Below are 44,583 nucleotides of genomic sequence, written 5' to 3'. Positions count from 1 at the left end.
CGCCTCGCCGAACACGAGCCGCCGCAACGCTCGCGCACCTTTCACGAGTTGGACTATCAGGCCCAGTCCTGGCCGCAGGCCTTTCGTACCGTTCTGAAAGCCGAGGTCATGGGACTCGGCGATAACCCCCGCTTCGTTGTCACCTCCCTGGAAGAGCCAGCCCCGGAGATGCTGTACGCCGAGCTGTACTGCGCCCGGGGCCAGGACGAGAATTTCATCAAAATGATGAAAAACGATCTGGCCAGCGACCGCACCTCGGACTGTCGATTTGCGGCCAATCATATGCGCCTGTTTTTCTCCTGCGCCGCCTATGTGCTGCATCACGCTTTGCGCGCCGAACTGTTGCAAGGCACTGAGCTGTCCCGGGCCCAGCCCTCGACAGTCATCATCAAGCTGTTCAAGCTGGCTGTGCGGGTCGTGCAGTACAAAGATCGCATCAAGCTTCACCTGCCCAGTAGCTGCCCGGTCAAGGCCCTTCTGCACACAGTCACCGAACGGTTATATCGCCTGCCTCGGCCCAGGTTAAACACCAGCTGAGCCGCCGTCGGCGCTCACCGCCATCCCGGCCCTCGGGAGGCTTTCGCACGCCTGAGCACTGGAGTTGCTCAAATATTAAGCGATTCGTGCAAATGATTTATGGGCCCGGAGGTAAATCCGGGCACCTTAATAAGAATACCAATCATGTTCGAGCAAGGTAGGCATTCTGATTGCGGGATTGGAGGGCTATTTGGAGTGTTTATGAAAGATCCGGGTTAGATCAATCCTGCTGATCCAAAAACTTTTCCGCGTCCAGGGCAGCCATGCAGCCGAAACCGGCGGAGGTGACCGCCTGGCGGTAAACGTGGTCAGCCACATCACCGGCGGCGAAGACGCCGGGAACGCTGCTTTGGGTGGCCATACCCTCAAGGCCGGAGCGGATGCGGATGTAGCCGTTTTCCATGTCCAGCTGGCCCTGGAACAGGTCGGTGTTCGGTTTGTGGCCGATGGCGATGAATACGCCCGCCAGGTCGATTTCCTGGGTGGAACCGTCTTTGGTGCTCTTGATACGCATGCCGGTAACACCGGTGCCGTCGCCGAGGACTTCGTCCAGGGTGTGGTCCCAGACGATCCGGACGTTGCCGTTTTCAGCTTTTTCGAACAGTTTGTCCTGGAGGATCTTTTCGGCGCGCAGGCTGTCGCGGCGGTGTACCAGGGTGACTTCGTCGGCGATGTTGGAGAGGTACAGGGCCTCTTCAACGGCGGTGTTGCCGCCGCCAATGACGGCGACTTTCTGTTTCTTGTAGAAGAAGCCGTCGCAGGTGGCACAGGCGGACACGCCCTGGCCCTTGAAGCGCTCTTCGGATTCGAGGCCCAGGTACATGGCGGACGCGCCGGTGGCGATGATCAGGGCGTCGCAGGTGTATTCGCCGCCATCACCCTTGAGGCGGAACGGGCGGCTGCGAAGGTCGGCTTCGTTGATGGTGTCGTAAACGATGGTAGTTTCAAAGCGCTCGGCGTGCTTGAGCATGCGCTGCATCAGTTCCGGACCCTGCACACCGTCGTTGTCGCCGGGCCAGTTGTCCACGTCAGTGGTGGTGGTGAGCTGGCCACCGACTTCGATTCCGGTAATCAGGGTGGGGTTCAGGTTGGCACGGGCAGCGTAGACGGCTGCGGTGTAGCCGGCGGGGCCGGATCCCAGGATGATCAGTCGGGAATGTTTGGTCTCGCTCATTGAAGATTCTCTCACTGAATGGAACGGTATCCTGACGGGCCCGGGTGCCGGGCCAGACGCTTTGAATAAGGGATGAAAGGCTAACATGAAAGCGGCGGCGTGCCATTCGTTTTGGCCAATTCCGCTTATAAAACCTTGCTATTTGCTCAGGCCACGACGCACCGGAATCGCTTATTGCAGTACCGAGACGTTCGCCAGAAGCTGGCGAACGCGCTCGGCACTTTTGCCAGATTCGCCTTGCTCCAGCCGGTGCTCGGCAACGGCGGGAAACACGGTCTGGATGTCATCGGGCAGCACATGGTGCCGTCCCTGCATCAATGCCCAGGCTTTGGCGGCCCGCAGCAGGCCCAGGCCAGCCCGGGGAGACAGGCCATAGAGCAATCCGGGCATTCGGCGGCTCTGCTCAAGCAGCCGCTGAACGTAATCGAGCAGGGCGGGGCTGGCGGTCACGCGGGTAACTCCGTCCTGTAGCGTTTTCAAATCTTCCCGGGAGAGCAGCTTCGCGAGCTTTTCGGTCATCACCCGCCGGTCTTCACCTTCCAGCAGCTCACGCTCGGCCCTCGGGTCCGGATACCCCAGACGCAGGCGCATGAGGAAGCGGTCAAGCTGGGATTCCGGCAGCGGGTAGGTGCCGCCCTGTTCGATGGGGTTCTGGGTGGCAATCACGAAGAACGGCTGCGGCAGTGGGCGGGTTTCCCCCTCAATAGAGACCTGGCGCTCCTCCATGGCTTCCAACAGGGCGCTCTGGGTCCGAGGGGAGGCACGGTTGATCTCGTCTGCCAGGACCACCTGGGCAAAAATTGGCCCGGGGTGGAACACCAGATTGCCGGCTTCCTTGTCGTACATGGAGTAGCCCAGTACGTCGGCGGGCAGCAGGTCGTTGGTGAACTGGATGCGCTGGTAGCTAAGCCCCATGACCTTGGCGAGGGCGTGGGAGAGCGTTGTTTTGCCCATACCCGGAATGTCCTCGATCAGCAGGTGGCCTTTTGCCAGGAGGCCGCAGAGCGCCAGTCGAACCTGTTGGTCCTTGCCCAGGAGTATCTGGTTGAGTTCGACGACTACGGTATCTACCAGTTTTTTCATCCCGGGTTCAGTCCCTCACACGCTTCAGAAGATCGCCGTACGCGTCGATGCGACGATCCCTGAAATACGGCCAGATGCGGCGAATCGATTCACTGCGGTTGCGATCCACGGTTACGGCGAGGATGCATTCGGACTGGTCATCGCCCCGGGCCAGGAATTCGCCCTGGGGGCCACAGATGAAACTGTTGCCCCAGAACCGGATGCCATCGCTCTGGCCGGAGGGATCGGGTTCAGTGCCGACACGGTTGGGCGCCACCACGGGCAGGTTGTTGGCCACGGCGTGTCCTCGTTGAACCGTGACCCAGGCCTCGAGCTGGCGGGCCTGTTCCTCGGGATCATCGGTTACATCCCAGCCAATGGCAGTGGGGTAGATCAGTATCTCGGCACCGGCCAGCGCCATCAGCCGGGCGGCTTCCGGGTACCACTGGTCCCAGCACACCAGCACACCCAGGCGACCAACCGACGTATCGATGGGGGTGAAGCCGCTGCGACCGTCGTTGAAGGTGGCATCACCGGGTGTGAAATAGAATTTCTCGTAGAAACCCGGGTCGTCGGGAATGTGCATTTTCCGGTAGAGCCCGGCGATGGAGCCGTCTTTCTCGAACACAACGGCGGTGTTGTGGTAGACGCCGTTCATTCGCCGCTCAAATATGGAGCCGACCAGTACGATGTTCAGTTCCCTTGCCAGGTCTGACAGCCGCTGGCTGGTGGGCCCGGGAATGGGTTCGGCAAGCTCGAATACCGAGGTGTCTTCGGTCTGGCAGAAATACAGGGTGGCGTGCAGTTCCTGAAGAACCACCAGTTGGGCGCCGCCGTTTGCGGCTTCGCGTACCAGTTTTTCGGATGCTGCCAGGCTCGCGGCCTTGTCGCTGCTGCAGGCCTGCTGGATGGCGGCAATCTGGATCTGGTTGCTGGCTGCAGTATGGCTCATCAGGTAACTACTCCTGCGGGGATTTGCATGGTGACACAGTGCAGGCTGCCGTGCTGATGGATCAAGGCCCGACAGTTGATGGGCACGATTTGGCGGTCTGGAAAGATGCCGGTCATGATGGCGATGGCTTCGTCGTCCTGCGCCACTCCGTACACCGGGAGCAGCACGGCGTCGTTGATGATCAGAAAATTCGCGTAGGTGGCCGGAAGCCGGTGCCCTTCGTCGTCGTGGATCGCGTCCGGCCAGGGCAGGGCGGTCAGCCGGTAGGGCGACCCGTCCGCCTGGCGGAATTCCTGGAGCTCTTCTTCCATGGCCGCCAGTGCGCTGTAGTGTTCATCTGCGACATCGGGGCAGGCGACGTAGCAGATGTGGTCGGGCGCGCAGAAGCGCGCCAGGGTATCAATGTGGCTGTCGGTGTCATCGCCGGCGAGGTAGCCGTGGTTCAGCCACAGGATCCGGTCGGCCCCAAGTACCTCTGACAGCAACTGTTCTATAGCGGTCCTGTCCAGTGTCGGGTTGCGGCTCGGTGTCAGCAGGCACTCCGAGGTGGTGAGCAGGGTGCCCCGGCCGTCGGACTCTATGGAGCCACCTTCCAGCACAAATTCCACCGGTTGCATGGGCGTTTTGCCAAATACCCCGGCCCCGGCCAGGTGGCTGTTGAGAGCGTTATCCTTTTCGAACGGGAACTTGCCGCCCCAGGCGTTGAAGCGGAAATCCAGGAGGACCGGAACGCCACCGTCCATCACCGTGATCGGTCCGTGATCCCGTGCCCAGGTATCGTTCGCAGGTGCGGGCACCGTGCGGACCCGGCCCGGCAACCCGTTCTCCTCAGCGTAACGGTTGAGGTCTCTCTCCAGAGCCTGAAGACGCACCACGTGTTCACAACTGATAACCAGATGTTCATGGCGGAGCACCGCGCGCGCTATGTCTTCAAAAACGGGCTCCACCTCGGCCAGGCAGTCGGCCCAATCGGTACCTGGATGCGGCCAGGTCAGCAGGACGGCACTCTGGGGTGCCCATTCCGCAGGCAACAGTCGTGGGCTTGTCACTTTAAAGCACCTTGAATCGAAAAGACGCCATTCTAACCAACACTTGGCTGCTGGTCAGGGCCGGGGAGTTGAAATTTGTATCTGCCACCGCCGCGGGCTACTCAGCGGTTGGGCTTCAGTACCGTGTGGATGACCCGATCGCCTTCGAAGTAGACGACGAAGGTCTGATAGTGCCACTGGCTGATGGGCGGCTGGCCCACAGGACCCTGGATTTCCATGGGGGCACCCCAGGCGGCCCGAACCGAGGCCTGGGTGGCGCCGTGCCGCGGCAGGTCTGCCTGCTTTCGATCAGCCTGGCTGCCAACGGGCACCCGAACCTCTTCCGCCAGGGCGGACGCCACCGGTGTAAAGATCAGTGCAGAGCCGACGGTGAGCGCGCCAAGAAGGGTTCTGTACTTTCTCATTATTGGATCTCCATGGAAGCTGGTGTCCGTTGAGGGACATGAATAAAGCGTAATATCCGAAAAAGGCTAACAAAAGTCACCCGTTTTTCCCCAGTTTAGCCTTTTTGTCGTTGCCGAATCTGCCACCGCATCACATGTCTTGCGATCTGCTGACGGTCGCTGTCGTCCAGATGCACAAATTCGGTATGAACCCTTGTGCCGCCTGAGGCATCGGGCACAACCTCGAGTACCTCTGCAATGGCTTGGGGCTGGAACAGGTCGGGAGGGAGGGTCATGCGTACGGCCATCCGGTCGCCCGGTTGCCAGGCTGGCGTGCGGCTGAAAAATGACAGGCCACCTTCGCTCAGGGTGACGTCCTGCCAGTCGTCCGGTTGCAACGGATTTTGCTCAAAGGCCATAATGCGCGCAAGCGTATCCAGCTTGCCGTTCAGGGATTTGATCAGTCCGGTAAGCAGCCGGTCCCGCTCGGCCAAGCTGGCGAGATGGGACTTTACGTCCTGGTCCAGCCGCCTGAATTCGGCTTTCAGGCTCTCGAGGTGGTCGCCGTCGAAAACGTCGCTTTCCAGCGGGGTGTCGGGCGCCAGCTTGCGGATCTCCAAGCCGATCCGGTCTTCAATGCGAAAAAAGTCCCTGCGCTCGGCGGCATAGCCGGCCGGTTTGCCGGGATTATCAGATGACTGCATCTGGACTCCAGGAGACTGAATTTTCTATTGGTACAGAACAGTTTAGCAGCTTCCCACGATGGTGGAACGTCGCCTGCAAGGCGGGCCAGGGAAACATCGGGGATCCACAGATGATGACAGTCCGGAAGTAGGCAACAGGCACCGCTCAATGTTCAGACCACTATCGTTTTATATCGGCTTGCGCTACACCGCAGCCAAGCGCCGGAATCACTTTATTTCCTTCATTTCCCTGACCTCCATGATTGGCCTCATGCTGGGCGTGGCCGTGTTGATCATCGTGTTGTCGGTGATGAACGGCTTCGATCGGGAATTGAAACAACGCATACTGGGCATGGTGCCCCATGCCACGATTCAGGGCGTGGGGCCCCTCGATGACTGGCAGGCCCTGGATGCCCGGGTCGAGTCACATCCCCGGATACTGGCCGCGGCACCCTATATCCAGGGCCAGGGCATGGTAACCGGTGGCGGGAATGTTCGGGGCGTTCTTCTGAACGGTATTCTGCCCGAGCAGGAGCGGACGGTCTCGATCATTGAGAACCATATGACCGATGGCAGTCTGGACGATCTGGTCTCCGGCGAGTTTGGCATCATTATTGGCCGGCTGATGGCGGCCAGTCTCCGGCTGGAGGTGGGTGATCGCGTAACCGTGGTGTTGCCAGAGGCGTCCGTGACACCGGCCGGGGTCTTGCCGAGGCTCAAGCGCTTCACCGTGAAGGGGATCTTCAGCGTTGGCGCGGAGCTGGATGGCAACTACACCCTCATTCACATGGACGATGCCGCCAAGCTGATGCGTACCGATGGCAAGGCGGAGGGCGTCCGTCTGCTGGTGGATGACCTGTTCGCGGCGCCCCGGGTCGCCACGGAGGCGGCACGGGAACTGGAAGGCCGGTATTACGTATCGGACTGGACCCGTACCCATGGCAACCTTTTCCAGGCCATTCGCATGGAGAAAACCATGATCGGGTTGCTGCTCATGTTCATCGTGGCCGTGGCCGCGTTCAATATCGTGTCCACGCTGGTGATGGTGGTCACCGACAAAACGGGTGATATCGCCATCCTGCGTACTATGGGCGCAACCCCGGGCCGGATCATGCGGATCTTTATCGTACAGGGGGCCGTGATCGGCGTTTTCGGCACCATCATTGGCACTGCGCTGGGTGTGTTCGGCGCCATCAATATCAGCGCATTTATCTCGTGGCTGGAGGGTGTGCTTGGCCACCAGTTCCTGAACGCCGACGTGTATTTCATCAGTTACCTGCCGTCGCAGTTGCAATGGCAGGACGTCGCTATCATCAGCGGCGCTGGTCTTGCCATGAGTCTGCTGGCGACCATCTACCCCGCCTGGCGGGCGTCACGGGTCGATCCGGCGGAGGCGCTGCGCTATGAGTAAGGAATCTTCAGCCATGACGGATGCTCCGCTGGTGATCGACTGCCGTCAGGTCACCCGCACCTATAACGAAGGCCCGGAAAAACTGACCATATTCGCCGATATTTCGCTGGAAGTGGCGGCCGGGGAAACGGTTGCGATAGTTGGCAGCAGTGGTGCCGGCAAGACCACGCTGCTCAATCTTCTGGGAGGTCTGGACCGGCCATCGTCCGGCCAGATTTCCATATGCGGGCAGGACATGAGCCATCTGTCTGAAGCGGCGCGAGCCCGGTTCCGGAATCGTCACCTGGGGTTTGTCTACCAGTTCCACCACCTGTTGCCCGAGTTTCCGGCACTGGAAAACGTCATGATGCCCTGTGTGCTGGGCGGTATGTCAGTGGTGCAGGCGAAGGAAAAAGCCACCTCTTTGCTGGGGCAGGTAGGGCTCGCTGAGCGTCTTTCCCATAAACCCGGAGAGCTCTCGGGTGGCGAACGCCAGCGGGTGGCGATTGCCAGGGCCCTGGTGAACGAGCCGGACTGCGTGCTGATGGATGAACCCACTGGCAATCTGGATGAGCACACCGGTGAGGGGGTACAGGCATTGATTGAGTCCCTGCGGGACAAGCTTGGCATCGCGTTTGTGATGGTTACCCACGATATGAGGATGGCCCGAAGCCTGGGGCGGGTTTTGCGGCTTGAGCAGGGGCGCCTGATTCAGGAAGTCTGATCGGCGGCGCGCCGACGCTGGCGTCGTCTGACTCTGCGTACCTGCCAGTCAGACCGGATTTTCCGGCGCCAGAGATACTGGATGATCAGGTAGGCCAGACAGGCCGAAACGGTTGCAACAATCAGTGACCCCAGATACAGGGGAATGCCGATGTCGAGCAGGCGCTCGCTGATCCACGACCAGGACAGCTGGAACTCAAAACTGAGTACCGGACGATCCAGTGCCCAGGCGCCAACCTTGTAGTTGAAGTAGAAGATCGGTGGCATGGTCACCGGATTGCTGATCCACACCAGCACCACGGACAGGGGCAGGTTGGCATTGAACCAGATGGCGAATCCGGCTGCTGCCAGCATCTGGAAGGGCATGGGGATAAAACAGAACCAGATGCCCACGAGAAATGCCCGGGCCACACTGTGGCGATTGATGTGCCAGAGGTTGGGTTCATGAAGGATATCGCCCAGAAAGCTCAGCGATTGCATCGCCTGTACTTTCTCCGGTGAGGGCAGATAGCGTTTCATGAACTTCTTCGGCATGTGAAGTTCTGCCTTTAAATGGGGTTGTAAGGCCGGCACATCGGATGTCGCCGGTGAATGTGACAAAAAAGGAGGACAAGGATTGTCCGGAACGATCAACCGTCCGCCTGGCGTTGAAGGCGAGGGCGGCCTCGCGGTTTTGGGTGTCATCACCTTCTCTTTTGGCGTTATCTTACTGTATTGGCTGTCGATACTGCCACCTCCCGAGTACGTGCTTGCCACTATCCTGATGTTGGGCCCTCTGGTTTTGTTGCGGCCTTCCACAGTGGTGCGCCGTTGCTCGGTCGCAGCACTGGGCCTTCTGCTGGGGCTCGGATGGGCCTCCTGGCACGCGCGAGACCGGCTGTCGGAGGTGTTGCCACCGGTCCTTGAAGGTGAGGTCGTCGAGGTATCCGGCTACCTGTGTGATATACCATCGGCGGGAAGCTTCCGAAGCCTGCGTTTCAGTTTCTGCGTAACCGAGTGGCATGGTTTGACCCGGCGATTCGAGAGCCGGGGGCCATCCAGCCAGCTTCCGGCTCTGCTAAGGCTGGCCTGGTATGGCCGTGCCGGCGAACCCCTCCCCGACCACAGGTTGCGCCTGAAGGTCGTTCTCAAACGCCCCCACGGTAACCTGAATCCGGCAGGCTTTCGCTATGAGGACTGGCTGTTCCGGAAAGGTTATCGCGCCACCGGCTCGGTACGTGATGCTCAGAGTGACCTGTCCGTAGTGTGCTCTCTTCACTGCCAATATCGGCAAGCCCATCTCGAGCTTAACGAGTGGGTGGAAGACCGGTTTGGCGAAGCCCGGCAGTTTCCCCTGATTGCTTCCCTGTTGACCGGACACCGGGGCCATCTGACGGACCACCATTGGGACACGCTTAAGGCGACGGGGACGATTCACCTGGTCGCGATCTCGGGATTGCACCTGGGACTGGTGGCGGTTGGGGCCGGCTATGTCGGCAGGCGGCTCGCCCTGATGATGCCCGCCTGCCGCCTTGACCAGCGCCTTGAACGCCATCTTGTCTTCGCATTGGTATCAACAAGTTGCCTGGCATACGCCCTGGCGGCCGGATTTACCGTGCCGACCCGCCGGGCACTGGTGATGGTGGTCGTGGGCGGCTGGCTGCTGCTTCTGGGGCGCCAGGCACCGGTTTGGCGGACCTTCCTGGTAGCCCTGGCCCTGGTTCTGTTGCTGGATCCCTTCTCACCCCTGGACCAGGGCTTCTGGTTGTCTTTCATGGCGGTTGCGGTGCTGATCGCCGCCTTCGCTTCCCGCCTTGGCGGCTCAGGGTGGTTGTCGGGGTTGCTGGTGGCGCAGGTGGCCGTGTTTGCCGGGCTCTGGCCGATCCTGGCCAGCTTTGGCCAGGGCCAGCCGTTGGCCGGGCTGGTGGCAAATCTCGTGGCCATCCCATGGCTGGCCCTTGTGGTCATGCCGGTTTTGATTGCCGGAGGATTGCTGACGGCGCTGTTTCCTCCGGCCGCGCAGGTATTCGCGCCGCTGTTCGACTGGCTACTGGGCGCACTCTGGCGCGGGCTGACCTGGCTGGCGGAACAGCCTTTTCCCGAGCTGCAGCAGTCCGCTGGGGAACTGGCCGTTGCTGCGGTTCTGGTTCCGTTTCTTGTGCTGCTGCCTTTTCGGTGGTTTCGCGTCTTCGGGGCGTTATCGGTAGTGGCGTGGTTGGCCCTGGGGCCTGTGCAAGCTCAGCGCAGCGACGAAATAGCCTCGCCGGAGGTATGGGTGTGGGATGTCGGGCAGGGGCTGTCGGTGTTGGTTCGGCACCGCCGGCAAGTGCTGTTATACGATACCGGGCCGGCAGTGCCGGGCGTGTTCTCGGCCGTGCAATCCACGCTGTTACCCAATCTTGAGGCTCTGGGCGTCCGTCGCATCGATACGCTGGTGATCAGTCATGCCGATAACGATCATGCCGGTGGCCTGGAAGACTTGGTGGCCGAGATACCCGTGGGGCAGGTAATTGCTGGCGAAGTGGCGGAAGTGCAGGCCCGGCTGCCGGGTTTATCGGTGCAGCCCTGCCGGACAGGACGAAAGAGCCTGGGTGCTCTGGAGCTCGAATTCTGGCAGGCCAATGGTCCGGTTGAGGGTAATGACGCCTCCTGCGTGGTGCGGATCTTCCACCCTGCGTCGGCCACCGAATGGCTGCTTCCCGGGGATATCAGTGAAGACGTCGAGCGTCTTTATCTGACTAGCATGGCCGACCGGGCGGTAGTTGCGCCCAGCCCCATTAACCGGATCCTTGTGGCACCGCACCACGGCAGCAACTCTTCGTCCTCCGAGCTTTGGGTCGAGGCTATTCGCCCGCACTGGGTGATCTATACCGCCGGCTACCGGCATCGGTATGGTCATCCGCACCCGGTGGTGACGGCCCGATACCGGGCACAGGGAGCCTCCGCTTTCAATATCGCCTGTTCCGGTGGTTTACGTATGACCATTGAGGCTAACCGGTTGGTCGTAAAGGAAATGAGACACCAGGCGCCGTTCTGGATTGGAGGCCCTGGTCTGGCCCGTGAGCAATGTAGAATACCGTGACATTCCGGGTGTGGCCTCCACCGGCAGCTATGCTAAAGTAGCGCGGCTTGCAAATAATCAGGGAGATCCCAAGCGTGTTCGAGCTGTTGAAAGCCGGTGGCATTCTGATGGTGCCAATTGTTGCCTGTTCCATCCTGGCGCTTGCCATCATTCTGGAGCGTTTCTGGACACTCCGCGCCTCCAGGGTGGCCCCTCCCCAGACCATCAACGAGTTGTGGCGCTGGATCAAGAAAAAAGAGCTCAATGGCCGGAAGCTGAAAGCCCTCCAGGGCTCATCACCTCTCGGCAGGATTCTCGCGGGTGGTCTGCTCAACGCCAAGCATGGCCGTGAGATCATGAAAGAGAGCATCGAACACGAGGCAAGCCAGGTGATCCACGACCTGGAGCGCTTCCTCAACCCGTTGGGTACGGTTGCTACCATTACTCCGCTGCTTGGTTTGCTGGGTACCGTTATTGGCATGATCAAGGTTTTTGCAGAGATTCAGCTGGCCGGCGTCGGTAATGCGGGGAACCTGGCCGGAGGCATTTCCGAGGCGCTGATCACCACCGCGGCCGGCCTGAGCGTGGCCATACCTGCACTGATCTGCCACCGCTACTTTATCCGCCGCGTGGATGAACTGGTGGTGGGCATGGAACAGGAGGCCATCAAGCTGGTGGAAGTTGTTCACGGTGACCGCGAAATCGACGTGGAAGGAGCCTGAACCCCGTGAAGTTCAAGCGCCAGAGAAGCCAGGAAGTCGGGGTTGACCTGACACCGCTGATCGACGTGGTGTTCCTGCTGCTGATTTTTTTCATGGTGTCCACCACCTTCACCCGGGAAAGCCACCTTCAGGTGGAATTGCCCGAAGCCAGTGGCGAACCGGCCCAGGCCTCCGAGGTGAAACAGATTGATGTGGTGATCAACGCCGAAGGCCAGTACATCCTGAACGACCGCACCCTGGTGAACAACCGCCGTGAGACCCTTGAGCGGGGCGTACGGGAACTTGCCGAGGGCAACAATTCGCTTCCCTTCATCATCACCGCCGACGCCCGAACGCCTCATGAATTCGTTGTTCGTGCCATGGATGTGGCCGGTCGGCTGGGCTTTGCCAGGCTGAGCATTACCACCGAGCGGGAGGCGGAGAACCAGTGAGGGCAAACGAGCCACTTCCCGAGCCTCCGGCGACGGTGCCTGCGGGCAGCTGGGACACCTACAAGCGCCTACTGACCTACGTTAAGCCCTTTCTGCTGGCGTTCTTTCTGGCTGTGCTTGGCAACATTATCTATGCGGCGGCTTCCACCGGTATGGCCGCAGCCATGGAATACGTCATCGCGGCCATTGAGAATCCCACCGATCAGAACCGCCTGTTGCTGACCCTGGTGATCGTCGGCGTGTTCGCCTTTCGTGGCCTGGGCACCTTTCTAAGCCAGTATTTCATCGGTTATGTGGGCCGACAGGTTATCAATGCCCTGCGCAACGATGTGTTCGATCGATTGATGACGCTGCCGTCGCGCTATTTTGACGACAACGCCGCTGGCCGCCTGGTCTCGAAGCTGACCTTCAACGTCGAGCAGGTGGCCGAGGCCACCACCAACGCCATTACCATTACCCTCCGGGAAGGTCTGACCATCCTCGGCCTTCTGGGCTATATGTTCTACACCAACTGGAAGCTGACCCTGATTTTCCTGGCGGTAGGCCCCCTGATCGGGGCGGTGGTCAGCTACGCCAGCAAGCGATTCCGTCGGATCAGCCAACGCATCCAGGGGTCCATGGGCGATATCACCCACGTAGCCTCGGAATCGATTACCGGCTATCGGGTCGTGCGCACCTTCGGGGGCGAGGACTATGAGCGGGAACGGTTCCAGAAGGTCAACGACAAAAACCTCCAGCAAAGCCTGAAAATGGCCTCAACCCAGGCGATCAGCGTTCCCGTGATACAGGTGCTGGTGGCGATTGCCATAGCCGGGCTGGTCTGGATGATGCTGGCGCCCGAGATTCGTGGCGAGATGACGACGGGTCAGCTGGTCGCCTTCATTACCGCCGCCACCACCATGGCAAAACCGATTCGCCAGGTGACCTCGGTGCACGCCAAGATCCAGAAAGGCGTGGCCGCGGCCTACGACGTGTTTGAGACCATTGATGAGAAACCCGAGCCAGACCCGGGAACCTACGCGCCGAACCGCGTGAACGGGGACATCGAGTTTGATGACGTAGCTTTCCGTTATCGCGACCAGCTCGACAACGTGCTGGAGGGCATTTCCCTGGAGATTCCCGCAGGGCAGAGTGTGGCCCTGGTTGGTCGGTCCGGCAGCGGCAAGTCGACCCTGGTCAGCCTGCTGCCCCGGTTCTATGAGTATACCGGTGGGGATATCCGCATTGATGGTCATTCCCTGCGGGACTTTTCCCTCAAGGCGCTCAGGGCGCAGATCGCCCTGGTCACCCAGAACGTGGTGCTGTTCAACGATACCATTGCCGCCAACATTGCCTACGGAGCATTGCGGAGTTGTACCCGTGAGGAAATCCGTGAGGCCGCCGCCAAGGCGCACGCCCTGGAATTCATCGATCGCATGCCGGAAGGCCTGGATACGGTGATCGGCGATAACGGTGTGATGCTCTCCGGCGGTCAACGGCAGCGCCTGGCCATCGCCAGGGCCCTGCTCAAGGATGCCCCGATCCTCATTCTTGATGAGGCAACCTCGGCCCTGGACACCGAATCCGAGCGCCATATCCAGGAGGCGCTGGAAACCGTCATGCAGGGGCGCACCACGCTCGTGATTGCCCATCGTCTGTCGACGATTGAAAAGGCCGACCGGATTCTGGTGATGGAGAACGGCCGTATTGTCGAATCGGGTCGGCACGACGAGCTGCTTGCCTCGGGCGGTGCCTATGCCCAGCTGCATCAGATGCAGTTCAGCGAGCAGTCATGAGTTTTACCCCCGCAGCTGCAAGCTCCCTGGTGGAACGCCTGTGGTACGGGAGTGGGCGTCCGCTGCGTTTTCTGGCCCCCCTGGCCTGGTTGTACCGGACCATCGCAGAGCACCGGCGTCGGGCCGCCTGGCAGGCGCGGGAGGCGAGCTTGCCGGTGCCGGTTGTGGTGGTGGGCAACATCACCGCGGGCGGCACCGGAAAATCCCCACTGACAGCCTGGCTGGTGTCGGAGTTGGTCTCTGCCGGCTGGCAGCCGGTGATCCTCAGCCGGGGTTATGGCGGCAAGGCAGGGCAATACCCGCTGGAGGTTGATGGCGCCAGCGCACCTTCGGAGGCGGGTGACGAGCCGGTCATGCTGGCGGCCAGTACCGGGTGCCCGGTAGTGGTCGACCCGGACCGACGGCGGGCCGCAGATCATGCCCTGGCCAGAAAGCTGGGCAACGTCCTGGTGTGCGACGATGGCCTGCAACACTACCGCTTGCCCCGGGATCTGGAAATTGCCGTGTTTGACCAGCGGCGGGGCATTGGTAACGGTGCCCTGATTCCGGTCGGTCCGCTTCGCGAGCCGGTAACGCGGCTGGATTCGGTGGATTTTGTTATCGTTAACGGAGCGCAGCCCCTGGCCCAGCCCATGGGCGAGTTTGCCGGCTTTGAGCATGAAGCGATCCATGGCATGGCGCTGGCGCCGACCGTCCTGGTAAACGTTCGGTCCAACGAATCCCGGCCCGTCGAAGATCTCCGTGGCCGGACGGTGAGGGCGGTGGCCGGTATCGGCAACCCGGAGCGGTTTTTCGAGACACTCCGTGGCCTGGGTGCCGAGGTGCGCGAATCGGCGTTCCCGGACCATCACCGCTTCCGGGAGGCGGACCTGGCAGCTGACGGCGCGGAGCTGATTGTCATGACCGCCAAGGACGCTGTTAAATGCCGGGCTTTCGCGCCTGACAACGCCTGGAGCCTGGTGGTGGAGGCCCGGTTGTCGGATGAGTTCCGGGAGACCTTCCTGGACCGGGTCCGGCACTGTTCTGAACAGATTAATTCCTGAGAGTGAGCAAGCACCATGGACAAGAAACTTTTAGCGATGCTGGCCTGCCCGGTTTGCAAGGGCGACCTCAAGCTCAACGAGGCCCGAACCGAGTTGATCTGTTACCAGGATGCCATGGCTTTCCCCATTCGTGAGGGGATTCCGGTGATGCTGGCGGCCGAGGCACGAACGCTGTCCACCGACGAGCGCCTTCACAAGCGTTGAGTTCGAAAACAACAGGGTTGATGTGATGTCTTTTACCGTTGTTATTCCCGCCCGGTATGCCTCCAGCCGGTTGCCCGGAAAGCCGCTGGCGGACATTGCCGGAAAACCCATGATCCAGCACGTCTGCGAGCGGGCCGGCGAGAGCCGGGCGGCGCGCGTAGTGGTGGCCACAGACGATGAGCGGGTTCGTGATGCCTGCGAGCGGTTTGGAGCCGAGGTCGTAATGACCTCTCCAAACCATGCAAGCGGGACGGATCGCCTTGAGGAGGTGGCCCGGCGGCTGGCCTTCGAACCCGACCACCGGGTGATCAACGTGCAGGGCGACGAACCCCTGATTCCTCCTGAACTGATCAACCAGGTGGCGGATAACCTCGAGTTCCATCCGGAGGCGGCGATTGCCACCCTGTGTGAGCGGATCCACGATCCGGCCCAGGTGTTTAATCCGAACGTCGTCAAAGTGGTGTTTGACCATCAGGGCATGGCGCATTATTTCAGCCGGGCACCGATACCCTGGGCCCGCGACCAGTGGAGCGAAGGCAAGCCCCTCGCCGGCGGCGACGTATCCCTCCCCGAACACACCGGCTATTTCCGTCACATTGGCATCTACGGATACCGGGCCTCGGTGCTCGCCGATTTTGTTACCTGGGCGCCGGCACCGATTGAAATCACCGAGTCACTCGAGCAGCTGCGGGCGTTGTACAACGGCGCCCGAATCCATGTGGACATTGCGGCCACCAACCCGCCCGGCGGCGTCGATACCCAGGCGGACCTGGACAAGTTGAGAGAGTGGATGGAGAAAAGGGGGTGACGCGTGACTGAACAATCCATAAAGGTACTCTTCGTGTGCCTGGGCAATATCTGTCGCTCGCCCAGCGCCGAGGGGGTGTTCCGGGCGCTGGTAGAGCAGGCGGGCCTGTCAGGCACCATCGAGATCGACTCCTGCGGCACCGGTAACTGGCACGTGGGCAAAAGTCCGGACGCCCGGGCCCAGGAGGCAGCAAGGCGCCGGGGTATCGACATCAGCGGGCTCAGGGCGCGCCAGATTCACGAGGGGGATCTCGATCACTTCGATTTTGTGCTGGTGATGGATCGTCAGAACCTGGCCGATGTCACCGACCTGTGGCACCAGAACGGCGGAACCCGCCCGGCCCTGTTCCTGGAATACGGCAGCTCCGGCCATTCGGAAGTGCCCGATCCCTATTATGGCGGTCATGAAGGGTTCGAGTGGGTGCTGGACCTGATTGAAGAGGCAGGCAAAGGGTTGCTTGCGGATATCAGGGGGCGGCTGGCTTGAGCCTGGGGCCCGAGATTCAGGAGAACGTCGAGCTTGGGGCGTTGAACTCGCTTCACGTGGCGGCCGTCGCCCGTTTTTACGTGGAGGTCGGCAGCACCGACGAACTGGTCAATGCTCTGGTTTGGGCCGATTCCCACGGGCATGAGGTGCTTATCCTTGGTGGCGGCAGCAATCTGGTGTTTGCCGGCGATTTCCCGGGTCTGGTGGTGCGGGTGGCGATTCTCGGGCGCCACTGGGAGCAGATTGAAGAGCGTGGTGCGACGCTGGTTCTGGGCGCCGGGGAAAACTGGCACGAGGCGGTTATCTACGCCGCCAGGGCGGGCTACCGGGGCATCGAGAATCTGGCGCTGATTCCGGGCACCGCAGGGGCCGCGCCGGTCCAGAACATAGGTGCCTACGGTGTGGAGCTCTGCGATACGCTGCAGTCGGTGTCGGCTTTGGACCGTACCACGGGCGAGCGGGTCACACTGGGGGCTGACGAATGCCGGTTTGCCTACCGGGACAGCCTCTTCAAACAGACGCCGGGCCGTTATGTCATCACCGAAATCCGCCTGCGGCTGTCACGCACCCGACCGCTGGTTCTGGGCTATCGGGATCTCGAGGAATACCTGGGGCCTGTGGACGCGGATCGTCTGGAGCCGATGGCGGTGGCCGAAGCCGTCATGGCGATTCGGCGGCGCAAGCTGCCGGACCCCGATATCCTTCCCAACGCGGGTAGCTTTTTCAAGAACCCGGTGGTCGATACCGCCCGGTTCGAGGCCCTGAAAGCCCGTTACCCTGACATCGCGGCCTATCCCCAGGCCGTAGGCGTAAAGCTGGCCGCCGCCTGGTTGATTGATCAGAGTGGTTGGAAAGGGTACCGGAATGCCCGGGTTGGCGTTCATAACCGACAGGCACTGGTTCTTATTAACCATTCTGGCGGCACCGGGCGGGATATTCTGGCGCTGGCGGAAACCATCCGCGGCTCCGTCCAGGAACGCTTTGGTGTGATCCTGGAAATGGAGCCCGGAATCGTTGGAGCTCTGGCCTGAAGTCCTTCCTGGCTTAGAGGCCTTTTCTGGGTGAGGCATTAATCAGGAAGGGCAGCGCCTCGGCCACCGGCACATCCTGTTTTTCCTCGTCCCGGCGTCCCTTGTACTCGAGGGTGCCGGCAGCGAGGCCGCGATCAGACACCACAAAGCGGTGCGGGATACCAATCAGTTCCATATCGGCAAATTTCACGCCCGGGCGTTCGTTGCGGTCGTCCAGCAGTACATCGTATCCCGCCTGGCGCAACTGCTCGTACAGCTTCTCGCCCGCCTCGGCTACCGTCGGAGACTTGTGAGCGTTCAGGGTAACAATGGCCACCTGGAAGGGGGCGATCGCATCCGGCCAGATGATGCCTTTGTCGTCGTGGTTCTGCTCAATGGACGCTGCCACAATGCGGGAAACGCCAATGCCGTAGCAGCCCATGTCCATGACCACGCTCTTGCCGTTCTCATCCAGCACGGTGGCATTCATGGCGGTACTGTACTTGTTGCCGAGTTTGAAGATGTGGCCCACTTCAATGCCACGGCGGATCTCGAGGGTGCCCTTGCCGTCCGGGCTCGGGTCGCCTTCCACCACGTTACGCAGGTCTTCGACCCGGTCAATGGCAACGTCACGCTCCCAGTTGACGCCGGTGAGGTGATAGCCGTCGCGGTTGGCGCCGCAGACAAAGTCTGCCAGGTGTGCGGCGCTGCGATCCACGATCACGGGCACGGGCAGGTTGACCGGGCCGATGGAGCCGGCTTTGCAGCCGACCGCCTTTTCGATCTCTTCATCGGTGGCCATGGTCAGCGGCTCGGCTACGCCGGCCAGATTTTCCGCCTTGATCTCGTTCAGGGTGTGGTCGCCGCGAAGAACCAGTGCCACCAGGCCGGCCTGCCCGTTTTCATCCGCCTCTCCCTTCACCAGGAGGGTTTTCACGGTGCGGGTTGCGTCAACGTTGAGGAGCGTGGCGACGGACTCAATGGTGCGTTGGTCCGGCGTTGCCGCGTCTTGCATGGTTTCGCTGGGTGCCGGGCGGTCACCGGCCGGAGCGACCGCTTCGGCTTTCTCGATGTTGGCGGCATAGTCGCTGTCGGTGCTGAATACGATGTCGTCCTCGCCGGAGGAGGCAAGCACGTGGAACTCGTGGGAGGCGCTGCCGCCGATCGCGCCGGAATCCGCCTGGACCGGGCGGTACTCAAGCCCCAGGCGATCAAAAATGGCGCAATAGGTGCGGTGCATGACCTGGTAGGTCTCATCCAGGGACTCGGCGTTCAGGTGGAAGGAATAGGCATCCTTCATGATGAACTCCCGGGCCCGCATTACACCAAATCTGGGCCGCCGCTCGTCGCGGAATTTGGTCTGGATCTGGTAGAAGTTGGCGGGCAGTTCCTTGTAGCTTTTGAGCTCGTTGCGGATCAGGTCGGTGATGACTTCCTCGTGCGTGGGTCCGAAGCAGAAGTCGCGACCGTGGCGGTCGTTCATGCGCAGCAGCTCGCCACCGTACTGGGTCCAACGTCCGGATTCCTGCCACAGTTCGGCGGGCTGAACGGCCGGCATCAGCACTTCCTGGGCGCCGCTCTTGTCCATTTCCTCCCGCACAATCCGCTCGACCTTGCGCAGGGTACGAAGCCCCATCGGTAGCCAGGTGTAGAGGCCGGCGGCCAGTTTCCGGATCATCCCGGCCCGTAGCATCAGCTGATGACTGATAATCTCGGCATCGGCCGGTGTTTCTTTCTGGGTGGCAATCAGGTAGCGGCTAGCTCGCATCGTGTTTTCCGTTTGTCAGTTGGCATTCAACTCTGAGTGGCCCGTATTGTACGGAGCCTGTCCGGGAAGGTACAGATGGCAAGCGGAGTCCGCCAGCGTTCAGGTACCCGGTCAGGACAGATAGCCCAGGGGCAGGGCGGTACTGTCGATCACCCGGCGCAGCACGAAGCTGGAATGCACACCGCTCACCCCCTGGATTCGGGTAATCCGGTTGAGCAGAAAGTGGTGATAGTGGTCCATGTCCGGCACCACCACCTTGAGCATGTAGTCGGCGTCCTGGCCGGTAATCAGGTAGCACTCCTGAACCTCTGGATACTCGGCCACCTGCTCCTCGAAGGCGGCAAAACGCTCGGGGGTATGCCGGTCCATGCCAATCAGGATGATGGCGGTCAGGGACAGACCCAGCTTCTTGTGGTCCAGGATCGTTACGGTACGGACGATGATGCCCGCTTCCTGCAGGGCGCGAACCCGGCGCAGGCAGGGCGAGGGTGACAGCCCAACTTTTTCTGCCAGTTCCTGGTTGGTCAGCGATCCGTCTTTCTGCACCTGGGCGAGAATTTTCCGGTCAAGATTGTCAATCTTAACGAGTGTTTTCTGATTTTGCGCCATAGTGTGTCTCTAAATAATTTTATCGGGCAATTTTGTATCAATAAAATAGTCTTGCATGGCTTATTTCGCAAACAAATACCGTTTTCTTTGCGTTAAGCTGTAGGCATTGAGTATTTCATCCGGAAAACCGCAAGGAATCACCATCATGGCGTTCGATCACCGCAAATACGTTGCGTTCAAACCTGTTGCCAAAACCGACCGTCGCTGGCCGGATAAGGTTATCGAGAAAGCACCGACCTTCTGTGCAGTGGACCTTCGCGATGGCAACCAGGCTCTGGTAAAGCCCATGACGGTGGCCCAGAAGCAGCGGATGTTCGATTTGCTGGTTAAGCTGGGCTTCAAGGAGATCGAAATCGGATTTCCGGCGGCCAGTCAGCCGGACTTTGATTTCTGTCGGAAGCTGATTGAGGAAAACCGGATCCCCGAGGACGTCAAGATCCAGGTGCTGACCCAGGCGCGGCCGGAATTGATTGAGCGCACCTACGAAGCGCTGGCCGGCGCCCGCAAGGCCATCGTGCACGTGTACAACTCGACCTCGACGGTGCAGCGTGAACAGGTATTCGGCCTCGACCGTGACGGCATCCGTGACATTGCCGTGAATGGCGCGAAGCTGGTGAAAGAGATTGCCGCCCGTCATCCGGAAACCGAGTGGACCTTCCAGTATTCCCCCGAGAGCTTCACTGGTACCGAATTGGACTTTGCGGCGGAAGTGATTGATGCGGTCAGCGATGTCTGGCGGCCCGAGGAAGGCCAACCGATGATTATCAATCTGCCGGCCACCGTGGAAATGGCGACTCCGAATGTTTTCGCCGACCAGATCGAGTGGATCTGCGACAACATCAAGCGTCGGGAGCACATCAGTATCAGTGTCCATACCCATAACGACCGGGGCTGTGCGGTGGCGGCCGCCGAACTGGCAGTAATGGCCGGCGCCGACCGGGTGGAAGGTACGCTGATGGGTAACGGCGAGCGCACCGGCAACATGGACCTGGTCACCATGGCCATGAACCTCTACTCCCAGGGCATTGACCCGACCCTGGACCTGTCCGGCATGGCCGAGATCACCGAAGTGGTCGAGGCCTGCACGGAAATCTCGACGCATCCGCGCCATCCCTACGCCGGCGAGCTGGTGTTCACCGCGTTCTCAGGCAGCCATCAGGATGCCATTCGCAAGTGCCTGGCGCGTCGCAAGGAGGGCGAGGTCTGGAACGTGGCCTATCTGCCCATCGACCCCTTTGATGTTGGCCGGCGTTATGAGGAAGTGGTGCGCATCAACAGCCAGTCGGGCAAGGGTGGTGTGGCCTATGTGCTGGAGCGGGACTACGACATCAGCCTGCCGCGCTGGCTTCAGATTGAATTCAGCAAGGTGGTGCAGCGAGAGGCCGAGACCAATGGTGGTGAGATCGACTCCCTCACCATTCACCGGCTGTTCGAAGAGCGCTACCTCAAGGTGCATGCGGACTGGGCCCTGACCTCCTACGACCTGCACCGGGATGAGGACGGTGTGCGGGCGGAAGTGGTGGTTGGTCGAGAGGCCCGCCCGATTCGCCTGGAAGGGCGCGGTCTGGGTGCCGTGGAGGCAGTGTCAGAAGCGTTGGAGCAGAGGTTTGGCATTACCATTGCTGTAGAGGCGTACGACGAGTTTGCCCTGGGTGAGGGCACCAATGCCAACGCTCTGGCCTGTATCCGCCTGAACGCCAACGGTCGTTTGTGCAGCGCTGCTGCGTTGGCTGAGGACACCACGTCGGCGACACTGCAGGCGCTGTTCTCGGCGGTGGCTCAGGCGGTGGGCACCGAGATGCCGGCTACCTCCAGGGCGGCTGAGACCGAGGGGGCCTGATAACCGGGGCCCAGAAACGACACAAGCCGGCAAGTCGCCGGCTTGTTGGTTTTCCGATGCCCGTGAGGGGCAAAGGGCAGAAACCTGACCCTGGCTCAGACCGGGGTTACGTTTTCCGCCTGGGGACCTTTCGGGCCCTGGGTTACCGTGAACTGTACCTGCTGACCTTCGGTCAGGGTACGGAAGCCACTGGCATTGATTGCACTGTAGTGAACAAAGACGTCACTGCCACCGTCCTGGGCGATAAAGCCAAAGCCTTTGGACTCGTTAAACCACTTCACGTGGCCAGTTTTAGTTTCGGACATTGATCTTTCCTGTCTTCCTGTAATTTGCCCTCACGGGACCTTCAATACGCCTCGGGACACACCCAAAGGCGAATCATTGCTGAGAAATACCAGAGAGTACTGAGGGAAGGGGCAACGAAGAGCACTTCGGCAGGACGTTGTAACGCATTCACCAAATACCGCTGTATTTTCACAGCAATTTCAGTATAGACCGACTTTGGGGGGCGTCAACGAAATTTTTGCACCGCCGATGCAGGTTTTAAAATAGCTCAAAAACAAGGGCTTGGGGCTCCAGGAACGGCGTGGCCCGGCCCGATGTGGAGCTCGGGCGGGCCGGTGGTTCGTTGGCAACCTCAGCGGCGGAACTGCTCGCTGATTTCTTCCAGGATGGCGGGGTCGTCAATGGTGCTGGGTACGGTGTAGTCCTCGCCGTCGGCGATCTGGCGAATGACTCGCCGCAGAATCTTGCCAGAGCGGGTCTTTGGCAGTCTTTCAACCACCAGGGCGCGACGGAAACAGGCGATGGCGCCGATCCGGTCGCGGACCATCTCCACCAGTTCGTCTTCCAGCTCGTCGTGGTTGATGGTGGCACCGTCCTTGATCAGAACGAGGCCCACGGGCACCTGGCCCTTCATGTCGTCCTGCGCGCCCACCACGCAGCATTCCGCGACCGCAGGATGGGAAGCGACGACCTCTTCCATTTCTCCGGTCGACAGCCGGTGGCCTGCCACGTTGATGACGTCGTCTGTCCGGCCCATAACAAACACATAACCGTCCTCATCAATAAAGCCACCGTCTCCGGAGCTGTAGAAGCCGGGAATCGGTTCAAGGTAGGTGCGCCGGAAACGCTCGTCGTCGGCCCAGACCGTCATCATGCAGCCGGGCGGCAGTGGCAGCTTGACCGCAATTTGCCCTTGTTCGCCGGCAGGCATCTCGCGGCCGCTGGCGTCGACTACCTGGACATCAAAGCCGGGAGAGGGGAACGTGGCCGAGCCCGGTTTGGTGGTCATCAGTTCAATGCCGACCGGGTTGCAGCAGATGGCCCATCCGGTCTCGGTCTGCCACCAGTGGTCGAGCACAGGCAGCCCGGTGTGTTCCTTGAGCCACTCGTAGGTGGCCGGATCCAGGCGTTCGCCGGCAAGGAACAGTCGTTTCAGGGAGCTGATGTCGTAGCGCGACAGCTGGTCGGCTTCGGGATCCTCCTTGCGGACAGCCCGGAAAGCGGTTGGTGCGGTAAACAGCATGTTCACCTTGTGATCCTGAACCACTCGCCAGAAGGCGCCGGCGTCGGGCGTTTTAACCGGTTTGCCCTCGTACAGGATGCTGGTGCAGCCCGCGAACAGCGGGGCATAGACGATGTAGCTGTGGCCGACCACCCAGCCAACATCGGAGGCGGCCCAGTAGACATCGCCAGGTTTGGCGTCGTAGACCAGTTTCATGCTGTAGTTGAGTGCCACGGCATGGCCGCCATTGTCCCTGACCACGCCCTTGGGCTTACCGGTGGTGCCGGAGGTGTAGAGGATATAAAGCGGATCGGTGGCTTTCACCGGCACCGGGTCCACGGGTCGTGCGACTGCCATCAGCTCCTGCCAGTCGTGATCCCGGCCGGTCTGCAGGCTGGCCTGTACCTGCGGTCGCTGGAACACAATGCAGGTTTCGGGCTTGTGTCGGGCCTGTTCGATGGCCTTGTCCACCAGCGGTTTATACTCAATCACCCGGGCCACTTCGATGCCACAGGAGGCGGTGATCACGGCTTTTGGGGTCGCATCGTCAATGCGCACGGCCAGTTCGTGGGCGGCAAAGCCACCGAACACCACGGAATGGATGGCACCAATCCTTGCACAGGCGAGCATGGCCATGACCGCCTCAGGGATCATTGGCATGTAGATGATAACGCGGTCGCCCTTGGTAATGCCCCGGTCCGTCAGGGCTCCAGCGACCCGTGCCACTTCGGTGGTCAGTTCGTTATAGGTGTAGGAACGCTGGTTTCCGGTAACGGGGGAATCGTAGATCAGGGCCTTCTGGTCACCCCGGCCCGCGCGTATGTTGGCATCCAGAGCGACATCACAGGAGTTGAGGGTGCCGTCCGGGAACCACTGTCCATGGCCGTTATCGGTTGGTTTCCAGATGGTTTTCGGCGGCTCAATCCAGTCGATCTGGTTGGCCTGTTCGCGCCAGAAATCTTCCGGATTGTCGATCGAACGCCGAAATTCTGAGTGGTAGTCCATACATTCCACCTCATCCTGCCTATTGTTGTTGTGATGCGTTTTCTCACAACTTTAGGCCGTTTGAGCGCACGGACTAGTAGACCATAGGCTTAGTCTGGCGGGTTTGTGGTCATGCATTTGACGGAGATCACTTCCGCCGTTATTTCGCCTCTGGCGACCCGGGCAGATACCCGCTCGCCAGGTGCAACCGTCTCGGCATCGCGCACGATGTCGCCGTCTCCGTTGCGGACGATGGCATAGCCCCGGCCGAGCGTGGCCAGGGGACTCACCACGTGGAGGGTCTGTGCCGAGTGCTCGAGGCTGCGACGACGGTGTTTCAGGCTTTGCCCGATGGCATCCGTCAAGCGTTCCCCGAGTCTCTGGACAGCTTCCTGGCCTGCCACGAGCTGGCGACGTGGCGATTGCATGAACAGGCGTTGATGAAGATGCTCTGATGTCACGCCCGCACTCCCGAGGCGCTGACGGATGGCTTTGCTGAGTCGGAGCTCCAGGTCATCCATGCGCTGGGCCTTCTCCAGGAGTTCCCGTCTGGGGTCCCTAAGGCGGGCAGCCAGATGGTCAAGTCGGGTACCCAGGCGCTTGAGGTTGAGGTTGAAGGCATTGACCAGGCGCACCCCCCGTTCATCGAGCTGTTTCAGCCAGGTTGACTGATCGGGCGAGATCTTTTCTGCCGCCGCCGAGGGCGTGGGGGCCCGAAGGTCGGCGACGAAATCGGCGATGGTCACGTCCACCTCGTGGCCGACGGCGCTCACGGTGGGAATGGTGCAGTCCGCAATGGCCCGGGCGACAGCCTCTTCGTTGAAGCACCAGAGATCCTCAAGGGAGCCGCCGCCCCGGCCGATGATCAGGACATCGGCAACCCCGTGTTGCTGTGCCGAGGCAATCGCGCGCGCAATCTCCGCCGTTGCCGCCTTGCCCTGAACGGCCGTGGGGTAGAGTGTCACCGGGATGGCGGGGCAGCGCCTGGCGAGCACCGTGAGAATGTCGTGGATGGCCGCACCCGTGGGTGACGTCACCACGCCAATGTGGCGGGGCAGGGCCGGTATGGGCTTCTTCCGGGCCTGCTCGAACAGGCCTTCGGACAGCAGTTTGCGCTTGAGCTCCTCGAACGCCTGTTGCAACGCCCCGAGACCCGCGGGTTCCAGATGCTCGACAATGATCTGGAAGTCGCCCCGGTTCTCGTAGAGCGTTACCTTACCGCGAATCCGTATCTGGTCTCCTTCTTTCGGCAGGGTGCGTATGCGCTGGTTCATGCCGCGGAACATGGCGCAACGAACCTGGCATTTGCGGTCTTTGAGGGAGAAATACCAGTGGCCCGACGATGGGCGGGAAAAACCGGACAGTTCTCCCTCAACCCACACTTGCATGAAACTCGACTCCAGAAGGTGCCTGGCCTGGTGGTTCAGCTCGCTGACGCTCAATGCCCGGGGACGGGTATCCTGCATGGGGGAGGTCGCCGGTCCTGCTCCATCGTTATACATACGCAATAGCCGAAAAATAGGAGGTTAAAAATAGCGGAATTTCAAAAAGATGCAATCGAACCTTCAAAACTGTGCGGTTTACTGTCCCCGAGCACACCTTTATAATAGATCGATTAAGGATTTTGCTCTGCTGTGCCGCCGCGGGCATGGCATGGAAATTCCAAACTTAGCACGTTCAAAAGGCGGATCCCAATGCTGCGAATTGCCGAAGAAGCCCTCACATTCGATGACGTTCTGCTGGTTCCCGGTTACTCGGAAGTGCTCCCTCACCAGGTCAGTCTGCAGACCCAGCTGACCAAGGGTATCACGCTCAATATTCCCCTGCTGTCTTCCGCGATGGACACGGTCACCGAATCGGAACTGGCCATTGCCATGGCTCAGGAAGGCGGAATCGGCATCATGCACAAGAACATGACCGTGGAGCAACAGGCGGCAGCGGTTCGCAAGGTCAAGAAATTCGAGAGTGGCGTGGTGAAGGACCCGATCACCGTTTCCCCGGACACCACCGTGCGGGAACTGGTGGATATCACCATGGCCAACAGCATCTCTGGTCTGCCGGTGGTGGATGGTCACGACCTGGTAGGGATCGTGACCGGTCGTGACATCCGGTTCGAAAGCCGCATGGACACGCTGGTTCGGGACATCATGACCCCCAAAGAGAAACTGGTTACCGTCCGTGAGGGTGCCAGCCTTGATGACGTCAAAGAACTGCTGCACCGGCACCGGATCGAAAAGGTGCTGGTGGTTAACGATAATTTTGAGCTGCGCGGCCTGATTACGGTCAAGGACATCCAGAAGGCCAAGGATTACCCGCTGGCCTGTAAGGACGATCAGGGCCGACTGCGCGTTGGTGCCGCGGTCAGCACCGGTGGCGACACCGAGGCCCGCGTTCGAGCGCTGGCGGAAGCAGGTGTCGACGTGATCGTGGTGGATACCGCACACGGCCACTCCCGTGGTGTGATTGATCGCGTGCGCTGGATCAAGGAAAACTATCCGGACGTTCAGGTAATCGGTGGCAACATCGCGACCTCCCACGCGGCGCTTGCCCTCGCGGATGCGGGAGCCGACGCGGTGAAGGTAGGAATTGGACCCGGCTCAATCTGTACCACCCGCATCGTTGCGGGTATCGGCGTGCCCCAGATCTCCGCGGTCTCCAACGTGGCGGCGGCGCTGAAGGACCGTGGCGTGCCGTTGATTGCCGATGGCGGCATCCGGTTCTCCGGTGACATTGCCAAGGCTATTGCCGCCGGCGCCCACAGCGTCATGATTGGTAGTCTGCTGGCCGGTACCGACGAAGCACCCGGCGAAGTGGAGCTGTTCCAGGGTCGAAGCTACAAGGCCTACCGTGGCATGGGGTCGATCGGTGCCATGGGGCAAGGCTCCAGTGACCGCTACTTCCAGGACGCCAGCAAGGGTATCGAAAAGCTTGTTCCTGAGGGTATTGAAGGCCGGGTGGCCTGCAAGGGTCCGATGCGCAACATCGTTCACCAGTTGGTGGGCGGCCTGCGGGCGGCAATGGGCTACACCGGAAGCGCCACCATGGAGGAGATGCGCACCAAGCCGGAATTTGTACGCATCACCAACGCCGGCATGCGTGAAAGCCACGTTCACGATGTGACGATCACCAAAGAAGCGCCCAACTACCGTATCGGTTAATCACAGCCAGACCAGACGCGGCCCCAGGAGGGCCGCGTTGTTTATTCAGCTCCGAGGATTCCATGGCCCAGAACATTCACGATCACCGTATCCTGATTCTTGATTTCGGTTCCCAGTACACCCAGTTGATTGCGCGCAGAGTTCGGGAAATCGGCGTTTACTGCGAGATCAAGGCGTTTGATATCAGCGATGAGGAGCTCAACGAATTCAATCCCAAGGGGATTGTGCTGGCCGGTGGACCTGAGTCGGTTACCCAGCTGGGCGGCCCCCGGGCCCCTGAGGGCCTGTTTGATCGCAACATCCCGATTCTGGGCATCTGTTACGGCATGCAGACCATGGCCGAGCAGCTCGGAGGCCGGGTGGCCAGTTCCGAGAAGCGTGAGTTTGGCTACGCCCAGGTGAAGGTTCGGGCCAAGGGGCCGCTGCTGGCAGACATTACGGATCACCTGACACCGGCCGGTGAATCCCTGCTGGATGTGTGGATGAGCCACGGCGACAAGGTGGTGGCCATGCCCGAGGGCTTCGAACTTCTGGCGTCTACCGAGAGCGCGCCCATCGCGGCCATGCAGGACGTCAGCCGCAACCTCTACGGCGTACAGTTCCACCCGGAGGTGACTCACACACTCCAGGGCAAGCGCATTCTGGAACATTTTGTCCTCAACATCTGCCAGTGTGAGGCACTGTGGACGCCGGCGAAGATCGTCGATGATGCCGTTCAGCAGATTCGCGATCAGGTAGGCGGCGACAAAGTGCTGCTGGGTCTTTCCGGGGGCGTGGACTCCTCGGTGACCGCGGCACTGCTGCATCGGGCCATCGGCGACCAGCTTACCTGTGTGTTCGTGGACAACGGCCTGCTGCGCCTGCACGAGGGCGACCAGGTCATGGACATGTTTGCCAGCAACATGGGTGTCAAGGTTATCCGGGTGGACGCGGAAGACCTGTTCCTGTCCAAGCTCAAAGGCATCAGCGATCCCGAGCAGAAGCGCAAGATCATCGGCAATACCTTCATTGATGTCTTCGATGACGAGGCGGCCAACATCAAGGACGTGAACTGGCTGGCCCAGGGCACCATCTATCCGGACGTGATTGAATCCGCCGCGTCCAAAACCGGCAAGGCCCACGTGATCAAGTCCCATCACAACGTCGGCGGGCTGCCGGAAACCATGAAAATGAAACTGGTAGAGCCTCTGCGTGAGCTGTTCAAGGACGAGGTGCGCCGGATTGGCCTGGAGCTGGGGCTGCCCTACGACATGGTATACCGGCACCCGTTCCCCGGACCGGGCCTGGGTGTACGCATTCTCGGCGAAGTGAAAAAGGAGTACGCCGACATCCTGCGCCGGGCCGATGCCATCTTCCTCGAAGAGCTGCACCGTGCCGACCTGTACCACAAGACCAGCCAGGCGTTTGCCGTATTCCTGCCGGTCAAGTCGGTGGGCGTGGTTGGTGATGCGCGCCGCTACGAATACGTGGTCGCCCTGAGAGCGGTCGAAACCATCGATTTCATGACGGCGCGATGGGCACATCTCCCGTATGAGCTGCTTGAAACGGTGTCCAACAGAATCATCAATGAAATCACCGGTGTCTCCCGGGTCACCTACGATGTGTCCTCCAAGCCGCCGGCAACAATCGAGTGGGAATAACGGCCAGGTAAGCCTGCCCGATGTCTGAAATAACGGCGGAAGATGAGCGTTGGATGCGGCGGGCGCTGGCTCTGGCCGAGGAAGCGGCCGGCGCGGGTGAGGTGCCGGTTGGCGCGGTAGTGGTGCTGGACGGCAGGGAAGTTGGCGCCGGCTTCAATGCGCCTATCTCCGGCTGTGATCCCACGGCCCATGCCGAGATTCGGGCCCTGCGCGACGCCGGCGCCCGGGTTGGCAACTACCGGCTGCCGGGCGCCACGCTTTACGTTACGCTCGAGCCCTGTACCATGTGCGTGGGCGCTATTGTCCATGCCCGAATCAGTCGATTGGTTTACGGTGCGTCTGAGCCCAAGGCTGGCGCTGTGGAGTCTGCCCGGCGCACGCTGGAAGAGCCGCACCTGAACTGGCAGGTAGAACCCACCGGTGGCGTACTGGCCGATGAGTGCAGCCAGACCATCAGCGCGTTTTTCAGTCGGCGTCGGGCGGAAATCCGGCGGCGTCGCCAACAACCTTCAGGGAAGGAGTAGAGACACCCATGAAAGTCCTGGTTACCGGCGGCGCCGGTTATATCGGCAGCCACGTGGTGCGTCAGCTCGGCGAGGCCGGCCACGACATCGTGGTTTTTGATAATCTGTCCACCGGCTATCGATGGGCGGTTACAGCCGGTGAGCTGGTGGTGGGGGATCTGGCCGACGAGTCCGCCCTCGAAGCCCTGTTCTCCCGTCACCAATTCGAGGCAGTACTGCATTTCGCAGCCAACATCGTGGTGCCGGAGTCGGTAGCCAATCCCCTGAAATACTACGGTAATAACACCCGCAATACCCTGAACCTGCTCAAAGCCGTACAGGCCCACGGCGTGCCCTATATGGTGTTTTCCTCTACGGCGGCTGTGTACGGGATGCCGGAGCAGACCGTGCTCGCCGAGGACCTGCCGCTTGCGCCGATCAATCCGTACGGTGCCTCCAAAATGATGAGTGAGCGGATGATCATGGACCTGGCGGCGGCATCAGGCCTCAATTACGTGATCCTGAGGTACTTCAACGTGGCCGGTGCCAATCCGGACGGTCTGCTGGGGCAGGCGACGCCGGAAGCCACTCACCTGATCAAGGTGGCCTGCGAGTGCGTGACCGGCCAGCGTGAAGGCATGAGCGTGTTCGGTACCGATTACGATACCCGGGATGGCACCTGTATTCGCGATTACATCCATGTGGAGGACCTGGCCAAGGCCCATGTGATGGCCCTTGACTACATGGCCGAGGGCGGCAGCTCGAAGGTTCTGAACTGTGGCTACGGTCGTGGATTCACGGTTCGCGAGGTGATCGATGTGGTCAAGCGGAAATCCGGCGTCGACTTTCCGGTCACCGAAACCGCGCGAAGAGCCGGCGATCCGGAGGCGTTGATGGCAGATAACACGCGCATTCGGGAGACCCTTGGCTGGACCCCCGATTACGACGACCTGGATACGATCGTGGGTACCGCGCTGGCCTGGGAAGCGCTCTGGCAAAAGAAAAAGGCCGAGCACAACGAATGACTTGCTGACCCTCAGCATCATCTTACTGTCTGACTCGCTATCGGGATTTAAAGGATGAAAATAACGATTTTTGGTACCGGATACGTGGGCCTGGTCACTGGTGCCTGCCTGGCGGATGTGGGCCACCACGTTCTGTGCATGGATGTTGACCAGGGCAAGATCGACAAGCTTAAGAACGGGCAGATTCCCATCTACGAGCCGGGCCTTGAGACCATCGTGAAGCATACGGTTGAGGCGGGGCGTCTCGCCTTCACCACAGACACCGAGGAAGCGGTGCGCCACGGTGCATTACAATTTATTGCCGTTGGCACTCCACCGGACGAGGACGGTTCGGCGGATCTGCAGTACGTGACCGCCGTGGCCCGGGCCATTGGTGAGCACATGACGGACTACAAGGTGGTGGTCGACAAATCCACGGTCCCGGTCGGCACCGGCGATCGGGTAAGGGCAGCCGTGCGAGCGGAGCTCGACCGTCGTGGTCTGGAACTGGATTTCGACGTGGTCTCCAACCCCGAGTTTCTCAAGGAAGGTGCGGCGATCAACGATTTCATGAAGCCGGACCGGATTATTGTGGGAACCGACAGCGATCGTGCCGCGGAACTGCTGCGGGAGGTTTACTACCCGTTCAACCGCAACCATGATCGCATGATCTTCATGGATGTCCGCTCCGCTGAGCTGACCAAGTACGCCGCCAACTCCATGCTGGCCACCAAGATCAGCTTCATGAACGAGATCGCCAACCTGGCGGAGCGCCTGGGTGCCGATATCGAAGCGGTCCGTCGCGGCATCGGTTCCGATCCGCGCATCGGCTATCACTTCATTTACCCGGGCTGCGGCTACGGCGGTTCCTGTTTCCCCAAGGACGTACAGGCCCTGGCGCGCACCGCCAGTGCTTGCGGTTACGAGGCGCAACTGCTCAATGCCGTGGAATCCGTGAACTATGCCCAGAAGCACGTGCTGTTCGACAAGATCAGCCACTACTTTGGCGGCGAGCTGAACGGCAAGGTCGTGGCGCTCTGGGGGCTTGCTTTCAAGCCCAATACCGATGATATGCGTGAAGCCTCCTCCAGAACGCTGATGGAAGACCTCTGGAAGGCGGGCGCCACGGTTCAGGCCTTTGATCCGGAAGCCATGGAAGAGACTCAGCGTCTGTATCCGGACCAGGCCGGGCTGACACTGTGCGGCACCAAGGAGCAGGCGCTCAAGGGAGCGGACGTGCTGGCAATCTGTACCGAATGGAAGGAATTCCGTTCCCCGGACTTCCAGTCCATCGCGGCGGCACTGCAGGAGCCCGTGGTGTTCGATGGCCGCAACCTTTACGAGCCGGAAATGCTGGAGCGTTATGGTCTGATCTACTACGCCATCGGCCGGGGCCGCAACCAGTTCCACGCGGTTTAACAGCTGGAGGTTTCATGCCCAGATCAACGGAATTCCGACTTCACGAACGGCTTCAGGCGGACACCCTCCAGCTGGGTTCGACGCCGCTCTGCGAGATCCGGCTCATGAACGACCGGACCTGGCCCTGGGTGCTGTTGGTGCCGGCAATGCCGGACATTCGTGAAATCTACCAGTTGCCTGAGCAGGATCAGCACCAGTTGCTGACGGAGTCATCGGTTCTGAGTAAGGCCATGATGGACGTGTTTGGCGGGCACAAGATGAACGTGGCCGCCCTCGGTAACATGGTGCCGCAGCTCCACCTTCATCACATTGTGCGCTTCGAGGGTGACCCGGCGTGGCCGGGCCCGGTATGGGGGAAACAGGCGCCGGTGGCTTACACGGACGAAGGTCTGGCTGAGGTACGGGGGCGTCTGGAACCTGTCCTCTCCCGCCTGCGGTTGGGCAGCTGAACGGGCAAATCTGAGCCGGGCATAAAAAAGCCCGCCAGTGGGGCGGGCACAATGCTGCCGTATCAGGCAACGACTCAACAATAGGAAGTGTATCGTCTTCCACTGCCTGACACGGGGTTTGTCCAGAAAGGTTCCAAAAAAAATCTACAGATTCATGACGCCTGGCGAGATGCCATGGTCTGTGAGCCCACCAGAATCATCCGCAGTTCCGCCTTCAGCTTGGTCTTGAGCTCTTCCCGCTCCCTCGGCGTGCAGTCCAGTGCCTCGGCCCCCTGATTGAACACCAGCGTTACCATGGCTTCGGCCACCACCTTGGGATCAGAAAGCGGCTTGTTCTTCTCGTCCGCGAAGCGCTTGAGGTCGTCGGCCAGTTCGGTGGCAAAATGGTCGATCTCGGCCTTGACTGCGGTTCGGAAGGGTTTGGACACCCCTGTGCGTTCACGGAGCATGAGACGGAACAGGTTGGCGTTGTTGCCCAGATACTCCATAAAGGTGTCCACCGAGGTGGAGATGGCGCTGCCGTCCCGGGCAATCCGCTTGCGGGCCTGGCGCATCAATTGGCGCAGGGCAACGCCCCCTTCGTCCACAAGGGCCAGGCCAAGCTCATCGAGCTCGGCAAAATGGCGGTAAAACGAGGTTGGAGCTATCCCGGCCTCACGGGCCACTTCCCGCAAACTGAGGCTGCCAAACCCCCGGTCGGCACTCAGCTGCGAAAGCGCTGCATCCATCAACGCCCGCCGGGTTTTCAGTTTCTGCTCCGCTCTGGTCGCCAAGGTAAAACTCCCTGCCTGTGCCGTTTAAAATCAGCATTCTAGCTGCCCGGACTACGTCAGTCACCCTGGCCGCCAATTTACCCGGTTCCACGCCTGATTTTCGGGGTAATTGTGTTTATAATGGGCGGCTTTTCCGCTATGGTCGCTGACATTTACAAGCGGCCTCAGAGTGGGTGCAAGCAAGCCGGTGGGGATGGCTTTCCGAAACACGCTGTGAATACGTCCGTGTACGCTCGGCTCCGCCATCCATGGCTCCGCACGGTTTCGGAAAGCCATCCCCACCAGCTTGCCCAGACGCCACGAATAAACGAACACATTCAGAACACGGGAACCGGTATGCGCAGTCACTATTGCGGTGGGATCAACGAATCCCACATCGATCAGGAAGTCACGCTTTGCGGATGGGTACACCGCCGCCGAGACCACGGTGGGGTTATCTTCCTGGATCTGCGGGATCGGGACGGCATGTCTCAGGTGGTGGTTGATCCCGACACCCCCGAGAGCTTTACGCTGGCAGAGAAGGTGCGCAGCGAATTCGTCATCAAGGTGACTGGTCGTGTACGTCGTCGCCCTGCGGGCACCGAGAACAACAACATGCCGACCGGGCAGGTTGAATTGCTCGGCAAGGAACTGACCATCCTCAATGCCGCCGCCACGCCTCCGTTCCCGCTGGATGAACACGTGGACGTAGGCGAGGATGTTCGTCTGCGCTACCGCTTTGTTGATCTGCGCCGGCCGGAGATGCTCAACCGGCTTCGCTTCCGGTCCCGGGTCACCAGCTACATCCGTAACTTCCTGGACAGCCGCGGCTTTATGGACGTGGAAACGCCCATTCTGACCCGGGCCACCCCGGAAGGTGCCCGTGACTACCTGGTGCCCAGCCGTACCCATGAAGGCTCCTTTTTCGCACTGCCGCAGTCCCCGCAGCTGTTCAAGCAGTTGCTGATGGTGTCCGGCGTTGATCGCTATTACCAGATTGCCAAGTGTTTCCGGGACGAAGACCTGCGCGCTGACCGGCAGCCCGAATTTACCCAGGTGGACATCGAGGCGTCCTTCATTGACGAAGAAACCCTGATGAACCTGAACGAGGACATGGTGCGCTCCCTGTTCAAGGATGTGCTGGACGTGGAGCTGCCGGAGTTCCCGCGCATGCCGTACGCCGAAGCCATGCGCCGTTACGGCAGTGACAAACCGGACCTGCGGATTCCGCTGGAACTGCTGGATGTGGGTGATCTTGTCGAAAACGTCGACTTCAAGGTGTTCGCCGGCCCCGCCAAAGATCCCAAGGGCCGCGTGGCGGCCCTGCGTGTGCCGAAAGGCAGTGAGCTGACCCGCAAGCAGATTGATGACTATACAAAGTTTGTTGGCATCTATGGCGCCAAGGGTCTGGCCTATATCAAGGTGAACGAGCTGGCCAAGGGCGTGGAAGGCCTGCAGTCGCCCATCGTCAAGTTCCTGGGTGATGATGTCGCCATGGCGATGATGGAGCGGGTCGGGGCAGAAGATGGTGACATCGTGTTCTTTGGTGCCGACAAAGCCACCGTGGTGAACGAAGCCCTGGGTGCCTTGCGCATCAAGGTCGGCCACGATCTGGACATGCTCACGTCCGAATGGGCGCCCATGTGGGTGGTGGACTTCCCGATGTTCGAAGAGTTGCCGGATGGCAGCCTGACCGCCATCCACCACCCGTTCACTGCGCCTTCGTGCAGCCCGGAAGAGCTGGCTGCGGATCCGGCCAATGCATTGTCCCGGGCCTATGACATGGTGCTCAACGGCACCGAGCTGGGCGGTGGCTCCATCCGTATCCACAACGAAAAAATGCAGGAAGCGGTGTTCCGTATTCTTGGCATTGGCGAGGAAGAGGCCCGGGCCAAGTTCGGATTCCTGCTCGACGCACTCAAGTTCGGTTGCCCGCCGCACGGTGGCCTGGCCTTCGGCCTCGACCGTCTGGTGATGCTGATGACCGGCGCCACCTCTATTCGCGATGTCATTGCCTTCCCGAAAACCCAGAGTGCCACCTGTCTGATGACCCAGGCGCCGGGTGAGGTAGACGAGAAGCAGCTTCGCGAGTTGCACATCCGCCTGCGCCGTTCGGCGAAAGCGGCAGACGGCAACAAGGCTGAGGGTACCGAGTAAATTCTGGGCGCCGGGAGCGGGTCCCATCCGCTCCCCGGACGATGGACGGAGGTTCGCATGGCTGGTCACAGCAAATGGGCCAACATCAAGCACCGCAAGGCGGCACAGGACGCCAAGCGGGGCAAGATCTTCACCAAAATCATCCGGGAACTGACCGTTGCCGCCCGTCTTGGCGGCGGCGATCCCAACGACAATCCCCGTCTGCGGGCCGTGGTCGACAAGGCTCTGACCGCCAACATGAAGAAAGACACCATCGAGCGGGCGATTGAGCGCGGCGCAGGCGGTGGTGACGACAGCAACTACGAAGAGCTGACTTACGAAGGCTACGGGCCAGGTGGCGTAGCCGTGTTTGTCGAGGCCATGACCGACAACAAGAACCGTACCGTTGCCGAAGTTCGTCATGCCTTCAACAAGTTTGGCGGTAACCTCGGCACCGATGGGTCGGTAGCCTATCTTTTCAGCAAGCAGGGCATCATCAGCTACAGTCCGGAAACCGACGGCGACCGGCTTATGGAAGCCGCCCTGGAGGCGGGCGCCGAGGATCTGCAGGAGCAGGAAGATGGCTCCTACGAGATTGTCACTACGCCGGAAGAGTACCTGGACGTGAAGGAATCACTGACCGGAGCCGGGCTGATTCCCGATAACGCCGAGGTAACCATGGTGCCGTCCACCCGCGTTGAACTGGATCGGGACGGCGCTGAAACCACCCTCAAGCTGATCGACATGCTCGAGGATCTGGACGACGTCCAGAATGTGTACCACAACGCCCATATCTCCGCCGAGATCATGGAGTCGCTGTGACCGGACTGGACGACTGACGTGGCAATCATCCTGGGTGTCGATCCCGGATCACGGATCACCGGCTATGGCATCATCCGGGCCGAGGGCCGTTTGATCGAGTACATCGACAGCGGTTGCATCCGGGTTGGTGAAAAGCCCATGGCCGAACGCCTGCAGACCATCTTCCAGAGCCTTGCCACACTGATTGGGGAATACCGGCCGGAACAGTTCGCCATCGAGCAGGTGTTCATGGCGCGCAATCCGGACTCCGCCCTCAAGCTCGGCCAGGCCCGGGGCGCGGCGATTGTCAGTGCCGCCAACAGTGGCCTGGCGGTGCACGAGTACTCGGCACGGCAGGTGAAGCAGGCGGTGGTTGGCAAGGGCGGGGCTGACAAGTCCCAGGTGCAGCACATGGTGCAGGCACTGCTGTCCCTCTCGCGCAAGCCCCAGGCCGACGCCGCCGATGCCCTGGCCATTGCCCTGTGTCATGCCCATATGAGCCAGAGTATCCTCAGGGTGGCCAGTGGCTCCGGAAAAGTTCGCAGCGGGCGCGTGCGGCATTCATAAGCAGCTTACCTGAAAAAGGAGTAGTCCCTTGATTGGTCGTATCCGAGGTGTACTGGTTGAGAAAGCTCCCGGGCAGGCGCTGGTTGAATGCGCTGGCCTCGGTTACGAGGTCGATATTCCTTACACCACTTTCTTCCACCTGCCCGAAACGGGACAGGAAGTCACCCTCCACACCCACTTTGCGGTTCGTGAGGATGCCCAGAGCCTGTATGGCTTTGCGTCCCGACTCGACCGGGACCTGTTCCGCCTGCTGATCAAGGTGAACGGGGTAGGGCCGAAACTTGCCGTGGGTATTCTCTCCGGGCTTGATGCCCAACAGTTCATTCGCTGTGTCGAAAGCCGCGACTCGGCGTCGCTCGTCAAGCTGCCCGGTGTCGGCAAGAAAACCGCCGAGCGGCTTCTTATTGAAATGGCAGACCGGATAGGGCAACTTGAAGGGCAATTTGTGCCAATGTCGCCGGAAGCGGCGGGTGCGGGCCAGCAGCCGGAGATCGCAGCATCCCGCGGGGCTTCAGCCACCGAGGAAGCCGAGGCGGCCCTGATCGCGCTGGGGTACAAGCCCCAGGAAGCCGCCAAGGCGATCAGTAAGGTGTCGGAAGAGGGCATGAGCAGTGAAACCCTCATTCGCCTCGCGCTGCGAAACATGATCCCGGCCTGAGCCCGCTACCTGTCGCGAATCTGTAGAGAGCGTAACGTGACACCCGCATAGCCCTTTGTACAATTGGGGCAAGCTGCAATTCAGGGGTAGTCAGGCACGATGTTGATTCCCAACCAATGGGTGATGCCATGATTGAATCCGACCGGTTGATTTCGGCCCGGGCCGGTGAATACGAGGAAGTCCAGGACAGGGCCATCCGGCCGACGCTGTTGACGGAGTACGTGGGGCAGCCAACGGTCCGGGAGCAGATGGATATCTTCATCTCTGCGGCCCGTGGGCGCCAGGAGGCCCTGGACCACGTGCTGATCTTCGGGCCGCCCGGCCTTGGTAAAACCACGCTCGCGAACATCATCGCCAACGAGATGGGTGTGTCCATCAAGACCACCTCGGGCCCGGTTCTCGAGAAAGCCGGCGACCTGGCGGCCATGCTGACCAACCTCGAAGAGGGCGATGTTCTCTTCATCGACGAGATCCATCGACTGAGTGCGGCAGTGGAGGAAGTCCTCTACCCGGCCATGGAAGATTACCAGCTGGACATCATGATCGGTGAGGGGCCGGCGGCCCGTTCGATCAAGCTCGATCTGCCTCCCTTCACCCTGGTTGGTGCCACTACCCGGGCGGGTCTGCTTACCTCGCCTCTTCGCGACCGTTTCGGGATCGTCCAGCGGCTGGAGTTCTACAACACCGCCGATCTCACCAGCATCATCATGCGGTCTGCGCGGTTGTCGTCGGTGGCGATCGACGAGGCCGGGGCCTTTGAGATTGCCCGACGTTCCCGGGGGACTCCACGAATAGCCAACCGCCTGTTGCGCCGGGTTCGCGATTTTGCCGAAGTCCGGTCCGATGGCCATATCAGTGCCGACATTGCAGACCAGGCCCTGAACATGCTGAAGGTAGACAACCAGGGATTCGATCATATGGACCGGCGTCTTCTTCTGGCCATGATCGAAAAATTCGATGGCGGCCCGGTAGGGGTGGAAAGTCTTGCCGCCGCCATCAGTGAAGAACGTGGCACCATTGAAGATGTACTGGAACCCTTTCTGATTCAGCAGGGTTACATGGTGCGAACTCCCCGCGGGCGCATGGTGACATCGAACGCCTACCAGCATTTCGGCGTGGTGCCGCCCAGGTCGGGCAAAGAGGAGGATCTCTTTGGCTGATCAGTCCCCAGGCGCGAGCTTTGAACTGCCGGTCAGGGTGTACATCGAGGACACCGATGCCGGCGGCATCGTATTTCACGCCAAGTACCTGCATTACATGGAGCGGGCGCGCACCGAGTGGGTACGCAGTTGCGGCGTCAGTCTCCGCGCAGGTCTGGCAGACAACATCAGCTACGTGGTGCAGCGGCTGACCCTGCATTATGCAGTGCCGGCAAAGCTGGACGACGAACTGCTGGTGACTGCCGAGCCGGTGAATTTTGGCCGGGTATGGATGGATTTCCGGCAGCGGGTCCTGCGGGCCGGCGACCGGACTCTGTTGTGCGATGGGCAGGTGCGGGTTGCCTGTGTCGCCCTGGACAGCGGGCGTCCCCGCCGGCTGCCCGACAGCATGCAGGCGTTGCTGGCCGACAATGCGCGGCCTGAAAACACCAATAACTGAGCGAGCCAGGAGTAAGAAGTGGATTCAGAACTTTCAGTCTGGTACCTGATTGCAAATGCCGGGGTTCTCGTGCAGCTGGTGATGCTGCTGTTACTCCTGGCGTCCGTGATTTCCTGGGCCCTGATCTTCCAGCGCCTTCAGGTGTTCCGGAAAGCCCGGCAGGCACAACTGGCCTTCGAGGAGCGTTTCTGGTCGGGCATGGACCTTGGGCAGCTGTACCGTGAAGTGAATGCCGAGCCGACACCCTTCTCTGGCATGGAATCGCTGTTTCGTGCCGGCTTCAAGGAGTTTTCCAGGCTTCGCCAGCAGAGCCGCGACGCGGACGCGGTCATGGAGGGCACCCAGCGTGCCATGCGGGTGGCCTTCTCACGGGAGCAGGAGCGTCTGGAAACGCACCTGCCATTCCTGGCGACGGTGGGCTCCACCAGTCCCTACATCGGTCTGTTTGGCACGGTCTGGGGCATTATGAACTCCTTCCGGGGGCTGGCCCAGGTGCAGCAGGCAACCCTGGCAACGGTGGCCCCCGGTATTTCCGAGGCATTGATTGCCACAGCGATGGGCCTGTTCGCGGCCATTCCTGCAGTGATTGCCTACAACCGCTTCTCCGCTATGTCGGACGCCTTGCTCAAGAACTACGAAACCTTTGCCGACGAGTTTTCCAGCATTCTGCATCGTCGGGTGCATCAGAGCGAAAAGGGCGCAGCCTGATGGGGCAGGGATACAGGGTCAGGAGCAAAACCGTATGAAAGGCATGGGTATGATGCCCCAGCACAAGCGCAAGCCAATGTCGGAAATCAACGTGGTTCCGTACATTGATGTCATGCTGGTGCTGCTGGTTATTTTCATGGTTACGGCACCAATGCTGACGCAGGGTGTGAAGGTGGATTTGCCGGAGACCACGTCGGATCCGATCCAGCCCGACAAGAACGTTGAGTCGATCATCGTCTCGGTGGACGCCAATGGCGCCTACTACGTGGAGGTGGGTGACGAGGGCAGTGATCCCATGTCGCTCGGGGAGCTTCGTGACCGGGTTGCGAAGATTCTGTCACAGCGGACCTCCAGCGAAATTCTGGTGCGTGGAGACGAGCATGTGGAATACGGCACGGTGGTTCGACTCATGGCCGAGCTGCAGGGGGCCGGAGCGAGCAGCATCGGTCTGATTACAGAATCACCCGGAAACGAAAAGTGACAGCGGTGCGGGCGGGGTTTTTGTGAAAGATCACCAGCGCGAGGTCATAACAACCGGGCAGCCACCCTGGAAATCTCCGGTGGCCATATCGGTGACCCTGCACCTGCTCATTCTGGGCGTTGCTCTGGCGGGCTGGTCCTGGACCAGCCCGGATCATGAACCCCCGCCCAGAAGCATTGCTGCACGGCTGATCACTCAGCAGGAGCCTGAGCCAAGTCCGGTTCTGGAACCGAACAACGAGCAGCAGCGTGAGGATGAACGCAAGGCCGAGGAGCAGCGCAAGCAGCAGGAAGCCGAACGCAAGCGCAAAGAAGAGGAAGCGCGCCGCATTGCCGAGCAGAAACGGCAGGAGGAGCTGAAGCGCCAGGAAGAGCAGAAGCGCCTGGAACAGCAGAAAGAGCGGGAGCGTCAGGAAGCCGAGGCGAAGGCCCGTGAGGCAGCCAAAGCGAAAGCCGAGGAAGCCGCGCGTCAGAAAGCGGAAGCCGAGGCCAAGGAGCGTGCCCGACAGAAGGCGGAGGAAGAGAAACGACGCCAGGAAGAGGCGCGCCGCAAGGCTGAAGAGGAAAAGCGGCGTCAGGAAGAGCAGCGCCGACGGGAAGAAGCGGAGCGCAAACGGCAGGAGGAGCTGGCGCGCCAGGAAGCCGAGCGCAAACGGCTGGAAGCAGAACGCAAGCTCCGGGAACAGCAGTTGGAGGCCCAGGCAGAGGCCGCACGGCAGGCTCGCGAGGCAGAAGCCCGGCGTCAGCAGGAAGCAGCCGCCGCGAAGGCCAGAGAGGCGCAAATGCTCTCGGAGAGCGAGAAATATCAGGCGCTGATCCGGGAGCGATTGAGTCAGGCCTGGTATCCGCCCTCATCGGCCACGGAAGAGATGACGGCGCGGCTTCAGATTACCCTTCTGCCCACCGGTGAACTGGCAGGTGTCCGGCTGGTCGGAAGCAGTGGCAATACCGCTTTTGATAATTCTGCGCTCAGCGCGGTGCGCTCCCTGAATCGCTATCCGATTCCGGACAACAGGGACACCTTTGAGCGGTATTTCCGACAGTTCACGATTGAGTTCAATCCGCGCAGGATGAACCGATAACGAGATGGATGACACCATGAAGGTTTGGAGTTGGCAGAAACCATTGATAACCCTGTTCACCGTGCTCGTGCTGGGTGTTGCGACGGCTGGCGGTGCTCGGGCGGAACTGTTGATCCGGATTACCGAAGGCGCCGGGTCGGCCATTCCGGTAGCCGTGGTGCCTTTTGCTGAGTCTGGTCAGATGCCCCCGGGCGACAAGGTGAGCAGTATCGTTCAGTCAGATCTGACCATGACGGGAGAATTCCGTACCCTGCCACCGGAAAAAATGCTGAGTCTCCCGTCCAGGCGAGAGGACGTCTTCTTTCGCGACTGGCGCCTGCTCGGCCAGCGCTACGTTCTGGTGGGCAGTCTTACCCGCAGCGCCGATCGGGTTCAGGCCCGCTATGAACTGTTTGATGTGAACCGCGAGGAGCGGATTCTCGGCGAGACCGCCGCGGCACCGGTGTCCAACGTCCGGTCTCTGGCGCACCACATCAGCGACAAGGTCTATGAAGCGATCACCGGTGTGCCGGGTGCCTTCTCTACCAAGCTGGCGTATGTGACCCTGGATACCGCCAACGGCAAGCCCCGCTATCGACTGCAGGTCAGCGACGTGGACGGCAAACGGGCGAGGATTCGGCTGGAAAGCCAGGAGCCGATTCTGTCGCCGGCCTGGTCGCCGGATGGTGAAAAGCTGGCCTACGTGTCGTTCGAAACCGGCAAACCGGTAATCTTTGTGCACGAGCTGGCGACCGGGAAGCGCACCAAGGTAGCGGATTTTCCGGGGCTGAATTCCGCGCCAGCCTGGTCCGAGGATGGCAAATCCCTGCTGATGACCCTCTCCAAGGACGGGAATGCGGAAATCTATCGCATGGATCTGGCCACCCGGCAGTTGACCAAGCTGACCAACCACTGGGCCATTGATACCGAGGCAAGCTGGGACGCCAGCGGAGAGGGCATTTTCTTTACCTCGGACCGGTCCGGCGGGCCGCAGATCTATCACATGGAGACCCCCGGCGCCGAGCCCCGGCGTATCACATTCGGCAGCCGGTATAACGCCCGCCCGAGGCCGGATAACAAGGGTCGTTATGTCTATTATGTACACCAGCGGGATCGGGCGTTTCACATTGCCCGTACCGATCTGAGAACCGGGGAGGAAACCATCCTTACCCGCACGGAATCTGATGAGTCTCCGAGCGTCGCGCCCAATGGCCGCATGTTGATTTACGCAACGCGGCAGAACGGGACGAATGTGCTCACGGTCATTTCCGCGGACGGCGGTGCTGCCTACAGCCTGCCGGCCTCGGAGGGTGATGTCCGTGAGCCGGCCTGGGGGCCATTGGTTCGGTGATGGCACGGGACAATGGACCCGGGTCATTCCGTAAAAAATTAACTCCATCAACTGTAAGGAAGGCATCATGATTTTTTCAGCACAGACCAAGGCATTTGCGCTTCTGCTCTCCGTCGGGCTGGTCGCGGGTTGTAGTTCAACCGGTGGCACCCAGGAAGAGGGCGAATACGGTTCCGACGTAGCGGCTATTGATCAGGAAGGCGGTTCCACCGTTTACGGTGGCGAGGGCCAGGATGGCGTGTCCTCTTCGCAGCTAACTGAGGAAGAGCGGATGGCCGCCCGTCAGCAGGCAGAACAGGCTGCGCTGCGTGAAATTACCACCTTCTACTTTGACTTCGACACCGCTGAGATCAAGCCGGAAGCCCGCGACGTGCTGGTGGCCCATGCCCAGTACCTGGCCAACAACCCGGGCCAGAATGTGCGCCTGGAAGGCCATGCGGATGAGCGTGGAACCAAGGAATACAACCTGGCCCTGGGCGAGCGCCGTGCCAATGCCGTACAGCGCTTCCTGATTGTTAATGGTGCTTCACGTGGCCAGATCGAGACCGTAAGCTATGGTGAGGAAAAGCCGGCTGTCATGGGTTCCACAGAAAGCGCCTGGGCCCAGAACCGTCGGGTAGAACTCGTATTCAAGTAAACACACAGGACGCACCATGAGAAAAACGCTCATGGCGGCAGTGCTGCTCCCGCTTGCCTTCGGGCAGGCGGGCGTGGCGTTGGCGCAATCCGCCCAGAACACCAGCCCTGCCGGTAGCAGCCAGGCCACGGCCGAGTTGTTCTACATGATCCAGCAGTTGCAGGGAGAAGTTCGACGCCTCCAGGGCGAGGTGGAGGAACAGCGCCACCTGATCAATCGCCTGCAGGAGCAGGGGCGGGATCGCTACATTGATCTGGACCAGCGCATCCTGGAACTGTCCGAGAAGCTGGCATCCCAACCGGCGGAGACTGCCGCAGCCAGCAGTCCGGCCGCTGCGGGCACCGCGCCCCAGATGAAGGAGTATCGCCAGCCCGGTGCGGAAGAACGCCAGGCCTATGAAAAGATCCTTGACCTGATTCGCAACCAGAAAAAATACGATGAGGCGATTACCCGGATTTACGAGTTTATCGACAAGTATCCGGAAGGGGATCTCACCGTGAACGCCTACTATTGGCTGGGTGAGGTGTACCTGGTGAAGCCGCAGCTGGAACAGGCAAAACAGGCATTCACCATCGTTGCAACGCGGTATGCCGATCATCGCAAGGCGCCGGACGCCGTGTACAAGCTCGGAATTACCCAGGACCGGCTCGGTGAAAAGCAGGATGCCCGCCGGACCATGAACAAAGTACTTGAGGATTATCCCTCAAGCAGCGCCGCTGATCTGGCCCGTCGTTATCTGGAATCCGGCAACGGCTGACACCACGGGTAAAAATGTCCGGGATCCGGAAAAAAAGGGGTTGATCAGGCGCCAAAAATCATTACTATATGCGCCTCGTTTGGGTCGTTAGCTCAGTTGGTAGAGCAGTTGGCTTTTAACCAATTGGTCGAAGGTTCGAATCCTTCACGACCCACCAAACACGAAGTGCCGGGTGGGCTGAGTCATTCGGTACGGATTGGGGCGAAAGCGCCAATCGCCAGTCAGGGGTCGTTAGCTCAGTTGGTAGAGCAGTTGGCTTTTAACCAATTGGTCGAAGGTTCGAATCCTTCACGACCCACCAAATAACGGAAGCCGGCGGTTTCCGTGAAAAAAGAGCCTCCGGGCTCTTTTTTTTTGCGTATATGTTCCCACCTAGGTAAACAAGTATCTGAAAGCCCCGAGTGTCAGGGTGATTTGTTTCAGAATCATTAAAGCCCGGACGGCAATGCTATAATGCCCCGGTGAACGCAACACAGAGATGCAGTAATGACCCGAGCCGAAGACCGTATCCTTGTTCAGGAACATCTGGCCCACGCCGCCGAGCCCAAGCCCCTGAGCGCCAGTGAGAAAGCTGACCTGGAATCCCGAATCAAGGCGGCCCTGAAGGCCCGGGATGCGGTTCTCGTGGCGCATTATTACACCGATCCGGACATTCAGCGTCTGGCCGAAGAGACTGGTGGCTGTGTCGCCGACTCCCTGGAAATGGCCCGGTTTGGCAACCAA

44 protein-coding genes, 2 tRNA genes and 1 pseudogene (1 of these 47 running past the window's edge) are annotated in these 44,583 nt (G+C 60.6%); 34 read left to right on the top strand and 13 right to left on the bottom strand.

The genetic code is table 11. The annotated features are described in order from the left end of the window. Window positions 1-537, top strand: a 537-nt coding sequence (locus tag ACFC20_RS04220) for a transposase (RefSeq protein WP_375191914.1), incomplete at its 5' end; no start/stop codon positions are given. 220 nt (window positions 538-757) lie between these two features. Here ACFC20_RS04220 and trxB read toward each other — a convergent pair. The 6 genes from trxB to ACFC20_RS04190 form a co-directional block, all read right to left on the bottom strand. Beyond that, on the bottom strand, window positions 758-1,711 hold the full coding sequence (gene trxB / locus ACFC20_RS04215) for a thioredoxin-disulfide reductase (RefSeq protein WP_375191913.1): 954 nt from the start codon (window positions 1,709-1,711) through the stop codon (window positions 758-760). A gap of 171 nt (window positions 1,712-1,882) precedes the next feature. Next, window positions 1,883-2,794 (bottom strand): AAA family ATPase, encoded by a 912-nt coding sequence (locus ACFC20_RS04210; RefSeq protein WP_375191912.1) that lies wholly within the window; start codon window positions 2,792-2,794, stop codon window positions 1,883-1,885. A 7-nt stretch (window positions 2,795-2,801) separates the two neighbouring features. After that, window positions 2,802-3,725, bottom strand: a complete 924-nt coding sequence (locus ACFC20_RS04205) for a carbon-nitrogen hydrolase (RefSeq protein WP_375191911.1) — start codon at window positions 3,723-3,725, stop codon at window positions 2,802-2,804. Beyond that, a complete protein-coding gene (locus tag ACFC20_RS04200; protein ID WP_375191910.1) occupies window positions 3,725-4,774 on the bottom strand; it encodes an agmatine/peptidylarginine deiminase in 1,050 nt (349 codons plus the stop codon). Before ACFC20_RS04200 ends, ACFC20_RS04205 begins: the two co-directional genes overlap by 1 nt. A gap of 101 nt (window positions 4,775-4,875) precedes the next feature. Then, the gene (locus ACFC20_RS04195) at window positions 4,876-5,178 is read right to left on the bottom strand and encodes a hypothetical protein (RefSeq protein ID WP_375191909.1); all 303 of its coding nucleotides are present in this window, start codon (window positions 5,176-5,178) and stop codon (window positions 4,876-4,878) included. Between the two features lie 95 nt (window positions 5,179-5,273). Beyond that, window positions 5,274-5,861, bottom strand: coding sequence for a PilZ domain-containing protein (locus ACFC20_RS04190; protein WP_375191908.1), 588 nt, complete (start codon window positions 5,859-5,861; stop codon window positions 5,274-5,276). Window positions 5,862-6,009: 148 nt separating this feature from the next. Here ACFC20_RS04190 and ACFC20_RS04185 point away from each other — a divergent pair, with 148 nt between their 5' ends. Continuing rightward, window positions 6,010-7,251, top strand: coding sequence for a lipoprotein-releasing ABC transporter permease subunit (locus ACFC20_RS04185; RefSeq protein WP_375191907.1), 1,242 nt, complete (start codon window positions 6,010-6,012; stop codon window positions 7,249-7,251). A gap of 13 nt (window positions 7,252-7,264) precedes the next feature. Continuing rightward, the gene (gene lolD / locus ACFC20_RS04180) at window positions 7,265-7,954 is read left to right on the top strand and encodes a lipoprotein-releasing ABC transporter ATP-binding protein LolD (protein ID WP_375191906.1); all 690 of its coding nucleotides are present in this window, start codon (window positions 7,265-7,267) and stop codon (window positions 7,952-7,954) included. Here lolD and ACFC20_RS04175 read toward each other — a convergent pair. After that, complete coding sequence (locus ACFC20_RS04175) at window positions 7,942-8,487, bottom strand: DUF2062 domain-containing protein (RefSeq protein WP_375191905.1); 546 nt, start codon at window positions 8,485-8,487, stop codon at window positions 7,942-7,944. The genes lolD and ACFC20_RS04175 overlap by 13 nt on opposite strands. A gap of 82 nt (window positions 8,488-8,569) precedes the next feature. Here ACFC20_RS04175 and ACFC20_RS04170 point away from each other — a divergent pair, with 82 nt between their 5' ends. From ACFC20_RS04170 to murB, 9 genes are all read left to right on the top strand, one after another. Further along, window positions 8,570-11,014: a DNA internalization-related competence protein ComEC/Rec2 gene (locus ACFC20_RS04170; protein ID WP_375191904.1), complete on the top strand. Its 2,445-nt coding sequence runs from the start codon at window positions 8,570-8,572 to the stop codon at window positions 11,012-11,014. A gap of 74 nt (window positions 11,015-11,088) precedes the next feature. Continuing rightward, a complete protein-coding gene (locus ACFC20_RS04165) occupies window positions 11,089-11,715 on the top strand; it encodes a MotA/TolQ/ExbB proton channel family protein (RefSeq protein ID WP_008169179.1) in 627 nt (208 codons plus the stop codon). Window positions 11,716-11,720: 5 nt separating this feature from the next. Continuing rightward, on the top strand, window positions 11,721-12,146 hold the full coding sequence (locus tag ACFC20_RS04160; RefSeq protein WP_375191903.1) for an ExbD/TolR family protein: 426 nt from the start codon (window positions 11,721-11,723) through the stop codon (window positions 12,144-12,146). Continuing rightward, window positions 12,143-13,921, top strand: coding sequence for a lipid A export permease/ATP-binding protein MsbA (msbA, locus tag ACFC20_RS04155; RefSeq protein WP_375191902.1), 1,779 nt, complete (start codon window positions 12,143-12,145; stop codon window positions 13,919-13,921). The genes ACFC20_RS04160 and msbA overlap by 4 nt, the downstream gene beginning before the upstream one ends. Continuing rightward, window positions 13,918-14,964: a tetraacyldisaccharide 4'-kinase gene (gene lpxK, locus ACFC20_RS04150; protein ID WP_375191901.1), complete on the top strand. Its 1,047-nt coding sequence runs from the start codon at window positions 13,918-13,920 to the stop codon at window positions 14,962-14,964. Before msbA ends, lpxK begins: the two co-directional genes overlap by 4 nt. Before the next feature lie 15 nt (window positions 14,965-14,979). Continuing rightward, window positions 14,980-15,168: a Trm112 family protein gene (locus ACFC20_RS04145; RefSeq protein WP_091985862.1), complete on the top strand. Its 189-nt coding sequence runs from the start codon at window positions 14,980-14,982 to the stop codon at window positions 15,166-15,168. Window positions 15,169-15,193: 25 nt separating this feature from the next. After that, a complete protein-coding gene (gene kdsB, locus ACFC20_RS04140; RefSeq protein ID WP_375191900.1) occupies window positions 15,194-15,976 on the top strand; it encodes a 3-deoxy-manno-octulosonate cytidylyltransferase in 783 nt (260 codons plus the stop codon). Between the two features lie 18 nt (window positions 15,977-15,994). Further along, window positions 15,995-16,462, top strand: coding sequence for a low molecular weight protein-tyrosine-phosphatase (locus tag ACFC20_RS04135; protein WP_375191917.1), 468 nt, complete (start codon window positions 15,995-15,997; stop codon window positions 16,460-16,462). Then, window positions 16,459-17,493 (top strand): UDP-N-acetylmuramate dehydrogenase, encoded by a 1,035-nt coding sequence (gene murB / locus ACFC20_RS04130; protein WP_375191899.1) that lies wholly within the window; start codon window positions 16,459-16,461, stop codon window positions 17,491-17,493. Before ACFC20_RS04135 ends, murB begins: the two co-directional genes overlap by 4 nt. Before the next feature lie 13 nt (window positions 17,494-17,506). Here murB and ACFC20_RS04125 read toward each other — a convergent pair whose 3' ends face one another. Next, window positions 17,507-19,240, bottom strand: coding sequence for a proline--tRNA ligase (locus ACFC20_RS04125; RefSeq protein ID WP_375191898.1), 1,734 nt, complete (start codon window positions 19,238-19,240; stop codon window positions 17,507-17,509). A gap of 111 nt (window positions 19,241-19,351) precedes the next feature. Further along, window positions 19,352-19,849, bottom strand: coding sequence for an Lrp/AsnC family transcriptional regulator (locus ACFC20_RS04120; RefSeq protein ID WP_375191897.1), 498 nt, complete (start codon window positions 19,847-19,849; stop codon window positions 19,352-19,354). A gap of 145 nt (window positions 19,850-19,994) precedes the next feature. Between ACFC20_RS04120 and leuA the strand changes: the two genes are divergently transcribed. Then, complete coding sequence (leuA, locus tag ACFC20_RS04115) at window positions 19,995-21,689, top strand: 2-isopropylmalate synthase (RefSeq protein WP_375191896.1); 1,695 nt, start codon at window positions 19,995-19,997, stop codon at window positions 21,687-21,689. Window positions 21,690-21,784: 95 nt separating this feature from the next. On the opposite strand, the gene ACFC20_RS04110 is transcribed toward leuA, so the two are convergent. From ACFC20_RS04110 to xseA, 3 genes and pseudogenes are all read right to left on the bottom strand, one after another. Next, window positions 21,785-21,994, bottom strand: coding sequence for a cold-shock protein (locus ACFC20_RS04110; protein WP_091985846.1), 210 nt, complete (start codon window positions 21,992-21,994; stop codon window positions 21,785-21,787). A gap of 332 nt (window positions 21,995-22,326) precedes the next feature. After that, window positions 22,327-24,219, bottom strand: a pseudogene (locus ACFC20_RS04105) (propionyl-CoA synthetase); the annotation flags it as partial. 71 nt (window positions 24,220-24,290) lie between these two features. Beyond that, window positions 24,291-25,682: an exodeoxyribonuclease VII large subunit gene (gene xseA / locus ACFC20_RS04100; RefSeq protein ID WP_375183518.1), complete on the bottom strand. Its 1,392-nt coding sequence runs from the start codon at window positions 25,680-25,682 to the stop codon at window positions 24,291-24,293. A gap of 192 nt (window positions 25,683-25,874) precedes the next feature. Here xseA and guaB point away from each other — a divergent pair, with 192 nt between their 5' ends. From guaB to ACFC20_RS04070, 6 genes are all read left to right on the top strand, one after another. Further along, on the top strand, window positions 25,875-27,338 hold the full coding sequence (gene guaB / locus ACFC20_RS04095) for an IMP dehydrogenase (protein WP_375191895.1): 1,464 nt from the start codon (window positions 25,875-25,877) through the stop codon (window positions 27,336-27,338). Between the two features lie 62 nt (window positions 27,339-27,400). Continuing rightward, window positions 27,401-28,978: a glutamine-hydrolyzing GMP synthase gene (gene guaA / locus ACFC20_RS04090; protein ID WP_091985836.1), complete on the top strand. Its 1,578-nt coding sequence runs from the start codon at window positions 27,401-27,403 to the stop codon at window positions 28,976-28,978. Window positions 28,979-28,998: 20 nt separating this feature from the next. After that, entirely contained in the window at window positions 28,999-29,502 is a 504-nt protein-coding gene (tadA, locus tag ACFC20_RS04085) for a tRNA adenosine(34) deaminase TadA (protein WP_375191894.1), read from the top strand. 8 nt (window positions 29,503-29,510) lie between these two features. Continuing rightward, window positions 29,511-30,506, top strand: coding sequence for a UDP-glucose 4-epimerase GalE (gene galE / locus ACFC20_RS04080; RefSeq protein WP_375191893.1), 996 nt, complete (start codon window positions 29,511-29,513; stop codon window positions 30,504-30,506). A gap of 54 nt (window positions 30,507-30,560) precedes the next feature. Beyond that, on the top strand, window positions 30,561-31,904 hold the full coding sequence (locus ACFC20_RS04075) for a UDP-glucose dehydrogenase family protein (protein WP_375191892.1): 1,344 nt from the start codon (window positions 30,561-30,563) through the stop codon (window positions 31,902-31,904). 14 nt (window positions 31,905-31,918) lie between these two features. Next, window positions 31,919-32,353, top strand: coding sequence for an HIT domain-containing protein (locus tag ACFC20_RS04070; protein WP_375191891.1), 435 nt, complete (start codon window positions 31,919-31,921; stop codon window positions 32,351-32,353). Window positions 32,354-32,505: 152 nt separating this feature from the next. On the opposite strand, the gene fabR is transcribed toward ACFC20_RS04070, so the two are convergent. After that, on the bottom strand, window positions 32,506-33,126 hold the full coding sequence (fabR, locus tag ACFC20_RS04065) for an HTH-type transcriptional repressor FabR (protein ID WP_375191890.1): 621 nt from the start codon (window positions 33,124-33,126) through the stop codon (window positions 32,506-32,508). A gap of 336 nt (window positions 33,127-33,462) precedes the next feature. On the opposite strand from fabR, the gene aspS reads away from it, so the two are divergent. The 15 genes from aspS to nadA all read left to right on the top strand — a co-directional run. After that, on the top strand, window positions 33,463-35,262 hold the full coding sequence (gene aspS, locus ACFC20_RS04060; RefSeq protein ID WP_375191889.1) for an aspartate--tRNA ligase: 1,800 nt from the start codon (window positions 33,463-33,465) through the stop codon (window positions 35,260-35,262). 57 nt (window positions 35,263-35,319) lie between these two features. Continuing rightward, a complete protein-coding gene (locus tag ACFC20_RS04055; RefSeq protein ID WP_375191888.1) occupies window positions 35,320-36,063 on the top strand; it encodes a YebC/PmpR family DNA-binding transcriptional regulator in 744 nt (247 codons plus the stop codon). Between the two features lie 18 nt (window positions 36,064-36,081). Then, complete coding sequence (gene ruvC, locus ACFC20_RS04050; protein ID WP_375191887.1) at window positions 36,082-36,609, top strand: crossover junction endodeoxyribonuclease RuvC; 528 nt, start codon at window positions 36,082-36,084, stop codon at window positions 36,607-36,609. Window positions 36,610-36,637: 28 nt separating this feature from the next. Further along, window positions 36,638-37,267, top strand: a complete 630-nt coding sequence (gene ruvA / locus ACFC20_RS04045) for a Holliday junction branch migration protein RuvA (protein WP_375191886.1) — start codon at window positions 36,638-36,640, stop codon at window positions 37,265-37,267. A gap of 128 nt (window positions 37,268-37,395) precedes the next feature. Then, window positions 37,396-38,427 carry a Holliday junction branch migration DNA helicase RuvB gene (gene ruvB / locus ACFC20_RS04040; protein WP_375191885.1) on the top strand — a complete coding sequence of 344 codons (1,032 nt, stop codon included), beginning with the start codon at window positions 37,396-37,398 and terminating at the stop codon, window positions 38,425-38,427. After that, entirely contained in the window at window positions 38,420-38,866 is a 447-nt protein-coding gene (gene ybgC / locus ACFC20_RS04035) for a tol-pal system-associated acyl-CoA thioesterase (protein WP_375191884.1), read from the top strand. The genes ruvB and ybgC overlap by 8 nt, the downstream gene beginning before the upstream one ends. 18 nt (window positions 38,867-38,884) lie before the next feature. After that, window positions 38,885-39,574 (top strand): protein TolQ, encoded by a 690-nt coding sequence (gene tolQ / locus ACFC20_RS04030; RefSeq protein WP_375191883.1) that lies wholly within the window; start codon window positions 38,885-38,887, stop codon window positions 39,572-39,574. Window positions 39,575-39,608: 34 nt separating this feature from the next. Further along, window positions 39,609-40,055 (top strand): protein TolR, encoded by a 447-nt coding sequence (gene tolR / locus ACFC20_RS04025; RefSeq protein WP_091985809.1) that lies wholly within the window; start codon window positions 39,609-39,611, stop codon window positions 40,053-40,055. 79 nt (window positions 40,056-40,134) lie between these two features. Continuing rightward, a complete protein-coding gene (gene tolA, locus ACFC20_RS04020) occupies window positions 40,135-41,136 on the top strand; it encodes a cell envelope integrity protein TolA (RefSeq protein ID WP_375191916.1) in 1,002 nt (333 codons plus the stop codon). 16 nt (window positions 41,137-41,152) lie between these two features. Then, window positions 41,153-42,466, top strand: coding sequence for a Tol-Pal system beta propeller repeat protein TolB (tolB, locus tag ACFC20_RS04015; RefSeq protein ID WP_375191882.1), 1,314 nt, complete (start codon window positions 41,153-41,155; stop codon window positions 42,464-42,466). Window positions 42,467-42,533: 67 nt separating this feature from the next. Further along, a complete protein-coding gene (gene pal / locus ACFC20_RS04010; protein WP_375191881.1) occupies window positions 42,534-43,103 on the top strand; it encodes a peptidoglycan-associated lipoprotein Pal in 570 nt (189 codons plus the stop codon). 16 nt (window positions 43,104-43,119) lie between these two features. Beyond that, on the top strand, window positions 43,120-43,860 hold the full coding sequence (gene ybgF, locus ACFC20_RS04005) for a tol-pal system protein YbgF (protein WP_375191880.1): 741 nt from the start codon (window positions 43,120-43,122) through the stop codon (window positions 43,858-43,860). Window positions 43,861-43,941: 81 nt separating this feature from the next. Next, a tRNA-Lys gene (locus ACFC20_RS04000) sits at window positions 43,942-44,017 on the top strand. A gap of 68 nt (window positions 44,018-44,085) precedes the next feature. Further along, window positions 44,086-44,161 (top strand) — tRNA-Lys (locus ACFC20_RS03995). A gap of 185 nt (window positions 44,162-44,346) precedes the next feature. Next, on the top strand, window positions 44,347-44,583 hold the 5' end (the start) of the coding sequence (gene nadA / locus ACFC20_RS03990; protein WP_375191879.1) for a quinolinate synthase NadA. It continues 825 nt past the right edge of the window; the window shows 237 of its 1,062 coding nt (coding positions 1-237); it begins with the start codon at window positions 44,347-44,349; its stop codon lies off the right edge, out of view.

The sequence above is a fragment of the Marinobacter sp. genome (assembly GCF_041984545.1).
Taxonomy (GTDB): domain Bacteria; phylum Pseudomonadota; class Gammaproteobacteria; order Pseudomonadales; family Oleiphilaceae; genus Marinobacter.
This window is presented reverse-complemented; position numbering and strand designations above follow the sequence as displayed.

Coding starts and splice junctions, on each gene's coding strand:
- tadA (WP_375191894.1), top strand. CDS start 28,999: ATGTCTGAAATAACGGCGGAAGATGAGCGTTGGATGCGGCGGGCGCTG.
- guaB (WP_375191895.1), top strand. CDS start 25,875: ATGCTGCGAATTGCCGAAGAAGCCCTCACATTCGATGACGTTCTGCTG.
- guaA (WP_091985836.1), top strand. CDS start 27,401: ATGGCCCAGAACATTCACGATCACCGTATCCTGATTCTTGATTTCGGT.
- xseA (WP_375183518.1), bottom strand. CDS start 25,682: ATGTATAACGATGGAGCAGGACCGGCGACCTCCCCCATGCAGGATACC.
- ACFC20_RS04210 (WP_375191912.1), bottom strand. CDS start 2,794: ATGAAAAAACTGGTAGATACCGTAGTCGTCGAACTCAACCAGATACTC.
- ACFC20_RS04205 (WP_375191911.1), bottom strand. CDS start 3,725: ATGAGCCATACTGCAGCCAGCAACCAGATCCAGATTGCCGCCATCCAG.
- ACFC20_RS04145 (WP_091985862.1), top strand. CDS start 14,980: ATGGACAAGAAACTTTTAGCGATGCTGGCCTGCCCGGTTTGCAAGGGC.
- tolB (WP_375191882.1), top strand. CDS start 41,153: ATGAAGGTTTGGAGTTGGCAGAAACCATTGATAACCCTGTTCACCGTG.
- ruvB (WP_375191885.1), top strand. CDS start 37,396: ATGATTGAATCCGACCGGTTGATTTCGGCCCGGGCCGGTGAATACGAG.
- ACFC20_RS04110 (WP_091985846.1), bottom strand. CDS start 21,994: ATGTCCGAAACTAAAACTGGCCACGTGAAGTGGTTTAACGAGTCCAAA.
- aspS (WP_375191889.1), top strand. CDS start 33,463: ATGCGCAGTCACTATTGCGGTGGGATCAACGAATCCCACATCGATCAG.
- ACFC20_RS04190 (WP_375191908.1), bottom strand. CDS start 5,861: ATGCAGTCATCTGATAATCCCGGCAAACCGGCCGGCTATGCCGCCGAG.
- trxB (WP_375191913.1), bottom strand. CDS start 1,711: ATGAGCGAGACCAAACATTCCCGACTGATCATCCTGGGATCCGGCCCC.
- lpxK (WP_375191901.1), top strand. CDS start 13,918: ATGAGTTTTACCCCCGCAGCTGCAAGCTCCCTGGTGGAACGCCTGTGG.
- leuA (WP_375191896.1), top strand. CDS start 19,995: ATGGCGTTCGATCACCGCAAATACGTTGCGTTCAAACCTGTTGCCAAA.
- galE (WP_375191893.1), top strand. CDS start 29,511: ATGAAAGTCCTGGTTACCGGCGGCGCCGGTTATATCGGCAGCCACGTG.
- ACFC20_RS04185 (WP_375191907.1), top strand. CDS start 6,010: ATGTTCAGACCACTATCGTTTTATATCGGCTTGCGCTACACCGCAGCC.
- ACFC20_RS04195 (WP_375191909.1), bottom strand. CDS start 5,178: ATGAGAAAGTACAGAACCCTTCTTGGCGCGCTCACCGTCGGCTCTGCA.
- lolD (WP_375191906.1), top strand. CDS start 7,265: ATGACGGATGCTCCGCTGGTGATCGACTGCCGTCAGGTCACCCGCACC.
- pal (WP_375191881.1), top strand. CDS start 42,534: ATGATTTTTTCAGCACAGACCAAGGCATTTGCGCTTCTGCTCTCCGTC.
- ACFC20_RS04120 (WP_375191897.1), bottom strand. CDS start 19,849: ATGGCGCAAAATCAGAAAACACTCGTTAAGATTGACAATCTTGACCGG.
- ACFC20_RS04125 (WP_375191898.1), bottom strand. CDS start 19,240: ATGCGAGCTAGCCGCTACCTGATTGCCACCCAGAAAGAAACACCGGCC.
- tolR (WP_091985809.1), top strand. CDS start 39,609: ATGAAAGGCATGGGTATGATGCCCCAGCACAAGCGCAAGCCAATGTCG.
- ACFC20_RS04175 (WP_375191905.1), bottom strand. CDS start 8,487: ATGCCGAAGAAGTTCATGAAACGCTATCTGCCCTCACCGGAGAAAGTA.
- ACFC20_RS04055 (WP_375191888.1), top strand. CDS start 35,320: ATGGCTGGTCACAGCAAATGGGCCAACATCAAGCACCGCAAGGCGGCA.
- ACFC20_RS04070 (WP_375191891.1), top strand. CDS start 31,919: ATGCCCAGATCAACGGAATTCCGACTTCACGAACGGCTTCAGGCGGAC.
- ACFC20_RS04075 (WP_375191892.1), top strand. CDS start 30,561: ATGAAAATAACGATTTTTGGTACCGGATACGTGGGCCTGGTCACTGGT.
- ybgF (WP_375191880.1), top strand. CDS start 43,120: ATGAGAAAAACGCTCATGGCGGCAGTGCTGCTCCCGCTTGCCTTCGGG.
- kdsB (WP_375191900.1), top strand. CDS start 15,194: ATGTCTTTTACCGTTGTTATTCCCGCCCGGTATGCCTCCAGCCGGTTG.